This is a genomic window from Teredinibacter franksiae (assembly GCF_014218805.1).
Taxonomy (GTDB): domain Bacteria; phylum Pseudomonadota; class Gammaproteobacteria; order Pseudomonadales; family Cellvibrionaceae; genus Teredinibacter; species Teredinibacter franksiae.
The window spans coordinates 1,908,529-1,966,199 of record NZ_JACJUV010000001.1 but is presented as its reverse complement, the minus strand read 5'-3'; the positions used below and the strand labels follow the sequence as shown (position 1 = coordinate 1,966,199).

Genomic DNA, 57,671 nt, shown 5'->3' with positions numbered 1-57,671 from the left:
AGAAGCGCTTGCGCAAACGTTGCCGCAGGTGATGTTACCCAAGTCGATGCACTATGTAGAAGCATACCCGTTAACCGGTTCTGGCAAGGTAGATAGAAAAAAACTCTCTGAGTCTTCAAAAAAAAATGACCAGCTTATACAGGGGAATGATGAATTTAGCCAAATGCGTGAGCTTTGGACACAGTTGTTAGGAGCGCAAGAGTATCAGGCCGACGATAATTTTTTTAACCTAGGTGGAGAATCCATACAGGTTATTCAACTGGCGAACAAGCTATGCCAGATCACCGGCGCGCCTGTAAACGGCACGCTGCTTTTTCAAAATCCAACACTAGAAGCCATGAGCCGTGCCGTACTGGGGGGCAAGAGGGGTAAGGAGAATGCCGTGCCTTCCCATGATCGAGCAAAACAACAGGTAATAGCCGATTGTGAAAAATTTGAGCAAAGGTTAAAAGCGCAGATCAATGTGCCCGCAGGTAATTCCTTAAGGCCAATGGGCAATGTATTGGTAACGGGGGCAACGGGGTTTGTGGGTGTGCATATGGTGATGGCATTGCTGTCTCACACACCGGGGCGCATCTTTTGTTTTATTCGAGCAGACAACAATGATGCTGCTTTGGAACGCTTTTACGGAGCGTGTCGGGAGTTTCATGTCAGCTTGTCGCAAAGTGAGAAAGCGGATCTAAGCTGTCGTTTGGTCGTTTTTGCGGCGGATATCAGCAAGCCCAGTTTCGGTATGGTCAATAATCAAGAGCAAGCCATTTTTTCTCAGGTGTCGCATATTTTTCATGTGGCGGCGGTAATTAGTGTTACGCGTGATTATTCTTCATTGGCAAAGGCCAATACTCTAGCAACCGGTGAATTACTACTGGCCGCCGCTCGCTATGGCATTGCTTTTCAGCACTGTTCCACGGTTGCGGTTACGCCACCTAAAAATCAGGGGAATTTAACCGAAGATTTTATGGCTTACCACGAAGGGCTTCTTGATGGTTACCAGCAAAGTAAATGGGCGGCCGAGAACCTAGTAGAACGTGCTGTACAAAATGGTGTCGATGCACGTTTGTTTCGTCTGGGCCGCATAACCGGCCGTTTTTCCAATGGTTTTGTTAAAGGTAATGATTTGGTGTGGCAAATACTGTCGCTGGGTCTAAAACATCAAGTTTTACCTGACTTGAATGTAGAGGAGCCGTGGACACCGGTAAATGAAGTTGTGGACATTATGCTTGCGGCCTGTGCAAGTGAAGGGTTTGGTCGTGTCGTCAATTTGGTGGGCGAACACAGGGTAGGCTTCAAAAAGATGTTTCAATGGTTGCGTGAAGAAGGCTATGGGTTTGATGTGGTAAGTGTGCCTGAGTGGTGTCAAACACTCTCGCAATCGGAAGGTGAGTCGGAGCTTGCGTTGGTGGCGTTTTTTCATCACAAAAAACAGGCGGCGGAACGCGGTGTGGACTTGCAAATGGGTGACATGCTGTCCGGTGATACGTGTGTGGAGCTTGGCCGCCTAAATAAGCCTTTCAGTCGTATTACTCGTGAGCATTTCCAAAAGTATTGTCAATTTGCTCTGGAAGAACCCGCCTATGCCGAATGATTATTTTCAGGAGTTTGCCGGAGCCGTAGCGGCAGTGACCGGTGCGGCACAGGGCATTGGCCTTGAGGTTGCTAGCATCCTATACCGGTTGGGAGCAAAAGTGGTGGCATTGGATACCCAGTTTACCGATCTACCAAAAACTGGAGTAAGAACCAATGCTTATTGTCGCTGGCACTTGGATGTGGCTGATTCGTCGGAGGTCAATGCGTGCCTAGATTCAATTGAGAGCACTATTGGCCCCATTGCTTTTGTTGCGCACTGTGCTGGAATATTTCGCTTGGGCGAAATACTCAGTCAGCCAGAAGACGATTGGCTGAGCACCTTTCATGTGAATACCTTTGGTGCTCTGAATATCTGCCGAGCCAGTGCGAGCTTAATGAAAGTGCGTAAAGCGGGTGCGATTGTTGTGGTGGGTTCAAATGCGTCTTTAACTCCTCGTATAGGCATGGGTGCCTATGCGGCGTCCAAAGCCGCCACCACGATGATGCTCAAGTGTCTGGCTTTGGAGGTGGCGCAGGATAATATTCGTTGTAATATTGTCGCGCCCGGTTCCACTAATACTCAAATGCAACGGCAGTTGTGGCAGAGTGAAGCGGATAGCGAAAAAATAGTGCGTGGAAATAGTGAGCAGTATCGCCTCGGTATTCCGTTGGGGCGAATTGCCGCTACAGAGCAGGTGGCGAATACGGTTTTATTTATGCTGTCGGATATGGCCAGCCATATCACCATGGAGACGCTGAAAGTCGATGGCGGTGCTACGCTGGGGTGAAGATTGAATTTATTTGTTGTGATTGTGTCTGTTGGAGACGCTAGCTATTCGTCATGCTCGCGACTCTAACGAGTCGTGGTCCGAGACAGTTGGGTGTTGTCAAAATATCTCAGGTAGTCGTGCGTGTTAGTGGGCATCACCTGGCGAAACGCCAAAATACTTTTTGAAAGCAATAGAAAAATTAGCCGTATGGTTGTATCCGGCAATATAGGCTACTTCTCCAATGCTCATCTCACCGCGTAATAGATCATTAGCTTTTTCTAATCGTTGATTCCGCACATACTCAATAATGGTTTTATCGAATGCCGTTTTAAATTCTCGTTGTGCGGTGCTGATACTCATGCCGAGTGTTTCGGCGATTTTTTGCAGCTTTATCGGGGCGGGAGTATTGGGTTTTATAAAGTATTCATCTAAATGGTGTTTAATTTTGGCCGCTGCTTTTCGCTTGGTGGCAGGGAAGTTCGAGCGGGAATGGCGATTTTTTACGTTTGTGTAGAGCTTATTAATAATGGCCGAAAGTGTAAGTAGTACCTGGCTTTCCAAATGCAAGAGAGAGGAGCACTGATCGGAGGAAAACTGAATGTCACGCGCAGTGGGTAGTAGGATCGAATGATTATCGAGAGTGCAGTGCTCGGGGTTGGTTTGAGCGCTGAGTCTATGCACAACAAAATGGTCGAGTTTGGAGCTTCCTGTGAATCTTTGCGAAAGCCACCTGAAAGCTAGGGTAATAAAAACAAAGTGTGTATTACTGTAAACCGCAATATCGTTGTTTTGGTTGCTGCTGAAAGCAAGTTGGAAATTCTGAAGAATGCCATCCTGCTGTAGATATTGGCGTGAATGAGACGCGGTTAAAAGTAAGAATGATACGCGTAACGGGGTTGTTCCATAGACAAGAAACGGCGAAACGGTGTGATTTTGATTGATAATGTACTGTGCCTTTTCCTGTAGCAGGGTTAGGTCCAGATCCGACGTACAAGCGGTTTCTGAATTGCGGGTGTTAGAGGGGGTATCGAAGCCGGGTAGTCGACCCATTGAATAATTTCCCGTTAGGGTTAAAACACTTTTGGTGAAGCACCATATAGTTTTGACGAAAGCGCATAAAACAATAAGAGCGCGGTAGGAATGGTATCGGGTAGTATATGGAAATGCAAATCATTCGCATATAGGGGCTGTTCGAGTTAACAATTTTGTTAACTGTTTAGCTTTAATACTTAACATTACGCAGCTACTTCATTCGGTTATTCCATTGATATGGAGGGGTGGTTGCAAGAAAAGGGATAGCGGGCATTCTCACCCATGCATAAAGAATCAAGTTCGGTTGTTTCAGAAAAAGCGGCAAAATACATGACGATGTTGGGTAAACACTTCGCCAGAAAAGTCACGGTTGAATTCACCGAAACCCAAGCAAAGGTCGACTTTCCTTGGGGGAAGGCGGTAATGGAAGCGATCGATAATCGTCTGAATTTTAATTGCGAGGCCGACTCCGAAGAGTCGTTAGCTAAGGTAAAGTGCGTAATTAATGATCATATTTACCTGCTGAAAGAAGTGCGCGGGCAAGCTTTAGACTGGCAAGCGGTCTAAAGGGCCAGGTAAGCCGTGTAGCGATCACGAATTTGTCTGACGTAGTTCACGGGTTCGGTACCGCGCACATAGCCGAACCGGACTTTACTGTAGTACTGACGTTTTTGTAAAAGTAACATGGCTTTTTCGACATTGTTAAACCATTTGTTGCCGTCCCAGCCTTGTTGGCGGGCTAATCTACGAGCATCGTTAACATGGCCGAAACCGGCGTTATAGGCGGCTAGGGCAAACCAGAGTCGTTCATCGAGAGGCAGTGTTTTTTCAAACCTGTCACGAGTCCAATCCATATAGCTAACCCCAGCGTATATGCCTGTTTCCGGAGTGAGAGGTAAAGTAACACCCAACTCCTGCGCCGTTCTTGGCATCACCTGGAAAAGGCCAAGGGCACCGGCAAAGGATTTCGCCTTGGGGTTAAATTTACTTTCCTGGTACATTTGTGAAACCAGCATGCGCCAATCGAAGTGGTATTGGGCGGCCAGCGGTTTGATTAGATCGTCGTATGGGGACAGTCGTGTAGAGTCTGTTAGCCGTTGGCCTTGGTACCTATCAATTCTTTTTTCGTTGCGGAAATACTTGTTGTAAGTAACGTTAAAAAAATGGCCGCGATAATTCTTTTTGATGTATTGATTCAGTGCGGCAAGTAGTTCGGGATTGTTGTGCCGTACCGCCCACCCTAAAGATTGCTTGGGTTCAAGCTTTAAACCGGGCTGCAGGTTATCGTTAAATTTGTGCTCAACGGCAATGAGGTGGCTGTCAGCGATAGTGGCATCTACTTCGCCTAAGTTGACCGCTGAAATCAAATCGGACGTTGTCTGATCTGAAGAGGCTTCAACGAGTGTAAAGTTGTACCCCTCGTTCAAGAGTTGTTGTGCTGTTTGCCAATAGGCGTGGCTGCCTTTTATGGTGAGGGTTCTGCTATTGAGGGCGTCTTTGTCTGGCAGTGGTAGGGCGTTTACGTGAGTGAGAAGCTGTTCCTGCACGCGATGATAGTGGCGAGTGAACGCAATGCCTCGCGCTTGGCGCTCGGGCGTTATTGTAGTGCTTGCGGCAATAACATCACCTTCGCCAGCCTTAAGCATGGCTATCATGTCTGCGCCTGGGGGTGCTACTTTTACTTCTAATCTCAGTCCCTGCTGCTTGGCAAATTTTTTCATTAAATCGTATTCGTAACCCATTAATTCACCGCGCCACAAAAAATAGGATATAGCGCTGTTGCGGGTAATCATGCGCAGAGTCTTTCGTTTTTTTATTTCAGCGAGGTCACCGGTATAAATTTTTGATTGACTTTGAATAATCTGTGATTCAGTTAAAAAACGATTAAGTGCCGTAAGCAGAAAAGGATTACTTTTGCGCACTGCCCAGGCAATAGGGCGATTTTGAGCGAGGGTAAGACCAATCGAAAAATCGCTGCGGTATTCTGCTAGAGACTCTGCAATGTTGTGATCAAGCACTGTTGCGTCGTACTCACCAGCGTTGACCAAATCTATTTGCTCATCAGGATCGCCCGTTTCCAGCTCGGCTATATCAATATTGAGTTCGCTGTTCTGTGTGGAAAAAGCGTTTAGCGATTCTACAAATGAGGAGCCCTTGCCTACAGCAATGCGTTTGTCTTTTAGGTTTTCTAGCTGACTGAAGTCAGCTGTTGCCGCGCCAATAATTTTCTCTGCGGCATTCGAAATTGGTAGGCTGAATGCAATACGTTGTTCGCGTAGCGGAGTTTGCGTTAAATGCCCAACTATAAGGTCGCCATAGCCTTGTTCCAGTTTTTCGATCAGTTGCGTATGGGTGTCGACCAAAATCCATTGCACTTGAAGGCCCAGCTGTACGGCAAGCTCATCTGCAAGTTCTCTGTAGCCATGAGAGGGTAATCCTGCACGCGGTAGGCCTGTGTCTTCCCAGCGGGGTGAAAGAATGCGTAATACCTTGTGTTTTTTTAGGCTGCTCAGATCGCCCAGTTCCCGATAATTTTTGAACTGGGTTTCCGGTGGCGCCGTAGCCGGCGTCTCTGCAGATGTAGTTTCGGAGGGTGTGGGGGGGCGGACGATGGATTGCAGCCCGCCAAGCATAGTAATAATACAAGTGAGAATATTTGCAGCACTGTTTTACCTAAATTGACAATCATTTATTACTTACTTTCATTCAAGGGTTGTTCGCAACGTAACATTATACAAGGGTACTCGCCATCCCCCCAATGCACATATCAACGTAAGGAGCATCATCGATTCGGATGGACGATTGAATCGCAAAATATTTATCACGTTTTGGGTGGGCGTATTTTTTGTCGATCGGAGCCAGTATCTAGGTTGAGTCAATACGCCGTGGCTCCTACGTACGAATACAACAGGTGCTAGTTTGGCATAGTCAGTTGGTCATAAAAAACTCAACATGAGGTGCACTAATAAAGAGCAAAACAGAACCAAAGCAAGTGGGCGGCTGCTGATGCTTAGTAGGGCGTGAGGGACGGGTGTTGATATATGAGAACTACATATTTTGTGGCTTAGCCTATAGCCTATTTGTCTAGCCGGTATTTTGTATTTACCGCTTTAATGAGCGAAGCTTTAAGGATCAACAGGAGGGGGCATGATTCGATTAATACCAATTGCCAATAGCCTAGAAAAGCTATCAAAAACGCAATTTTATGATGAGTCATCCCTGTATCAAGGATTCTTAGAGTTCCTGTCTATTAAGACCCCTGGGGACATCAGCTATATCGCTTTTTACAATGCGAAAGAGGCTGAATTTTCTCGTTGTTATTGTTCGAATATCGCCCTGAACGAATATAAAGACGCCAAAGGGGCTACGATGTCGCCTGCGTTGCTAGAGCTTTGGTACGACAGCTTCAAGCGCCGTGAGGCTGTCGTACAGAATTACCACCTTGTGGAGTGCAAGGATAATGCCTTTTGCGGCATTCATGGTTATAAACATCATGTTGTTATTGCGCTGAGATCAAACGATGGTGAAGTAGTGGGGGTTCTGGGTATTGCGGCTTTGGAGAAGCCTTACCAGGAAAAGGATGCCAGTAAATTACACTATCTGGCGCTCACAGCCTGGGAATTGGTGTGTGAAAAATCAAACGAAATGGCTGATAGAAATAAAGCCTCGATTACCCAGTTTAAAGCCAGTTCTACCCAGGAGGTTTTGGTCAATTTAATGGGCGCAATTTCAAAAGCGCTGGAGTTACGTGATTCTTACACCAGTCACCATATGCGCAATGTTTCGGTTATTTCTACTTGTATAGGCAAAGAATTGGGCCTGGATCATCAACGCTTAACGGGCCTTGAAGTAGGAAGCTTGATTCACGATATTGGGAAAATTGCGTTGCCATCAGAGATACTCAATAAGCCGGGTGAGCTTAGCCGCCCGGAATATGATCTACTAAAAACGCATACCACTATGGGCGCACTGATGTTCGAAGCCGTGGTGTTGCCATGGTCAATTAAAGATATGATTTTACAGCACCACGAACGACTGGATGGTACTGGTTATCCGGGTGGTAGGGTGGGGCACGAAATATGTTTGGAAGCCAAGATAATTGCTATTGCGGATACTTTTGATGCCATGTCTACAGATAGGCCCTATCGTTATTCACCCGGTCGGGACGCGGCTCTTGAAGTTATTAAGGGTGGGCGATGTACAAAATTTGACCCCTATATTGTGGACGCTTTTTTGGCATGCTATCAATGCGATACGAGCTTTGGTGGGATATACGAGTAGTTTACCAATAGATGATGTAGAAATTTAGAATCTAGCCCTAAAGCTTTTCTACTTTTTGCAGCAGGCTAAGCATGGACTTATGCATTCGCAGTTTGATGCGTTTTTCGGCAATAATTTCTTCGGAAACACTGGCTTCCAATTTCTTTATGCTAGCAATGTGAGCGGCATTCACGCCAGACGATCTGGCCACGTCTTGTAATTGACCAAAACCGTCGTGTACTTTCCCTTCTACTTTAGAAAAAACCTGCTCGAAGGATTCATCTAGCTCGCGGGTCAAATATTTTATAGAGTTGCAAACAGATTCGAGAGATCTCTTATTTTGTTTTTGGTGACCCGCCTGCAGTATTCTATGAATTATTTTATCCGTTAGGTGCGATAGTTCTACTAGATTTTCCTTTTCTTTTTCAGTGATGGCATTAGAATCTTCGCGACGGATAATGCCGCCTATATGTTGCCAGCGAAAGTGAAAGCGCTTGTCGCCAGATGAGGGATTTACTTCGCCAATTTGCATGCTGTTCACTAACAATTTGTCTTTGCTGGCAATGGCCCCTACTTCATTTATTTCCAGTGTTCTTTCGGGAGTGTATACCAATATGTTCGACGAAAACCCCATTTCTAATAAGCACTGATATATGGATAAAGATACATCCTCCGTTGTGCTTGCATCCAAGCATTCGAGGACATAGCTCACTAAAATGTTTTTTTCTTTCCAAGCAGATTCATAATCTACTATCTCTATTTTTAAGTTGTTGACAATTTTGGTTAGCTCATTTATTTCATTTTCATTAATGGGCGTACTCTTTAGATCTCCGGCTTCTCGGGTACGTTTTTTTAGCGTTTCAAGCTCACCCTCTAAAAGGCATATGCATTGCTCGGATTCTTGTAAGTTACGTTTGAGGAAAGCTATATCTTCTTCTCGTTGAGTCGATAGGTTAATGGTCTCATGGATTTCTGTGTTCCCACTATCTGGTGAGGGCTTTATGATTTTAAGTGATTCTTCGAGTTCATTTATTATATTTCTTTTTTCATCCAGTAATTTATTTAGGCGGCCAATTTCCCTTTCGCTTGCTTCAATTATCTCTTCAGAAATGTCGTGTATATCGTGGCGTAGGTTTTCGGTTTCTTTGTGGTTAGATTGGTCATATTCAGACATATGACTGGTTAGCTTTATTTGTGCGTATTTTAGGTTGTCTTCGAGCTCTTTGATTCTGGATTTCATCGCTTGGCTAGTGTCAGAAAGTGTTGTCATTTTTCCTTGAATTTGTTCTTCCTGGTTTTTTGTTTTATCAATTGATATGGAATTAATTGCGTCGATGTGGCCCTTGATTTTCGATACGGTATGGTGCGTTTTGGCTATATAGTTTTCGCCAGAATCGGAAATGTATGAGGTTTCTCGATAGAGCTCGTTGCTAAATTTCTCCAATAGTTTTAACACTTTCCTGTTTATAGCGGATAATCTTTCAGGGTTTTCCTCCATTGATTCGCAGGTTTTTACCAGGTTTTTAAGTGCCGTTTTTACTTGATCTTTACCTTTTGATTCTGGGCACTTATCTAAGAGGCTCTGTAATAATTCTATATTTTTCTTCAGGTAGGCGATAATACCATTGGATTTGCTTTTCTCGTAAATAGCAATAAGCTTTCGTAGTTTGCTATGCAGTAATTCCCAGTATTCTTGTGAGTCAATACCTCTGTCGAGGCAGCTTCTTTCTATCGCCAAATAGGCGTGACGAAGTTGCATCACTTTCTTTTTGAAGTGGTTTCGTTTTTTGTGCCGCGTAGTGTTTTGGGTTTGATGGATCTGACTGGACAAAAAATCTTTTAGTGCCTCTTCTGTCTTGTTTTTGCTGAGCTTTTTTTTACGTAAAAAAGCTATTTTTTGGGTGAGAAACAAAATTACAAAAGTGCAAGCTAGAACTATAAAAAGAAGTATAGAAATGAGATTGTTTTGGCTAGGGCCAAAATTAATCTGTGAAATGAAATCAAGCATGATTCGAACCGCTTGGAGATAAATGAAATGTACATTCCTCCAGCTTCTCCCCTCTATGACAGGTAATGTCAAAAACGGGGTAGGACTTATTTTTGTGTAGTAGCCGTAGAGTCGCACTTGCCTCTTCGTTTTCGGCGCTCTTCATCAGTTTTTTTAACTGGGATTCGTCATCTGGATGTATTCGATCAGCTAACTCCATATGCTGGTAGACGTGTTTTTCTAGCTCGCTGTCGTAGCCCAGCAGGCTCATGGCCAGTGGATCCCACTGTAGAATGGCCTCTGTTATATGCCAATGTATCGACCCTGTTTCGGTTTCATCCGTTGGACTTTCCTCGGGGCGGGTGGAGGCGTTTTCCGGTGATTGGCTGGTGGGGGTAAGCTCATATTCTAGAAAGCGAGCGACTAGGCCCAAATAGCCGCTTAGCGCAGTGAGGCTTGAGGCTTCTGTTGAGACCGAATTGTTGTTGCCAAAAACACTCAAAACTCCCCACAGCCTGCGGTTAACCCAAATGGGCTGGTGTATCGCAGTGGTAAAATTGGCAACGTGAAAGTTGTTAAAGTCACAGGGGTAGTCTTCGCAACGGCATAAGCCATTTTGGCTACCCTTTGGGGTTTTATGTATGCCGTCATGGGTTATATGACGAATAACTTTTGCGACGATTCCCGTGTGTTTTGAGTGAGTTATACGCGCTAATACCACCTCTTTAACTAGCCTTGGGAACAGGGGTTCGAGCATCATGATGTTGTCTAATCGACTTTTTGCTATCGCTTGAGGCCATTCGTAAAAATGCGTCATTAGTGTTTTAACGTAATTTGGGTTGTACAGCTCGGATAGTTCTGGGGAGGTTGCCAGAAAAGCATCACCAGATTTGTAGAGTTCGTCACTGGCGCACATAAGTTTGGGTAGAACAAGCTCGTGACGTTCATAGTCTTTGTTTTTGATGATTTTCTCGCCGATCTCAATTGCTTTGTGTGCAAGCAAAATAAGGTTTTGGTCGATAACGCTGATATCTTCAGTGGTAAAGTGAAATACCGACAGGGCGTCGAAGGCGACAATTTCGAGTGGCTGTAAGTGTGTGGGGCTTTGCGCTTGCAGCTGTGTGTAAAACCCAACCGCCGTTAGCCCCGCGCCACATATAACGCCGGTAGAACCACAGTTACGGGTGATGAATTCCCTGGCGGCGGTATAGCCCCCCTCAAACAGGGTGTCGTCAATAACATAAATCTGGTTTTCCGCAAGTTCTAGGCTATTGATTTCGTGCTGATCACAAAAGGCTTCGTAACGCTTTCGCAGGTCGAATTGACTGATATCGCCCATGTAGGCAAGTTTCCGATGGCCATTTTTTATGAGGTGATTGAAAGCAAGCTCTATACCGTAGGCGTTATCAGAGCTTACAACGGGCACATCTAGCGGGAAGTAATCAAAACCTACGGATACCACCGCTTTTCCGGCTTTTCGCATGGCCTTAACTAGGCTTGGGTGTACGGCATTGCGCAGGATAATGCTGATGTCGCTCCGGTCGATGCCTAGTGATGATTGGTGCTTGCCGTAACCGTTGGTGTTAACAAGGGAAAAACCGTACCCTTTGACTAAGCAAAGTTGCTGTAGTTGGCCAATCAGTTCGCCAAAGTAGAACCCCTGCGCCTCGGGGGTATACACCGCAACGCACATGCGATGGCTGTTGTTTTTGGACATGTGAAAACACACCTGCATTTTTTATTTGAGTATAGATGGGAATCGCCGTATTAGGCGTTGGCGTGCTTTAGTTGGAAGTAAAAACACTATATGGTTGATATTGATCCAGTGGGGCACCGCTAGAGATGACCTGCTTCGAGCAGCGGCGGGTGTTGTGTTTCGTGGGAGTAAAGAGGGGTTAGAATGGCGTGTTTTTCGTTTTTGTGGCTTTTGCGCTTGTGGCGTAACGAGCGAATGGTTAAATGGGTAAACCTAGGGGCGCAGAGCCGTGATTTTTAATAAGTTAATAATTTTTATTACCGCTATGTTTTGCTTGGCGTTATTTGCGTTGCCTGCCCACGCATTGGTTGTGCTGCAGTATCACCACATTTCAGATCAATCACCCCCTGCTACTAGTACATCGCCTGCGCTTTTTGAGGCGCATCTTAATTTCTTACAGGAACAGAATATTTCGGTACTTTCAATTGCGCAATTACCCGAGCTTCTCCAGAAAGCGCAAAACGGGAGTAAGCTGCCTGATCGCGCTGTGATGATCACCTTTGATGATGGTTATCGCTCAATATACAACAGTGCCTATCCGTTGCTGAAAAAGCGCGGCTGGCCATTCGCGGTGTTCGTAAACAGTAAACCCCACGATGAAAAAAACCCGCTGTATATGAGCTGGAAGCAAATGCGTGAGATGGCCGCTCATCAGGCCATTTTTGCTAATCACAGTGATAGTCATCCGCATTTTTTACGTCGTCGGGGAGGAGAATCTTTTCTGGGTTGGCAGCAACGGCGCATGAATGAAATCGTGTTTGCCCAGAAGCGCTTAGCCAAAGAGCTGGATGTGAAAACAAAATTGTTTGCACACCCCTACGGCGAGTATGACGAGAATTTACTGCAGCAGTTGGAGCAATTGGGTTATTTGGCCTTTGGTCAGCAGTCCGGCCCCATCGCGGCCTATAGCCACCCTCAGTTGTTACCCAGGTTTCCTATGGGGGGGCGTTATGGAAGGGCTGAAGACTTTGCTATCAAGGTATTTAGCTTGCCGTTTCCACGTTTGAAGGCAACAGTGAAAGACTCTAAAGGGCGCAGCTTGAAAAACCCAGAGTTGCCCGAGGAAGAAACGCTGCCCGTACTCACATTGGTGTCGCCGGTTTTAAGGTTTGCTGAGAATGCGCAATGCTTTGCTTCTGGCCAAGGGGCCATCCACACCAAACTCAAAGGTGGGGGGATTCAAACCGTAGCCATTCAGCCACTGAAGGTTGGGCGAAGCCGGTACAATTGCACCGTACAAGCGGGTGGCGGTCGTTACTATTGGTATTCCCAAATGTTTATTCGTCGCAATGTCGATGGTAGCTGGTATAGAGAGTAGGTTTACATTTTGAACCAGAGTTCCGGCTTTTTATAAATAGCGTGGTTGGTTAGGTGGGTGGTGTCTATTTTGAATATCTGACGCCCCTCAAGCGCAGATCGGTAGCTATCCTCATCGTGAAAGTGGTTAAAAAACTCCTTTAGCTCGCCAGATTTTTGTAGCTTCCATAAACCTTTTTCTAGGCGCGCTTGAAGCCGCGGTTCCTCTTTACTAACATAGAAAAAAGTAGGGGACGGAATATTAAGCGCTTTGGTGGGCTCAATTATCAATGAGGGAATAATCTTTTTTCTAGCCTCAAGCTCATTAAAGACTTCGTTCAGCGCTCGAGGGAAATAATCAAATCGCCGCTGATCCAGCATGTGGAAAAGGCCTTCGTAATCATTGCCCTGTACCAAAGTAAAGTTTGCGCTTTCTAATACTCGGCTGCTCATCCAGTGGTGGTGGGTGCCTGCACGTGCCGCTTGTAGTTCCTTTAGGGTTGTAATATTGGCAAAAGTTAAGGCGTCTTCGCGGTGAATCATGAGTAGACGGTAATTTTGTAAACCGCGACGCAGTGGGAAAAATACCGTATTTAAAGCTTGATCCCAGTCTTTGCAGGCGGGAGCATCGCTGATGTTGATTGCGCCGTTACGGGTGATTTCAGAAAACTGGCGTTTGCGGGACATGGCCGGCATATACATGACTTGATAAGGCCCGAATTCGTCTTTGGTTTCTTCCAGAACTTTATTCATTAAGGCGATGGTGTAGTCGTTTCGCCTATCCATTGCTGATTTTGGTGAGGCCAGTTTAACAAGCTGCATGCCACTGGCGTGCTTAGGAAGCGGAAGGCTCGTTGCGGGGCTATTGATACTCGCGGACGTTATTACTCTTGTAATGGGCGAGGTGTTGGTGGATCGGGAAGGGCCGGAAAAAAAAGAAACGGCCGAGCCGGCCACTGCAGAAAATAGCAGTAGCACAATGGTTAATAGTTTTATAGAACCCGTATTTAGATGAGGCACCGTACCTACCTTTCGCAAATTAGCACTTTTGTAATTGCTTGGCTGCGTATTTTGCAAAATAGGTGAGTATGCCGTCGGCGCCGGCCCGTTTAATGCAGAGCAGCGATTCCATAATGACACTTTCTCCCAAAACGCCAGCATCAATGGCGAGCTTATGCATGCTGTACTCACCACTAACCTGATAGACAAAAGTCGGAACGCCGAATGTTTGTTTTACCCGCTGGACGATATCCAAGTAAGGCATTCCCGGCTTCACCATTACCATATCGGCGCCCTCTTCAAGGTCTAGCGCTATCTCCTGAATGGCTTCGTTACTGTTGGCCGGGTCCATTTGGTAGTTGAATTTATTGCCCTTGCCAAGGTTTGATGCCGAGCCTACGGCATCTCGAAATGGTCCATAGTAGCCCGATGCATACTTTGCTGAATACGCCATAATTTGCGTATTAATGAAGCCTTGCTCGTCTAGTGCTGTGCGTATGGCGCCTACGCGTCCGTCCATCATATCGGATGGAGCAATGATATCAGCGCCAGCCTCAGCGCAGACTTGCGCTTGTAGCTGCAATGCGGCTACGGTTTTGTCGTTGAGCACGTATCCGTTTGTGTCGATAATACCGTCTTGACCGTGGGTAGTGTATGGGTCGAGGGCGCCATCACAAATAATGCCCATTTCAGGGTACAGAGATTTTATTCGTTTTACTGATCTGGCTACCAGGCCATTATTGTCGAAGGCGGCTTCACCGTTTTCGGTTTTCAGCGAGGGTTCGATGTTGGGGAACAGCGCAATGGCGGGTATGCCTAGCTCTAAGAGCTGCTCGACTTCTCGTTCAAGCTCGTCGATAGAAAGCCGAAATTGGCCTGGCATCGATTCAATAGCTTGTTTTTGTTGCTTACCATCGATGACAAATACAGGGTAGATGAGATCGCTGCTACTGAGTTCTGTTTCGCGAACCAGCCTTCTGGAAAATTCAGAAAAGCGATTCCTGCGCATGCGGGTGGAGGGAAATCGTCGGTTCATGAAAGGACTCACGGCCAATGTTAAATTACACTACACGGGTTGTTGTGTATTGCGCTACTTATTTTGCAATGCACTATAGAGAAAGCGGGGATTTTGAGCAAGCTATGGGGCTACCGTTATAGACTTTGCTTATGCTTCCTTTTGTTGTGCTTCTTGTCTTCAATAAGTATTGAGTCTTATGGTTTTAGCCAGCTTATGACTATAATTTAATTACAGAGGTCGCACACCTGTTGGTTTTAAAATGACCATAAACGGCGACAACCGCTGAGGTTATCAGCCCTGAACGCGCAGCTTTTGCTACGCAAAATTGCCTTATATCCGCTCACAGGATTGGCAATAAAAACCCCCGCCCAAATCGCGGGGGTTTTTTATGTACAGGATGTACGTATGTCGTGAAGGCCAAGGATGGCCGAGAACGACGATGACAGGATGTACGGCAGAAAATTGCATCCCTGCATTTTCGGCACTTCCGCCATCCCTGGCGGTCGTATGTCGTGAAGGCCAAGGACAGCTCCATTGCATCCATGCAATCGCTGCATTAGTGCGTCCATGCACGTCATGGCCGAGAACGACGATGACAGGATGTACGGCAGAAATGTGAGAACGCTTTTTTACCGAATTTATCCACAGGGCCGTTCTAACGATTACATTCCTATAATCGCCTTACATGACTCAGTTTTGCTGTATATATATGGCGCTGGACCCTCGCCCGCGCTACATGTTTCGTTCATCTTTGTTCAAAAGATGCTTTAATACACGACTTTGTTTTCTATAACAATACTTGATGATTCTCGGTATAAGGCTTGCAATGTCTCCTTCAAATACGAAAATACGGCTGTTTTCCGTTCCTATGTTATTGGCTGCATTGGTGTTTTTCTGTATGCCTGTCGCAGCCGAATCGTGGCTAACTCGCTATCCGGCAAAGGCTATGGATTGGTATACGCCTGCCGAACAAAAGATTGCTAGTAAAGCGAAATTATTTGATCAGGCAGGAAAGGGCAAGGCTAAGAATGTCATTCTGTTTGTAGGTGATGGTATGGGTGTGAGTACGGTGACTGCGGCTCGCATTTTTGCTGGCCAATTAAACGGCCAGACAGGTGAAGAATACGAGTTAGCCTTCGACCGCTTCCCTTTCAGTGGCTTGGCCAAAACCTACAACACTAACCTACAGGTGCCGGATTCTGCGGGCACCATGACAGCGTTGGTGACGGGTGTGAAAACCAAAGCTGGTGTATTGAGCATTAATGACAATGTGGTGCCGTGGGCGTGCGGTAGTCAAAAGGGGAATGAATTACTGAGTGCGTTGGAATTTGCCGAAATTGCGGGAAAATCGACGGGCATTGTTTCCACTGCACGTATCACCCATGCAACACCTGCTGCCACCTACGCGAGCGCGGTAAGTCGAGATTGGGAGAATGATTCAAAAATACCTGCGGCTGAGAAAGCCGCTGGGTGTGACGATATTGCTAGTCAGCTTGTTGGGTTCGATAAAAATTTACGCTCCTATTTAAGTACACAAAAGTCTGGTGCACCACTTAACCCGAAGGGGCTGCAAAAAATTGACGGGCCGGATGTAGTTTTGGGTGGCGGGTTGCGCCATTTTTTACCTAAGGGCCTTCACCACTTTGGAAGTGGTTTGTCGGTTAAAGGGCGCAGAGGCGATGGGCGGAATTTGATTGAAGAGTGGCAGCAACTTTATGCGCATGGGAAATTTGTTAGTAATAAAGCCCAGCTGAACGTGGCGCTAGCTGAAAAAAGTGGCAAGATATTGGGTTTGTTCAGTGATTCTCATATGGCTTACGATGCTCATCGGCGCAAGGCCATCGAACAAAAAGCGCCAGAAGGCGAGCAGCCATCACTAGAGGAAATGACGCTGGCAGCGTTGAAGGTTTTGCAAAAAAATCCCAATGGTTATTTTCTTATGGTTGAGGCAGGGCGTATCGACCATAGCCACCACGCGGGCAATGCATACAATGCTCTGTCGGATACAGTCGCCTATTCAGACGCTGTTCGCGCGGCGGTTAAGCAAACCAATAGTGACGACACGCTAATTATTGTAACGGCCGATCATAGTCATGTGTTTACCATGGCCGGCTACCCACAAAGGGGGAACCCTATTCTGGGTAAAGTTAAAAGTATTGAAATGGGTGGGCTTCCGAGTAAGGAATACCAGAAAGCAAAAGATGGTAAACCTTATACCACCGTGGGTTATCAGAATGGCCGTGGTATGGCCTACGTTCCGGGAGAAGTTAGCGGGAATCGCCAAGGCGTAGGTGATATAAATGCGGGTAGACACGACTTAAGTAAAGTCGATACAGAAAACAGCGGGTACTATCAGGAAGTGCTTGTACCCTTGGAATCGGAAACTCACGGTGGCGAAGATGTTGCTATTTATGCAACAGGCCCCGGTGCTTGGCTCATTTCGGGCACCCATGAACAGAACGTTGTATTTCACGTAATGAATTATGCAGCGGGTTTATCCACTGCAGCGGAAAAAGCGTTAGGTCAGTAATGACGTCATTGGCTGGAGGTGTTGTCGACATAGGATCAGTATAGGTTGATTTTTTAGTTCGTTACGCCGAGGTTCCCTCGTTGGGGAAATGGATGACATGATCCAGTTTGAGGATATCGCTCATGGGCAGGGGCTTGGAAAAATAGAACCCTTGTAGTTGGTCGCAGCGCTGTTCTTTTAATAATTGAAGCTGCTCTTTGGTTTCCACGCCTTCTGCCACTACGTTTAAGCCCATGTTGTGTGCCATTGCGATGATCGTATAGGCAATTTCTACATCATTTTTATCTTCTGGTATGTCTTTAATAAAGGACCGATCAATTTTTAAGGTGTTAATGGGGAATTGCTTTAGGTAAGAGAGCGATGAATACCCAGTACCAAAATCGTCAATAGAAAGACGGCAGCCGAGTTTACGGATTGCACGCATAATACCAATGGCCTGGTTTACGTCGTCCATTACCATGGACTCGGTTAGCTCGAATTCTACGGTTGAGGGCTCGATGTCGTAGTGCACAAACATATTGCGAATAAGTGTGAGTAACTGCGAGGCAAAGAACTGCCTGGCCGAAAGGTTAACGGCGATGCTGTTCATACCTAGCGAGCGCAATTTTTCTTTATTGATGCTGATAAAGGCGCAGACTTTCTCCAGCACTATGCGACCTAGGTCGTAAATAAGGCCAGACTCCTCGGCGAGGGCGACAAAAATGTCTGGGCGGATATACCCATCTTCTTCATCAAACCAGCGCACTAGCGCTTCGCCTTTTTGTATTTTGCGCGTTTGTGCGTCGTAAATGGGTTGAATATAAACTTCAAGCTTACCTTCATCCAGCGCTTTGCGCAGTTTTTGCTCTAGACGCATTTTGTCTTTGATACGCTTGTCTAGGTCGCTTGAATAATAGGAAACGGTATTGCCACCTTGGGCTTTGGCGTTGTAAAGAGCAATATCAGCGTAGCGAATTAATTCTTCGTAGGCGATCGCATCAGTTGGGAATACAGCCACACCCACCGAGCCGCCTACTTCTACGTGCTGACCATCTATTTCTATTTTTTCATTGAGTGCGGTAAGAATGTTTTGGGCTTTGTGGTCGAGCTGAGAGTGGTTTTCTACGTTCTTTATTAGCAGCATAAATTCGTCGCCGCCCATACGTGAAACGACATCGGCACTAGCCGCAGCGGCTTTTAGTCGTGCGCCTATTTTTGTTAGTAGGCGGTCGCCAGCATCGTGGCCAAAGCTGTCGTTGATTTTTTTGAAATCGTCTAGGTCGGTCATTATTACGGCCAATTTGCGGTCGTATTTTTTCGCCGAGGCAATGGTGAGTTCAAGATGACCACGGAAAAAACGCCGGTTTGGCAGGTCGGTTAGAGGGTCGTAAAAGGCGAGCTTTTCAAGCTCCATTTGTGCGGTCTTTAGCTCTGTTACATCTAATAGTGAGCCGACAAAACCCTGGAAGCCATGATTGTCGGACAGCGGTGCCAAGTGTTCCATTAATATTCGACGGGTGCCTAGGGGGGTGGTGTAACTGTATTCGATGACCTGAGGTGTATGCTGGCTGCGTGCGCGCTCCTGAACACTCTCGTACAGGCTGCAGTCTTTCGGGTCAATATTGTTGATAAAGGCATCGGCCTGGCTTTTACTTAACCCGCTTATTTCACGCCAGCGCTCGTTGGTGTATTCCAGTTCTAATCCTCGGTTTTTTAGAAAAATACCGATGGGCGCATGTTCGGCGAGCACGCGGAAGCGGGATTCTGATGCGGTGAGTGCCGCGTTGTCGCTCTCTAGGTTATCGAGGATTTGGTTAAACACTTCGACCAAATCACCAATTTCATCGTTACTTTGTTTTACCGCTCGAATGTTTGCGTAGGGGCTGGCGGCGATTTCACGAGAGGTACTGTAGAGCTGAGTGAGTGGGCCAAGACTGGACGTAACCAATCGACCACCAACAAAATAGGCTACAAAAAGCGCAATGGCGAGCGTTGATGCCAGTGTTAAGACGAAGCGCAGGAAGGTCTGGTTGGCATCCTTGTTGGTTGAGTATATTTCGACGATCCCGTAATACTCATCGTTATAGAGGATGGGAACCTGTACGCGAATAACTCGCCCTTCAATTAAAACGTTGAGACGTTCAATGGGTTCTAATATTTTGTCACAGCGGTTGGCGCTGGGGCGGTTGGTGTAGTGATGATAGAGGCCACCTTTACCGTCGAACACGCAGATGAGGTTAATGGCATTATGAAAACTAGCGGATTGCAGGTTTTCGTCGATCACGTCTTTATCGGAAAATTCGGCGAAATACATAGCGGTAGAGGAGCGATTGGCAATAATTTGGCCAATGACACTGAGGTCGTCGACAAGGTTTTTGCGTGCGTCTTTATTGCCCACCCAGGAAAGGATAGCGGCTACTAGTACGATAGCCACGATGAGGGTATAGCCAATACTGCGCATGAGCCTGCGTTTGATGGTTTGCCGGCTCGTCTCTGATAGGTGCGCTTTATTCATGGCGCCCCTTTACCGCGTTGGCGTGCTCCATTAGCGATACTTTAAAGCGAATATTTTTACGTTTCGCTTCTGCCAGGTTAAGGTTAAAACTGATTCGATCACGAATTTTAACGAGTTCAATGGCAGCGTTAATGGTATTGCTCGCGCAACCGTCGCAAATTACTAGCAGCGGTTCCTGAGAGGCTGTTGCTTGTGTGAGCTGCCCGGAGCCTAAAATTTGAATATGGCAGGTGTTATCTGCCGTAGAGCCACTGGAAGTAAGAAAGCGCATGGAGGTGCTAGGCTGCGAATCGATTAGCTTACGCAGTTTCGTGGTCGTGTCGCTATTGCCATTAGCGCAGAAGTTTAGCTGTGTGCGGGGCTCTTGTGGCCAGCTCACCAGATGTATTATTTTCAGGACAATCGCAGCTCGAAGATCCGATTCGCTATAGCTGGGGCTCGCAGTACTGGAATAGCTGGCAGCGGCAAATATTAGCATCATAGTGGTGCCAAACAGGTATGCGAGCTGCGCCATAGCTACTATGGATGAACTTACCTTGTTCTTCATACCCCTGCTTACCTATTTAACATTGAATGCCGCTAGGATTCACTAATGGAGATTGTTCTTGTATGGCCGCCAACGGGTAGACAAACGCTAACTCGATGGAGGTCTAGTTGTGGGTGATGACTGAACAAGCTCAGCAGAAATGAAAAAGGCAAATAGTATTCAGGAATCCCCTTGGTACAGTATAACCGCCCCTTTGGTTTCTACCACTTTAGATGGGATTTGCTAAGTTTTAACGCCGTTATGGTGGCGGGTACGAGAAGGTTGGACTGTCGCGAATTTGGCTGAAAGTATTTGGGAGCGAAGGGTTTTAAAGCCCTTTAATGAGAGGGTCGTTTGGTTGAACCTGATTTAACCAGCCGCCGATAGAGGTATCGATCCCCATGGTGTCTAGACCTGCATGGGCGAGTAACTGGCTGTGTGTACCGTGTTCGTAATAGTAATCTGGCAAGCCTAGAGGCAATACCGGGCAGGTGATGCCCGCGGTCGCCAACAGTTCCATTACAGCACTACCAGCGCCACCGGCAACCGCATTTTCTTCTAGAGTAACCAGGTATTCATGGTTTGCTGCCTGCTCGAACAATAAGTTCTGATCTAGCGGTTTAACCCAGCGCATATCGCAGACGCTGAAGTTATATTTTTCGGCTACTTCAAGCGCCTGCGGCAGGAGTACGCCGAAATTGAGAATGCACAGGCGTTTACCTTCACGCACTGTGTGGCCTTTACCTACAGGTAGCTGCTGGTTTTCGGTTTGAATGGTAGTGCCAGGCCCCGTTCCTCGGGGGTAGCGAACCGCTGCGGGGCCATTGTGGTGATAAGCCGAGCTGAGCAGTTGGCGACATTCATTTTCGTTGCTGGGAGCCGCCAGTATGAGATTGGGAATGCAGCGCAGGAAAGAAATGTCGTAACTGCCCGCATGCGTTGGGCCGTCCTCGCCCACCAACCCTGCGCGGTCGATAGCGAAGAGTACATCGAGGTTTTGCAGCGCAACATCGTGAACCAGCTGATCGTAGGCACGCTGCAGAAAAGAGGAGTAGATGGCTACAACCGGCTTTAGGTTTTCACAGGCTAACCCGGCAGCGAGTGTTACTGCATGCTGTTCGGCAATAGCAACATCGTGAAATTGGTCGGGGAAGCGGCGGGCAAACTCAACCATGCCGGAGCCTTCGCACATAGCAGGAGTAATGCCTATCAGGGTAGGGTCTTCGGCCGCCGTATCGCACAGCCATTGGCCAAATACATCCTGATACTTCGTCTTTTTATGGGTTAAGGGTTTTGTCGCGGTAACAACGGTATCGGCTTTTTTGGGCTCGATTTTGTTGAGCGCATGATAGCCCACGGGATCGTTTTCGGCGGGTGCGTAACCTTTACCTTTGCGGGTAATAATGTGCAGCAGCTTAGGGCCTTTTATTTCCAGCATGTTGCGGATGTCGTGCACGAGGCGGTGGACATCATGGCCGTCGATAGGGCCGACATAATAAAAGCCCAGTTCTTCAAACAGCGTGCCGGGAGAGACCATGCCCTTCATATGTTCTTCGGTTCTGCGCGCTAACTCCCAGGCCTGCGGGATTTTTGTAAGTACGCGCTTACTCCCTTCGCGGAGCGCGGTATAGGTTTTACTCGCCCAGATTTTGGAAAAATAATTGGCTAACCCACCAACATTTTTTGAAATTGACATGTTGTTGTCATTGAGAATGACCAGCATGTCTGAGGCGGCATGGGAGGCATGGTTGAGGGCCTCAAAAGCCATACCTGCGGTCATCGCGCCATCGCCGATTACCGCAACGCATTTACGCTGAGCATCGGTGAGCTCGCTCGACAGAGCCATCCCCAGTGCGGCACTGATAGAGGTACTGGAATGGCCAACGCCGAAGGTGTCGTAGTCGCTTTCGCTTCGCTTTGGGAAGCCCGAAAGGCCGTCTAGCTGACGAATACTGTGCATCTGCTCACGGCGACCGGTGAGAATTTTATGTGGATAAGTTTGGTGGCCTACATCCCAGACTAGTCGGTCTTCCGGGGTCTTCATGACGTAGTGCAGGGCAATGGTAAGCTCGACAACCCCAAGGCCTGCGCCAAAGTGGCCGCCTGTTTGGCCCACGGTGTAGAGCAGGTAGGCGCGCAGTTGCTCAGCCACGTCTTCCAACTGCTTTTCTTCCAGCAAGCGTAAGTCTGCCGGCGAATTTATCGTATCGAGCAGCGGCGTAGAGGGGCGTTCTGTTGGAATATGGTCAAACATTCAAGCTTTATACTGCAGCCGATAGGCCGAATGGATTCGGTCTATCGGTTGGGTCCTGGTTTTTTCTCTTTTTATGCTCGTGCCGGTAATCTTTATGGCACGGGGCTGCGTAGGTTCGCTGCGCGGGCAGCAAGCGGGCCATTGTAGGGCGAAGCAAGCCCGCTTGGCTAGCCGAAATGCGTACTTAGCCTGTGTTACGCATACCCGCAGCAATACCTGTCATAGTGACTTTTAATGCGCGCTCCAAATCAGGGCTAATTTCCCCGGCTTTACGTTCACGCTTAAGCAGCTCCGCTTGCAGGTAGTTCAAAGGGTCGAGGTAGGGCTTGCGAATGTCGATAGACTGCTGCAACAGCGGCGTAGTTTCAAGTAGCTCAGGTTGCTGTTTTAGCGCGTTTATCTGGTCGGCCGTAGCTTCGAGATCTTCGCGTAGTTGTTTGCCTAGGCTGCGCAATGAAGGGTCGACTAATTGTTCCTCATAGTGGGCGCAAATAGAGGTATCGGCTTTTCCCAGTACCATTTCCAGTAGGTCGATAAAGCTAGAGAAAAACGGCCAATTACTGTGCATGTCGTTCAGTAATTCCGGTGAGTTTTTCTGTGCGTACTCCAGTGCCTGGCGTGTGCCTAGCCAGCCTGGCAGGTTCAGCCGAACTTGTGTCCAGGCAAATACCCAGGGAATTGCGCGCAGGCTTTCAACACCGCCACTGGCTTTGCGCTTGGCCGGGCGTGAGCCCAGAGCAAGCTTATTGAGTTCCTGCTCGGGTGTGAGGCTGCGGAAATAGGGCACAAACATGTCGTGGCCGCGTACGACACCCCGATAAGCTTGCAGGCCTGCATTGGCCATGCCTTCCATCAGTTCACGCATCTCTTTTGTGGGTGAAGCTGCCGGGGTAACCGTGGCTTTGAGTGTTGCGCGCACGTAGTTACTGAGGCTGGTGAAGGCAACACGTGGCATGCCAAATTTATAGCGGATCATCTCGCCCTGCTCGGTGACTCGTATACGACCTTTAACCGAGCCTGGGGGTTGTGATGCCATGGCTTTTTCTACAGGGCCGCCACCGCGACCAACGGTGCCGCCACGGCCATGAAACAGGTTTAGCTGAACGTCATATTGGTCGGCGAGGCTGACGAGTTTTTCTTGGGCTTTAAACTGCGCCCAGGTAGCAGCAAATTTACCCGCATCTTTGGCTGAGTCGGAATAGCCGATCATGACGGTTTGTTCGCCGCTGATATAGCCCTGGTACCAAGGCATTTGCCAGAGGCTGTTCATGACCCGAGACGCGCGGTCGAGGTCATCTAGGGTTTCGAACAGTGGGTCAATCGGCATGTTCCAGCCAACGCCGCATTCTTTCAGGATTAACGCGACTGCCAGTACATCGGAAGGTTGCTTGGCCATGGAAATAACATAGTGGGCCAGGGTTTCGCGCGGTTTGCGGGCAATGACTCGGCAGGTGGCGATAACTTCCGCAGATTCTTCACTGACGGGCCAGGTTTGGGGTAATAGTGGGCGCTTACTCTCAAGTTGTTCGAGAAGGAATGCCTGGCGCTTGTCTTCGTCCCACTCTCGATAGCTGCCGAGCTCCAAGTAGCGGGTCAGTTCGTCTAGAAGTTGCACATGGCGATCGCCATCTTGACGAATATCCAGTGGAACCAAGTTAATGCCAAAGGCATGTATGCGGCGGATCAAGTCGATCACCGGGCCCTCTGCAATATGCACAAAGCCCTGTTCGACCAGTGAGCGGTGACAGATCAGCAGGGGTTGTAGTAACTCCTCCTTACTGTGAATTACATTTTCTGGTCGTCGGAGAAGCGGGTTGTGAATGCGTTCTTCTGCCCAGTCCATGGTTGCCTGCAGGCGGTTACGCAGGTGGTGGAGTAGGTCGCGGTAGGGCGTGGTGCTTTTGAAACCGAGCGCTTCAAACAGCTCGTCGCTGGCGGCGTGCATACTTAGATCACCCGCTAGGCCATTAATGCTGTCCAAGTACAGCTCTGCGGCTTTCCAGCGGCCGAGCATAATGACTTCTTCGGTAACACTGGCGGTTACGTTGGGGTTGCCATCACGGTCACCGCCCATCCAGGAGTAGAATCGAAAGGGGGCAATATCCATGGGCAGAGGTTGACCCAAACGCTTGCGGCTCAAATTGTCGAGGTGCCGAATAAAGTCAGGTACCGCATGCCACAGGCTGTTTTCGATAACCGCAAATCCCCACTTGGCTTCGTCAACGGCGGTTGGCCGGGCGGTGCGTATTTCGTTGGTGTGCCACACTTCTTCAATTATGCGGTGCAGCTGGTCTTTTACGCCCTCGGCTTCGTAGTGCAAAAGGTCAGTGCGCTTCAGCGCATTCAGCGAGTCGGCGATCTGTTCGTATTTTCGAATCAGTGTGCGGCGCGTTACTTCGGTGGGGTGTGCGGTGAGTACTAGCTCGATTTTTAAATCGCACACAAGGCTGTAGAGCGCGTCCTTACCCTCGTGGTTAGCAAGGTTTTCTAGCAGTTGATCTAAGCCCTGTGCATCGACGGCTTCTGGTCCATAAAAATAATGCTGGTCGGCGATGTTGGCGAGGTTTAAAAATTGATTGAACGCACGCACGATGGGTAGGATATCAGCGTCTTCGAGTTGACTCAGCGCTTCAACCAGCGAGGCAAATTTTTCTTGGTGCTCGTCACCGGAAGATTGCGCGAGTTTTTTCGACAGCGCGCGAATTTCTTCCACTTTACGAAAAAGCTTGGGGCCTTCGTGTTCAAGCAGATTTTCACCTAACAGTTCACCAAGTAGGCGAACATTGTCTCTTAACGTTTCCGGTAATTGTTGCATAACGGGAAAATAACCTCGTAATAATTCGGGTTAAAAATTGAGCGTATTTACAGCGGGGCGCTATTGTAGGAGATGAACAGCTTCCATGCCATTTGTTTGCAGCTATAAATGCGATTGGTGAGGCGTGCGTAATTTATTGAAAGCTATGTTGATCTTCGGGAAAGTGACCTTCGCGCACGTCAGAAACAAATTTTTGCAGGGCTGAAGGGATGTCGTCGGTCTCGATAAGAAAGTTTTTGGAGAACTTCGGTGGCATTTCGGTGAGGCCGAGAATGTCATTGATGACCAGTACCTGTGCATCGGTGTTGCGTCCTGCACCAATACCGATGGTGGGAATAGCAATGGTGCTGGTTATTGTGGCGGCCAGCTTTGCCGGGACACACTCCAGTACAAGCAAATCTGCGCCGGCCTCGGTGAGCCTGTAGGCATCTTCGGCGATCGTGTTTGCCTGATGTTTTTCTCTGCCCTGAACGCGGAAGCCGCCAAATTTATTGACTGATTGCGGCGTTAGGCCTAGGTGGGCGCAAACGGGTATGCCGCGTTCACTTAACATGGAAACGGTTTCCTCCAGCCAGCGACCGCCCTCAAGTTTTACCATGTTGGCACCGGCCTGCATTACTCGGGTTGCGTTCTTCATTGCCTGTTGGGGGGTGGCGTAGGTCATGAAAGGCAGGTCACCAATAATTAACGACTTATGGTTGCCTCTGGCGACGGCCTCTACATGGTAAATCATGTGTTCCATGGTTACCGGGAGGGTATCTTTGTAGCCAAGTACTGTCATGCCAAGGCTGTCGCCCACTAGAACCGCTTGCACGCCACAGCGCTCTGCCATTGCCGCCATTGGAGCATCGTAAAGTGCGACCGTAACAAATTTCTCTTGTTTGGCTTTTAAATTCTGTAGTGATTTTATGGAAATGTTTTTTTCCAGTTGCGCGGTGTAAGCCATAGTCAAAACTCGCTGAAAAGTTATCGCAGTATAGAGGGTTGAGGGTTGTAGTAATGTCTTCCTCGGGTGATATCCAGCATGTAATTTACCAGTTCACGGTAATCTGCAGGATTATTAACCCAGTCTATTTCGGCAGCGTTCACAATCAGTACCGGTGCAGCATCGTAAAAGTGAAAAAAACGTGTGTAGGCACTGTTGAGTTGCTCTAGGTAGTCACGGTCGATGGTTTGCTCTGAGCGAATACCGCGGTTGTGAATGCGGTCTAGCAAAACGTCGCTGGGTGCCTGTAAATAGATAACCAAGTCTGGTGATGGTGCATCGATAGTTAAGTGGTTATAGACCTGCCGGTATAGGTGTAGTTCGTCTTTGTTGAGTGTTACTTCTGCAAACAGCTGATCTTTTTCAAGTAAAAAGTCAGCAACACGAACGGGCTGAAACATATCGGCTTGAACCAGCTCATTGAGTTGTTGCATTCGCTGGAACAGGAAAAATAGCTGAGTGGGCAGTGCGGCATTTTTTTCGCAAGCGTAGAAGCGTTCGAGAAACGGGTTGTCTTCGGCGTTTTCGAGCAGCGTATCGTAGTTGAAAGTGCGTGCCAGATTTTTAGTGAGGGTAGTTTTACCAACCCCGATAGGGCCTTCAACGGCGATATAACGCGGAATGGTCTTCCCTGAAAGATCTATTTGCCAGAGGCTTTCGTCAGCGTTATTCAACGTTGTCTCCTAGGTTTTTCCGTGGGCTTGAAGGTAATTGCTCCAAACCCTGCCTGCCGACGGCTTGCGCTAACATGGCTACGGAGCGGCCATCGGGGAGTTGTAGCTGGGGCGCTAATTCCACAAGGGGTGTTAGCACAAAGTTCCGCTCGGTTAAGTGCGCATGAGGCACGGTGAGGCGTGCGCTAGCGATGACCTGCTGGCCGTAAAGTAGGATGTCCAGATCCAGTGTTCTTGGCCCCCAGCGAATGTCCCTTATTCTGTTTTGCTGCTGTTCAATGTTGTGCAGGACATTCAGCAGGGCTTCCGCCGGTAGGTCGGTCTCTAGCTCTGCAACACCGTTAATGTAATCCGGTTGTGGTGGGCCTACAGGCTTACTCTGGTACCAGCTGGATACGCGTAGCAGTGTAATGTTTGGCTGCACGGAAAGTGAAGCGCATGCCTGGGTGACTTGTTGTTGGGGGTTGTCCAGATTGCTCCCCAGCCCTACAAAAACGAGCACAAAAAAGTACCTGTTACTCAGCGTCAGCGCTGGGCTTTGGTTTGGGTTTGCGGCGAGGCCGGCGGGGGCCCGTGGGTTTGCCCAACTCGTCTACCATTTTAGTTTGTTCGTCTTCGGTCACTTGCTGGAAGCGTGTCCACCAATCACCTAGGCCATCCACTTTTTCACCTGATTGTTCCCGCAGTAAAAGGAAATCATAAGCGGCTCGAAAGCGAGGGTGCTCCATTAACGCTCGAGCCCTCTTTCCCTGTCGGCGAGGAAGGCGAAGTTGTAGCGCCCATATTTCACGCATGGGCACAAGGAAGCGTTTTGGGATGGCGGTGTAAGACAATTGTTGGCTGACAACGCCTTGTGCTGCGCGCTGCATAGCCTCTTGGGTTGAAAGCTTTTGGTCTTTCATTTGGTGACGCATGCTGGCGCGCATGGCTGGCCATAGAAAGGCCGCATAGATAAACGCTGGTGTTACCTTTTTGTTTTGGCGAATGCGAATGTCGGTGTTGGTTGTCGCGCTGCTAACCATATTGCGGTCTTGCTCTCGCCCTTTTTCCATACAAAAGTCGGTACTGGGAAACAGGTACTGGAGGCAGTGATACTCGCGCAAGAGGTTGAGGGTAGCCGTGGCCGAGCCAGACATAAACAACTTCAGCACTTCTTCAAAAAGTCGGGCTGCCGGGATGTGACTCAAGTAGTCGGCATGCTCTTTTATGGGCGACTCAGTTGCAGGCTCAATCGTGAAACCGAGTTTTGCGGCGAAGCGAATGGCGCGCAAGAGGCGAACAGGGTCTTCCTTGTAGCGCTTATCGGGGTCGCCCACAATGCGAAGGGTGCGGGCTTTCAGGTCTTCAAGACCAGAACTGAATTCAAGTAGTTCGCCGTTTTCCGGGTTGTAGTAGAGCGCATTTATGGTGAAATCGCGTCGTTCTGCATCGGTACGGATGTTGCCGTAGACATTGTCGCGCAACAGAACGCCATGTTCTGACTGTTCTGCCTCTTGGTTGTTTTCGGCTTCTTTGTGGCTATCTCTGAAGGTAGTCACTTCGATAACTTCACGGCCAAAGCGTACATGCACAATACGAAATCGGCGGCCAATAATACGAGCGTTGCGAAAAACAGTTTTTATTTGTTCGGGGGTGGCATCGGTTGCGATGTCGAAGTCTTTGGGTTTGCCTTCTAGCAACAGATCCCTTACGCCGCCGCCCACTAAGTAGGCTTCGTACCCTGCTGTGTGTAGCTGGGAGATGATCTTAATCGCGCCATTGCTGATGTCACTGTTGCGGATGCCGTGATTCTTTGCGCTGATTACCTTGGCTCCGTGGGGGCCTTCGGCGGTATCAAACAGTTTTTCCGACAGGTTTGTTAGCTGCAGTAACCGTTTTAGCATTTTTGAGGTGTGTTAATTTCGAGGTTGAGAGGGCAAGCCTGTAGCTTGTAAGCGCAGGCAGTCTACCATAACTGTGACATGGAAATAGATGCTTTAAGTGTTGCTGAGTGCTGGTTGCAGGGGTAAGGGGGTATCAGCACGTTTTGTAGGGGTAGAAACCAAAACGGGAAGGCTTATTGCCTTCCCGCTTAATTTGGATGTGTTTATTAATATTTGTTTTTGTTTTTTTTTAATAGGACACGTCCTTGTCCGTCATTTTTTGCTTTTTAAGCAACACCTTTCCGAAGGTTCACAAGTCAGTTTATACGCTTTCGTTTCTTATTGTTTCTTGTTGTTATTATGTGTTTTTTTGTTTGTTTTTATTATTTGTTGTTGTTATTCGCTATTTCGATTTCTTTTATTATTCTTTCTTGTTGTTATTATGCGAATTTATAGAGCATATGGCGTGCCAAGAAGCATAAAACGTTATAAAACAATAGGTTATCCAACTTAAACTTTTTCTTATTATGTTTTGTTCTGGTAGTTCGTTACTTTCTGTCTCGGGGTTGTTACGAACTGTTTGGAATGGGTAACACACGCCAATGAATGTTACCTGAACATAAGTGGGTGGCTTTTTTCGTAACGCTGGGACAATAGTGCTAGAGCCAGGTGTAAATCCTGGCCAGGGGATAATGATAAGGGGGGGGTGGTTAGTTCGCTGATTTAGTGGCGTTCTGGGTGGGCTTGTTGCGCGGTATGCCTAGGCGCTGTCTTCGCTCCCATAGGCATTTGCGGCTTACACCCAGTTTCCGTGCGAGTTCGGTTTCGCTCATGGTGTCTTGATGTTCCAACACAAAGCGCTGAAAGTAATCTTCTAGGGACAGGTCTTCAGTCGGTTCGTTGACGTTGCTGGTGCTCGATTTGGTTGAGCGACCGGGGGCGTCATCGTGGTGGTGATCGTCCACTTTAACCAAGTCTAGGTCGATGGCTAGTTGGTTATGGTCAATTTCAGTGTCGTTGTCACAGAGAATAACGGCTCGCTGAATGGCATTTTCCAGCTCGCGAATATTGCCCGGCCAAGTGTAGGTGGTAATGGCTTGAATAGCTTCTGGTGTGAGTGATAGCGCGGGCTTGAGCATTTCGGCGCTGAACCGTTTTACGAAGGTTTCAGCCAGTGCCAGTATGTCTTTTCCGCGCTCACGCAGTGGTGGCAGCTTCAATTGAACGACATTAATACGGAAGTAGAGGTCCTCGCGGAATTTAGATTCGCGCGACAGTTTGCCTAGGTCTCTGTGGGTGGCGGCAACCAGGCGAACATCGACCTTACGTGACTCTACCGAGCCAATAGGGCGAACCTCACCTTCCTGAAGCACTCGCAGCAGTCGCGCCTGTGCCTCTAGGGGTAATTCACCGATTTCGTCTAGGAATAGGGTTCCGCCATCGGCTGCGGATACTAGTCCTTCACGGGTGGTGGCTGCTCCGGTAAATGCACCTTTTTCGTGGCCAAATAGCTCGGCTTCGATCAGTGTTTCGGGAATGGCGGCGCAATTTACGGAAATAAGGGGTTTGCCTTTGCGAGGGCTTTCGTTGTGGATCGCATTAGCCACAAGCTCTTTACCCGTGCCTGTTTCGCCCTGCACCAGCACCGTTGCAGTGGTTGGGGCAACCTTGTGGATTTTTGTGTAGAGCTCGCGCATAACCAAACTGCTGCCAATCATACCTTCGATGGCGGCGTCATTTTCAGAAGCGCGCACGTTGTTTGAGGCTTTGCGGGTGTCGGATTTGCCGATTACCCGTTTCACCGCGGCGAGCATTTCGTCATGATCGAAGGGTTTGGCAATATAGTCGACCGCTCCCATACGCATGGAGTCGACGGCGGAGCGCAAACTGGCATAGCTTGTCATGATCAGAACAGGAACTTCGCCAGCCAGCTGAATAAGGTCTGTGCCCGAGGCGCCAGGTAGGCGCAGATCGCTAATGATCAAGTCGAAGGTGTCGAGCTTATGCTTGCCGGTAGCTTCGCTAACCGAACCGGCTTCTTCCACTTCGTATTTGTTGCGAGTAAGGAGTTTCCGCAATGCGGTGCGGATGATGTCTTCGTCTTCAACAATTAGAATTTTGCTCATGGGAGACTACACACAAATACGGCTTAAGTGGGATTAACGGTTACATGCTGCTGCTAGTGTTACCTGTCGTGGCGTCAGATTCAAGGGTTGATGGCAGCTTTATCACGAATTTTGTGCCTTTTTGTAACACTTTATCAACGGGACTAATAATGTCCAAGGTTCCTTGATGCTCCTCCACGATGCTGTAAACCATGGCGAGCCCAAGCCCTGTGCCTTCTCCGGGCTCTTTTGTGGTAAAGAATGGCTCTAGAACCTGATCTTGGAGCTCCTGTGGAATACCTGGGCCATTGTCGGTAACGGAGATTTCCACACCGTCTTTTAGGGGTTGGCCACCGACGGTGATTTGGCCTCCATCGACACAGGCGTCGCGGGCATTAGAGAGCAGGTTGACGAATACCTGAATCAGTCTTTGGCTATCACCTCGGGTGAGCAGGTTTTGGGGGATGTCGTTGCAGAAATAGGTCTGACCTTTTTCACGCTGTAGGCGAATGAGGTCTATGGCCTCCTGCGCGCACTCGTAAAGTGTTACCAGGTGGAATTCATTATCTTGCTGCTGGCCCGAGTGGGAAAAACTGACCAGAGAATGCACGATTCGGCTAATGCGGTCGGTCTGCGACAGGATGTGATTAACCGATTCCAGCAACTCGTTATCATCGGTTTCATACTTCATGTTTTGTGCTAGGCAGGCTATACCGGTTACCGGGTTGCCGATTTCATGGGCAACACCTGCGGCGAGCCGACCTACGGATGCAAGGCGTTCGCTGTGCATTAGCTCCTGCTCGAGTAGTTGCAGTTCGGTGACGTCTTCCAGCAGGATAACTTGACCATCCACCTGTTCGGCGATTGAGGACGGTATGGATGCCTGGTGTAGGCTTATCCAGCGAGTACGTCCGGCTAGATCAATCTCCCGCTTGTAAAAGTGTTCTGAATCTGAGGTCGCAAATTGGTACAGCATGTCGCCCCAGGGTTCGAGTATTTCAACCAGGTGTGAGCCGGTTACTGTTTCGCTAGTAATACCGGTAAGGCGTTCCATGGCGCTGTTCCACATCTGCACTTCCATATCCTTACCCATCGAGCACACGGCCATGGGTAATTCCTCGAGTGTGCGGCGATGGTAAAGGCGCAGATTATTGAGCTCGGCCGCGAGGCCTGTGAGGTGGTGGCGGTATTCGTGAATGCGACTTTCCATCAGGTTGATATCGGCCACACCCTCGGCCTCGGGAACCTTGAATGGCACCTGGGTGTCCATTATTTCGGTTGCCATGGAAATACCCATTAGGCCTGACAGGTTGGCTTCGATCTCATCCCTGAGTCGCCGCAGGGCGTAGGGGCGGCGCTCGCTAGCACTGAGGCTGAGTTGCTCCATTGCCCTGTCCACCTCTACTCGTGCGGTTGATACGCCGATACGATCCACCAGCCGCTCTACCATTTCTTCCGGGGAGCGCACATCTAGGGCCATACGCACAGGGTGGCTGAGTTCATCTTCTGCGCACAGTTCGGCGCTGTATTTTTCATCGTCGGATTGGTGGGTAATCAGCGAGACGACGACAAACACCAAGGTATTTAGCCCGAGTGACCAGAGCGTAACGGCGCTCCATTGGGCGATGCCCACTTGGATGTGCATGCCGAGAATATCGAAGGACGCGTCGCGGGTGTCCAGTAGCATGGGAAGTAGTAGGCCCAGCCCCCAAATCAGCATGCCAGTGAATAATCCCGCTAGTAGGCCTTGACGGTTTCCTCTCGTCCAGTGGGCAACCGCAATAACGCCGGGTAAAAATTGCAGTGTTGCGATAAATGAGGTGAGGGCGAGATCGGTAAGGTTAAAGCGGTTAGCGAGTATCTGGTAAAAGCCGTAACCAGAAAGTATGACCACCGCAATGAGGACGCGGCGCATCCAAATAAGTTGGCCGTAGATCTCTTGATGGGTACGCAGTGGGGTGGCGGGTAAAATCCAGTGGTTGAGGATCATCGTGGCTATGGCAAGGGAAATTGCCACAATGGCACCGGTTGCCGCTGATAGCCCAGCGACAAAGGATATAAGTGTAAAGGTTGTACTGCCCGATGCAATGGGTACGGCTAGAGGGAAGTATTCGGTGGGGAATTGTCCGCCCAGTTTGATCCCAGCCCAGAGTATGGGGAAGATCGGTAGCGCCATTACCAGCAGAAATAGCGGGAAGGCCCAGCTGATGGTGCGAGTAACATTTTTCATCGGGTTTTCTACAACCGTCATATGAAAAATGTGAGGCATGGAGACGGCTGTGGCAATAAATACCAGTAGCAGTGTGTGCGCAGATTGGTTTGCGGTGGGTGGATTTAGGTTTTCCAGATGCTCGGGATTGTTGGCAAGCCATTGGTTGAGACCATCGAAGCCGGAAAATACTTCAAAAATGGCAAACAGGCCAATCGCACATAGGCCAAAGACTTTGACCAGAGACTCAAATGCCATGGAGGTGATAAGCCCGCGATGATGCTCCCGGTTAGAGCCGAACATCATGGCAAAACCAGCGACCACTAAGCAGTACACCAGTGCGAGCAGTTGGCGTGTATCGAAGTGGGTGTTGGGCATGGATATGCTGGTGCCGTTGTTACGGGTAAGGATATGAATGGTGTCGGCAACGGCTTGTATTTGCAGTGCGATCAACGGAGCCATGCTAAATAACATACACAGTGTTGCAATACCGCCAACGGAGTGGCTGTGGTAGCGAAACGTGAGCAGGTCGGCGGTGGAGTTGATCTGAAATCGTCGGGCAATTTCCATTAACGGCTTGAGCGCGGCAGGCGCAAACAAAAACAAGACGCCGGTGCCTAAATAATAGGCCAAAGCGCCGTAGCCAAATTCAGCGGCAAGATTGATGACGCCGTAATACGCCCAGGCACTTGCAAATATGCCAAGCGAAAATATATAGGTAACCGGGTGGTGGACAATGCGGCTGCTCACCAGGCCTTTTTCTGTGCAATAGGCAATGGCGAACAATGCGCTCATGTAAATGAGGCAGATAAGTGCTACCTGAAAAAAACTGAATGTCATGGTGTTTACTTAATCCGCCCCTGGCTGCCGTTCCTGAACAATAAATGCGACGACTATGACTAGCAGCCAAATAAGGTAAGGGCGATACCAGCCGCCGCCGGGATTCATAACCCAGTCGAAAAGAGTGGGGGAGAATATATAAACAACCAGCAGAAGCAGTAACAGCGGCCGTTGTCTTTTCATGGCTCATCCTCTGTAAAGGTTGATTGTACCGCAGCCGATTGCTTAGCGAGTTGTTTGATATTCCACTGTTGCGTGGCCCAGGTAAGAATATCGTTTACCGAGCTTTGGTGCAGGTTGGAATAATCGCTGTGATCATTCGACAAATACAGTAGGCGGCAGGCTTTAATCAAGTTCTTTTCCGGTGTGCCTGTGTTCACTGCCGGTGCGTGATTCTGTTTGCTGAGCTTATTGCCGTTGGTATCGGTTATTAGTGGGATGTGGCTGTAAGCTGGCGGTTTAGCGCCAAACAGAAAAAATAGTAATTGCTGCTTAATTGTAGTGCTGAGTAGGTCGGCACCACGCACTACGTGGGAAATGTTTTGTGCAATATCGTCGACGACTACGGCGAGCTGATAGGCGAACAGGCCATCTTTTCTGTGGATCACGAAGTCATCGGATTGCTGCAGCTTTTCATATTGTTGGCCGAGTATGCCGTCAATGAACGTATTTAATTGTGTTGTTGAGTGGTGCTTGAGTGTGGCGAGCACTTTCGGCAGGTTTAGCTTCACCGCTGCGGGCTCATCTTTACTGGGGGGGTGGTCGATGCAATGCCGGTCGTAGCGCCCTTTGAGTGATTTTAGTCTTGCGCGGGTACAGTTGCAGCGATAGCTGAGTGCTTTTTCGCTAAGCTGTGCTAGGGCGGTTTTGTAGGCTTCAGTTTGTTGGCTTTGAAAAAGCACAGTTTTGTCCCACTCGAGTCCGTGGGCCGTTAGGCAATCTAGGATTAGCTTGTCTGCGTCGGGCTGCTCTCGAGGTGGGTCTATATCCTCCATGCGAACGAGCCATACTCCCCTGTTGTGGCGAGCATCTAGAAAGCTGGCCAAGGCGCATACAAGAGAACCCGTATGCAACGGTCCCGAGGGGGAGGGAGCGAACCGGCCAACGTAGCCGGTCGGCTCTTGGTTTGATATAGCGTCAGGGGCTAGCAAAAGTCGTCTTGCAACCGTTATATCGGGTTACAGGGTGGTTTGCTTTTCCTTGATCTCGTCAATGGTTTTACAGTCAACACATTGAGTTGCCGTTGGGCGAGCTTCCAATCGGCGAACACCTATGTCTACACCGCAGGCTTCGCAGTAGCCGTAGTCTTCGGTTTCGAGCAGTTCGAGTGTGCTGTCAATTTTTTTGATCAGCTTTCTCTCGCGGTCGCGGGTGCGTAGCTCCAGGCTGAATTCTTCTTCTTGGCTTGCCCGATCAGCTGGATCGGGGAAGTTCGCCGCTTCGTCTTTCATGTGGCTAACGGTGCGGTCCACTTCTTCCATTAGCTCGCGTTTCCATGCGAGCAGTAGCTCGCGAAAATGAGCCTTTTGTTTATCGTTCATGTACTCTTCGCCTTTCTTCTCCTCGTAAGGAGAGATATCGCGAAAGGCAAAATGGGACTTAGCTTGAGATTCCGGCATAGATAATTTGCGCCTCATTGCTGAATAATCGCAGTCAATTGGGGTTGTTCATAGCGTTTTCAAGGCTTGTGGTGTTGATTTTGGCGCCCTAAATGCCCCGTACTCCGCCAGCTCCTAATGAGTCGGCGGAATTAAACGGTGAAAATTACCAGATTCGGATTTTTCGCGCTAGCTTTTTTCGGTGCTTAATCAATTGTTGTGGCTTGTCTGTGCGGATAAGCCCGAAATTTAAGGAGTTTCATGCGATTTGCCCCGCCGCTCATACAGGCGACCCTGCTTCGTCGATACAAACGCTTTTTAGCCGATGTACGACTCTCGGACGGAACTGAGATAACGGTTCACTGCCCGAATACCGGCAGCATGAAAAACTGTGTCGTGGAAGATTCTCCATGTTACCTATGGGATTCGAATAACCCTAAGCGTAAATACCGCTATTCGTGGGAGTTGGCGACGACATACGGAGGTGGCTTGGCCGGTATTAACGCCGCCCGCGCTAATCATCTGGTTAGCGAAGCGCTGGAGGCGGGGCGTATTGCTGAGCTGGGTAACTACGACACGCTGCAGCGCGAGCAAAAGTATGGCCTCGAAAATAGCCGAATAGACCTACTACTTTCGCGTGCTGGCGAGCAGTGTTTTGTTGAGGTCAAAAGCGTGACTCTCGACATGGGGGGTGGGCAGGGCATGTTTCCGGATGCTGTTAGTGACCGAGCAAGTAAGCATGTGCGTGAATTAATGGAGCAGAAAAAGCAAGGGCATCGAGCCGTGTTGTTGTTCTGTGTTCAGCATTCAAGGATAGAGCGGGTATCGCCTGCTGATGATATAGATCCGCGTTATGGCGAGTTGTTGCGGCAGGCTGCGGCAATAGGGGTAGAGGTTTTGGCTTATAGTGCGGAAATAACACCTGAAGAATTAACGCTTAAGCGTCCGCTGCCCGTTCTACTTGGGCAATAGCTCTAATCGTAATTGATATTAGCCTCTGCGTGGCCAAGAGGCCTATTCGTCGAGGTAAACACTTGTTGCGTCTTGCTGAATGGCAATAGGGGTTAGCCGGTCACCCCTACAGGGGCCGGAAACACATTCGCCGGTGTCAATAAGAAACAGTGCGCCGTGGGTTGAGCATTGGATCAGCTCATTTTCGTCATCGAGAAATTCATTAGGCATCCACTCAAGCGGGATACCAAGGTGAGGGCAAGCGTTAAGGTAGGCGTAGATAGCGCCCTCTCTGTGGATCGCGAACGCTTGTTTCGAGCCCAGCGTAAATGAGAGAGCGCTGCCTTCCGGTAGTTGGTCGAGATCAAAAAGCCTGATTTTCACAATAATCAGCGTCGCCAACTCGCGGTTACGCGCTGGCCTCTTCAGCCTGCTGGGCTTCATCGACGAGTTGGGCTTTAAGGTCTGGAGACAAATCATTCCAGTGCACGTCCATTAGTGCGCCCTGAAGCGCATAGAGCATGACTTTAGACACGTGAATGCCTCGTGCCTTGATTCGCCGGTAGGCCTCGACTGCGCCTGTTTCAGATAAATCGCTGTAGTTATTGATGCCGATAGCATGGAGAATATTCACTGATGCCATGCCCAGATTTTTTAATCCGAGCAGTTCGCCTTGACTACCTTGGCTATCGTTGTTGGAAGTCATCCAAGTCCGCTCCCATGGTTGTTATTATTAATATGATTGGGGTAAGTGGTGAGTTGATGTTCTATGTGCCCGCTTCTTATTATAGTTATGCTTTCACCTATTGGGGAAAAGCTTGCAGACGGTCATGACACTATCTCTATACCGGTACTGCCTAAATGTGCGATTTCACGTACAAGGCAGTGGTGAGAGAATTAAATCACCAACTGCTAATAATACAGACTTATAACAGCAGCGCAATTGCTTTGGAGAAGGAATATGGATGACCGTACTGGCGACACTGGGGGCTTCATCACATTTGAACAAGCCAGTGGCCAGGAATGTTCGCATATCGACCAGAACTCGTTGGAGCAGCCTGTCCATTGTCGCGTGGTAGATCCGGTGATACGCCTCAAGAGCGCTGCTGCCGAACAGGGTTTTGATTTGCGTATTGCCAGTGGTTATCGCTCGTTTGACCGCCAGCTGGCTATCTGGAACCATAAAGCGACCGGTGTTCGTCCGATTTTAGGGGCCAACGGTGAGGTGCTGAATACTACACAGCTTACGGATACCGAGCGGGTTGCGGCGATACTGCGTTGGTCGGCGGTTCCTGGTGGCTCGCGACACCACTGGGGGAGTGATATTGATGTCTACGACGCTGCTGCTGTGCCTGAAGGCTATTCACTGGCGTTAACAGTGGCCGAGTGCGAAGGCATGTTCCTGCCTTTACATCAGTGGCTAGGCGAGTATCTCAGAGAAAACGGTAGTGACTGGTATCGGCCGTTCACCGGTTTTGGCCGTGGTGGTGTGTCTCCCGAACCTTGGCACTTGAGTTTCGTTCCTATTGCACGAAAAGTAGAGCGGGTGGTAACGCAAGAGAGGCTTGCGGCGTTGCTAGAGGCGACAGACGTGGGTTTACAGCAGGCGCTGCTGAATCAATTTGATGCAATTTACAGCCGCTATATAGGGGCATACTTCGAGGGTTGATGTTTATGCTGGTGATCTTTGATTGCGATGGCGTTTTGGTCGACAGTGAAACTTTAGCGGCGGATGTTTTTTCGCAGTGCCTTGCGCGGCAGGGGGTGCGAATGTCGGCGGCGGCCTGCTATTCTGAATTTCATGGGCATACGTTGCCCTACTGTTTTACTTGGATAGAATCGCATTTTGATGTTTCTTTGCCCGAAAATTTTACCGAGATTTTATCGACGGCAACACGTGAGCGTTTTACTTTGGACCTGCTGCCCGTGGCTGGAGTTGAAAAATTATTGCGCCGCTTATTGCGGCGGAATATCCCTTTTTGTGTCGCTTCAAATGGAGAGCACAAAAAAATCAATCATTCCCTTGCGGTTACTGGGCTCGATAAGTTTTTCCCTGAATCAGATAAAAAAATATCACGCTTTAGTCGGGAGGATGTACTTCAGGGTAAGCCCGCACCAGACCTTTTTTTGCACGCAGCAGAGGTAAGTGGGGTGGCGCCGCAAAGCTGCTGGGTAATTGAAGATTCGCCGTCGGGTTATAAGGCAGCGGTATCGGCAGGTATGCAGCTAGTGCAGTATGTTCCGCAGGCGGATTTACCTGGGGGCCCTAGGGGCGGGAATATTTGTCGGAATATGGATGAAGTGGCCGTACACGTTATTGATTAGTAAAGCGTTTATGAATGCGTTTTAGCGGCTTCTTTTTTCGGCAAGGGTGGTTGGATCGGGGTGGAATTGTAAAGAACGGCTGCTGTTAGCGGATTACGCAAAGATTGCAATGATCCAATCTAAGGCTGCTGTAGCGGAAAGCGCTTTTTAGGTGCCGGTGCGGTCTTTTGCGGTTTCAGAAACAATCATATTGTGCTCCTGTAGCCATTTCAGTACTGATTTGCGGCTGGTGAGCATGGCTCGATAGGTATTCAGTACGGTTTCGCTGGGGTTTTTCATTGAGTCCATGCGCGCTATTCTGTCTTCGAGAAAGGCGATGTCGGCAAGAATTTTTGTGGTTACGGCGTTTACATGTATCCGCTGTTGTCCAATGACAATTAATTTATCGGCTTCTGTGGTAATCGCTTTTTCAAGGGTGTCGTTAGTAACAGCGTTATTCGGCTGAGCGGTGGCTCCTGCATTTAATTTTGTTTTTTCGCTATCCGTGTTCATAATTACTACATCTCAGGTACTGAACAGGCAAATCAATTCTCAGGATCGTTCTTGTTGTACTCTTGTGTTGCGTGTGTTGTGTTGTGTTGTGTTGTGTGTTGCGTGTGTTGAGCCTGCCCGGGGAAATCAAAAAAATGCATTATTTTTTTGGGGCTCGTAGAACTAGTATGGATAGTATTTAGCTTATTCGCCAGCAGTCTCCGGCGCCAAAGTATGTGCGATATTACTTACATGCCAGAATTTGCGGACAGGTTAGTTGGGCCCTTAGCTGGCTTAGAACCAAGCCTTGTTGAACCTTCTGTAACGGTTATAAAAGCGAGAAAGTTTATGCCTCCTGAAGACGATGAAAAATATAATTTGATATTTCGTGGTGTATTGGCGAAAAGCGTCGAGCCAGCCGAAGCGAAACGCAATTTGGGGCAATTGTTTAAAATTGATTCCGCAAAAGTGGAGGCTCTTTTTACGGGTAAACCCGTAGTGCTTAAGCGTGGCCTTACGTTGGATGTGGCGACTAAATATCGGGTTGCAATTAAAAAAGCGGGGGCTTTGGTTGATGTCGAGATGCAAACCAGTACTCCAGTGAAGCCTGCGGGCAAAGCGGCTTTTACTGTGCCCGCTGTTGAATCTACAGCAGACAAAAGCCTGGGTACAATACCCGGTGCCGGAACTGACCTTGGCGCTATTCCTGGAACTTCTCCCGCCTCGGTGCACATGGCGGCTGTGCCGCAGGTAACCGCCACTATTGAGCCTGCCGATGGCGAGGCCCCGGCTGCAGTGCCAGTGACTGAGCCGTCGCCACTGCCGCATGTGGAAGAATTGGGAGCTGCATTTACCTTGGCGCCTGTGGGTGCCGATCTGTTAAAGCCGGAAGAGCACAGTCAGGTGGCGGCTGTTGTAGTGGATACGTCGGGTTTGAGCATAAAGGCCGCCAGCGGCAATCTTTTGGAGCCGACGGAATACCGCCAGGACGACGCCTTGGCGCTTGATTTAAGTGGGTTTGATTTGGCCGAGGCTGGGGCTGATGTACTAAAGCCCGAAGAGCGCAAAACGGTTGAGCCGGTAGAGGTGGATATTACCGCTATAAGCTTGGCTGAACCAGGTGGAAACCTGGCGTCGCCGAAACCCGCACCACCTCCAGCGCCGGATGTGAGTGGAATCTCGCTGGAGGATGGCTGATCGCGTTGCCATTGATCGTTAGAAGCGGGGTGCCTTGGGCAGTTTTTTGTAGTTCTCGATAGAGTTGAGAATTTCTTGTTTTGCAACGTCGGCGTCTGCCCAGCCGTCTAGCTTCACCCATTTACCCTCTTCTAAGTCTTTGTAGTGCTCAAAAAAGTGGGCAATACGATCAACTTTGATTTTTGATAGGTCGGCGAGTGACTCAATATCGTCGTAATATTTGGTAATACTGCTCACTGGAACCGCTAGAATTTTAGCATCAATGCCCGATTCATCCGTCATTTGCAGTACCCCCAGAGGGCGGCAGGTGACCACGGAGCCTGGGAGTAACGGGCGGTTCATGTACACCAAAACGTCAGCGGGGTCGCCGTCGTCAGCTAGTGTGTGCGGGATATAGCCGTAATTGGCTGGGTAGTGCATGGCGGTGCCGAGGATGCGATCCACAAACATGGCGCCAGATTCTTTATCTACTTCGTATTTAACCGGATCGCTGCCCATCGGAATTTCGATGACAACATTAATTTCGTCCGGCGCATTTTCGCCTGTTGGTACTAAGTGAAGACCCATATTGTTCTAACCTTACCTTACTAATTTAAATCTAATATCTATAGTTATAAGTGCAGTGGCTTATTGTTGCCGCAGTCTGACCTGGTCTCAGCCTTAGTTTCATGTGGAAGCGAGGCGTGCCGGGTGGGCGCGATTGTAACATACGAAATGTTGCGAACAATCGTGCTTTCGATGGCTGCTGGAGGGCATATTCCTAGCGTCCGCACCAAGTGTTGTGTGAATGTTGTGCAGGTGGTGGCATGATGCCGTAGGTGGTCGAGCCCTAGTTTAAAGCGCCTAGGCGTTAAGTTGTTGTGCTAAGGCGCGCGGCGGTAACGCAGGGAATGAAATATTAAATACATCAATCGGTCGGCAAGTGACGTCGGAGCGTCTGATGTTCATCAAAAAGGGAGCACATTACTTATGCGCAAGGTTCGCGTTTGCAATATGCAGAGTAATCAGGGGTTGATTTGAGTACAGCAGGGCAAAGCAATTCATTATCACCGTTAGTACCGGTTATCCCGAGGGCGGTGACACTTGCGATTGTCGCGTTAACGTTGGCGCCCTTTCTGGCGATGGCACTCGGCATGAATTTGGGGGTGCAGATGAATTTGTCTTCGCTGGAGCAATTACCCTTGCTTTCAGCTCAGGATCGCCTGAATAATCTGCATTTAGTTATGGCTGGGCCACAGTTTCATACGTTGTTAGAGTGGAGCGCCATCATTGCGGCTGTCCTCACGGCTTTGCTTGCCTTCAGTCAATACAACCTCTCCACCAATATTGCGGCGCCAGTCATTGGGCTGTCGTTGCTGTGTGCAGCGTCTATGGATGTATTCCATTCTATGGTGTCCTCCCGGCTTCTCGATACGGTGGCAGATAGTTCAGTTTTGGCGCCCTTTAGTTGGGCTGCAGCACGAACCTTTAATGCGATGATTTTATTGTTAGGTGTTTCGTCATTGATATTTCTCAAGGGTCGAACTAACGATGAAAATGCCCTGTCTATATTGCTTGGTATTGCCGGTGCGTTTGTAATTCTTGGGTACTTGGTGGTTCAGTGGTGTATTAGCACTGACCAGATTCCGCACACCATCTATCCGGATGATTTGATAAAGCGTCCACTGGATACCATTCCGCTGGTTATCTATATATTTTGTGGGGCTTTCGTTTTTCCACGGTTTAGAAAATTGTACCCCAGTGTTTTTGCCGATGCGCTAATCCTTAGCATGCTGCCAGCCGTTGCCGTTGAAATGCATATGGTACTAGGGTCTTCGACACTGTTTGACGGCCATTTTTTTGCCGCACACCTGCTTAAAGTGTTGACCTACGTTGTGCCTTTTATAGGTTTGTTGCTCGATTACTACATAACCTATCAAAAGGACCGACTTAAAACGGCGCAGCTGCACCAAACCTATCGTGAGCTGGAGGAGCGTACATTGCAGCTCACCAGAACCAACAAAGGGTTGGAGCGTTCCAATCGCTATAAGTCAGAATTCTTAGCGAGCATGTCCCATGAATTACGTACGCCGCTGAATTCAATTATTGGTTTTAGTCGGGTGTTACTGAAAGAGCTGGGTGAGGAAAAGGCTAAGCGTGGTGTGCGAGCGGTGGAGGCCATTACCCGCAATGGAACGCACCTGCAGGGGCTGATGAATAATATCTTGGATTTATCCAAGATGGATGCTGGACGTATGTCAATCCATGCGGAGCTATTTAGTCTGGGTGATGTGGTTCAGGACGTTATGTCAGAGTTACTTCCAGCGGCGGAAGCAAAATCTCTGGACTTTACGTTGGTGAGTTACGCGCGTAATTTGTCCATCACTAGCGATAAAACCAAACTTCGGCAAATGTTGCTTAATCTAGGGTCCAATGCTATTAAATATACCCACAGTGGGTCGGTTACTCTTTTCGTAGAGCAGCAAAAATCTGGGCCTTTGGGTAAGTCAGTAAAATTCGTAGTAAAAGATACTGGCATTGGTATTGCTGAAACTGAAAAAAACCACCTGTTTACGGAGTTTGGTCGAGCAGAAGAGGTTCAAAAAAGTGGCATCGAAGGAACCGGCCTCGGGCTAATGATTACCGCCAAGCTTGCCAGTTTGTTAGGCGGGTATATTGAGTTTGAAAGTACCTACGGTGTTGGCAGTGAGTTCCGTTTGTTTCTCCCTATTGGGGCAGACGTATCGGAAGTAAACCTTGTTTCCGAAGGGCATTGGGATCGAAAGGGTTTTGCGATTGCCTATTTTGGTGATAGTGAAGGCGTCGAAACTGAGTTGGAGAAATTATTTATCGACGAGGGTGTCTGGGTCTGTGCAGAAAAACGGCTGAAGGTGTTTTTCGAGCGCTGCGAGGAGTTAATGCCTGATGTGATCTTCTTCGAGTGTGATCGTGGTGGTATCGACCCGTTACAGTTACTTAGAAGTATGTATGAGCGTAATTTACTCGCAGACATACCCAAAGTTGGGGTTTGCGGGAATAAAGTGCTGGAGAAGCAGGTGTTGATGGAGGGCGCCGATCTGTTCCAGAAAAAGTTGGATGCAACGCCGGTACTGAAAGAAAAACTGTATCGCTTAGGTAGTCGAGATATTTCCAGCGTGCTGGTAGTGGGGGCATCCCCTAGCCACATAGCGCAGTTGCATAACGAGTTTTCTGGTTTTGGCATCGAGCCTGAATTTGTTGATTCGACGGCGCTTGCTCTGGAGCAGTTATCGAATTTAATTCCCGACTTACTTGTGATAAATCTCGGTAATTTGGCTGTAGAAACAACGCGCTTGATGGTTTCGTTGAATAATGATGAGCAGTCGCGGCGGATACCGCAGGTGCTCTACAATGGTGCGGGCAACCAGCGAAAAATTGTTTTTAGTAGTGAGGTGCAAGAGGAGGTTCGCGCGATAACGCCGTCGGTTATCGAAATATTCGCTGCCGCTTTCACTATGCGTAGACGGGTAAAAACTAGTCTTATGAGAATAGAAGCGCTTAATCGCAGCTTGAAGCAAAATGAGAAGCAAGTGATGCTCGAGCCTTTGATTGAGGGGGTTGGCGATAGTGATGTGGCGGACGACGTGCGTATATTGGTTGTCGAAGATTCACCCGATAGCTCAGAGCTCATTGATTGGATATTGGTCGACTCAAATTTTAAACACGATTGTGTTACCAGCGGAAGAGCGGCGTTAACAAAAGTATTGCAGATAAACTACAGTTTGATCCTGCTGGATATTCACCTGCCTGACCTCGACGGTAAGGAGGTAGCCCGACGATTAAGGGCGACAAAGCGTTACAAGGCTACACCGATTGTGGCGATTACAGCTGGCATTACGCAGGGTGAAATTTCCGAGCTACTGTCCTGCGGTATAGACGATGTAGTAACAAAACCGGTAGATCAAGAGGCGCTGGTGACAGCGATCAAAACGCATCTTCCGCGTGCCCCTGCACTGAGTTAAGCAAGCGACGCTTCGAACGAGTAAAATGATTGACGCACCGATAGAGGCGGCATAAATTTTAAACGGGAGAGGCGTTACTGGGTTTTGGGCAAAGATATAGAACCAAACGTTTAGTGCCAAAGAGTTGTTGCCCATAGCCCTTGTTTGGCAATTTTTCTGGCGTATTCTTGGCCTTGCTCTGGATTTTCTTCCATATAGTGGACGTATAGCTGCAGTCCGTTTGCAGCAGAAAGGCGCGAGCTATACGGGCCAATATCATCTCCCTCGCGGGTGGAAAAAAACCATTGACCGTCGGCACAAAAAAAACGCTCTGATCGGTACCAAACTTTCTCGTGGACTTCGCCTTCTCTAACTAGCATATACATCACTTCCCATTTTAATCTACAACAACTTGATGACTCGCCCCGCTACCGCAATGGGAGTTCTTCGGAGGAGTAACAGCAAGTATAAGAAGCAAAATGTGATGAAGTTAGAATAATTGGTGTGAAGTAGAGCGCTTTTGCTGCTTAAATAGCATGAAAAACGGTCTATTCCTAAAGGTAATAATATTTTGTTCTTTAGCGCGTCTGGGCTTAGACTAATTTTTTTCTTTGAGATGATTAAGCGGTGGCGAAATCTATTCGTTGATCGCACGGGCGATCGGTAACGGTTTGACCTTATCTTATATAATCTAGGTAATTAGTAACCTTTTATGCATATACATATTCTTGGGATTTGTGGGACTTTTATGGGGTCTTTGGCGCAGCTTGCGAGAGCCGCTGGTCACCGGGTGACAGGTGCCGATGTTAGCGTTTATCCGCCTATGAGTACTCAGTTACAGCTAGCGGGAATAGAGCTGATTGAAGGTTTTTCCCGCGATCAATTAAAGCTAAGCCCCGACCTTTTTGTTATAGGCAATGTTGTCTCTCGCGGCAACCCGTTGATGGAGGCCATTCTTGATGCGGGCTGCCCCTATATCTCTGGGCCGCAATGGTTGTCTGATAATATCCTACAGGGGCGTTGGACATTGGCGGTCTCTGGTACACACGGTAAAACAACAACCGCTACAATGCTCGCTTGGATACTGGAATATGCCGGGATGAGCCCCGGCTATCTTATCGGCGGTGTTCCCGGTAATTTTCCCTGTTCAGCTCGACTGGGAGAAAGCGATTTTTTTGTTATTGAGGCAGATGAATACGACACAGCCTTTTTCGATAAACGCTCTAAATTTGTTCATTACCGGCCGAATACCTTAGTGGTGAACAACCTTGAATTTGATCATGCCGACATATTTGCGGACTTGGCGGCGATCCAAACACAATTTCACCACTTGGTGCGCACAGTTCCTGGCAATGGCCTCATTATTTATCCTCGGAATTTACCCGCTGTAGAGCAGGTTTTGGACAAAGGTTGTTGGAGTGAGCGTCAGACGTTTGGTGGCGACGGAGCCGATTGGCAGGTCCTCAGCGCTAGTGCGGATGGCGCGTGTTTTGAGTTGAAAGGCCCTGATCCAAATCAGGCAAGTGGACGTATTCAATGGCGCTTAACAGGGCGCCATAATGTACAAAATGCCGTTGCGGCTGTGGCCGCAGCTCGCCATGTGGGGGTGTTGCCCGAGCTTGCGTGTGAAGCCTTGTGTGCATTTAAAGGTGTAAAGCGCCGAATGGAGCTGCTGGCCGAAATTGGAGCTATAAGGGTATATGACGATTTTGCGCATCACCCCACGGCTATTCAATCGACGTTAGAGGGCTTGCGGGCGAATGTAGGCAGCGAAAATATTTTGGCGATTATCGAGCCGCGCTCCAATACCATGAAGCAGGGTGTACACCGTCATTTGCTGGCAGAAGCGGTGGCCTGCGCCGATCATTGCCTTTGGTTTCAGCCTTCGGCAATGGATTGGTCATTGCAGGAGGCGTTGAAAGCTACACACACGTCTAAGGTTTTCAGCGCTACGGACGATATAATTTGTTCTGTTGCAGCCGCTGTAACAGACTATACAAAACCGCTGCATATTGTGGTGATGAGCAACGGTGGGTTTGCAGGTGTTCACCAAGAGCTCATCAGTGTTTTACGTGAGCGGCACATCAATTAAGCGGGAAGCCCCTAAAAAATGTTTAATAGTACGATTACGCTGGCCATCACCGGCGCCTCGGGTGCGCAATATGGTCTGCGCCTACTGCAGGTACTTCTTGCACAAAACTGCCGGGTGTACCTTATGGTGTCGGGGGCGGCACGCGTGGTTATTGAAACCGAAACAAACCTAGCGCTACCCGCGGGTGATGAAAAAGCACTACAGCTTTTTTTCTCACAGTTATATAACGCCCAGCCTGGACAACTTTATTTGTTCGCAAAGGAGGATTGGATGGCGCCAGTGGCGTCGGGTTCAAGTTCTCCGGCGTCTATGGTTATTTGCCCTGCGTCTGGCGGCACATTGTCCGCTATTGCTTCGGGTGCAAGTAACAACCTCATCGAACGCGCTGCGGATGTGGCGCTGAAGGAGCGGCGCCAACTTATATTGGTGCCACGGGAAACGCCTTATTCCGAAATCCATCTAAAAAACATGTTGAGCCTCACCCAGATGGGCGCGGTTATATTGCCCGCCAGCCCGGGGTTTTATCAAAACCCAGAAGGATTGGAGGATTTGGTCGATTTTATTGTCGCGCGAATACTTGATCAATTACAGTTGCCACACACGCTATTGCCTAAGTGGGGTGAGGGTGGGCTAGCTTCTAAATAATAATCATTGGCCTTCAGAAGTTGGTTCATTAACGAATATTTACGGGTTGGCTAATGACGCATGGGCTTCTGAGCCCTATAATGCGCGGAAATCGAGCGCGATGGATTAGCATTGGAGGCTAACTTTTCTCTTCTTTTACTCTCTACCTGTTAATCTACCTTCTTCCTGTCCAGTTTTTAATGGACCAACTAGGAACCGTGTAAAACCGCCATGTTTGGCAGGCTTTTTAACCAATATATTTCTCTGATCACCCAGTTCCCGAAATCTACCTTAATAATGTTGGGTTGCGTATTAGTGTGGGCGATTATTGGCCTACCAAATTTTAAGCTGGACGCCTCTTCCGATGCGCTAACGCTGGAATATGACGAAGATCTCGATTTTTATCGCGAAGTTATCAAAACCTATAGTAGCGGCGACTTTTTGGTGGTGACCTACCGGCCACACGAGTCGTTATTTAGTCAGGACGTGTTGGCTAACCTACAAGAATTACGCGATGAGTTGGCAGCCGTAGAAGGCGTGGTTAGTCTGAATTCCATTCTCGACGTGCCGTTGCTGTATAGCCCAAAGTTAACGATTTCAGAAATGGTCGCTGGTTCCCGTAATCTTCTGACGCCGGGGGTGGATTTTACCCAGGCTAAGCAGGAGTTCTTGACCAGCCCTGCTTACCGAAACTTGATCCTTGGGCCCGATGGTCAAACAACGGCATTGCAATTAAATCTTCGTGTAGATGAAAAATATATAGAGTTGGTTAAAAAGCGTGACACGCTATCGTTGCAAAAAAAAGCGGGCGAGCTTGCCGATGTTGAGGTACTGCGGCAAGTCAGGGAGGCGCTGCTGATCCACCGTACTGTAGCGTCGGAAAGAGATCACCTGCGCGTTGAGCAGGTTAGAGCAATTGTTGACAAATACCGCAGTGACGCCCAAATTTATGTGGGTGGGCTAACCATGATCACCGCCGATATGATCAGCTTTATTCAAAGCGATTTGGTGGTTTTTGGTACTGCCGTACTGATTTTTATGGTGCTCGTGCTGGCGATTATTTTCCGCTCTTGGCGCTTTGTTGTGATTCCGATGGTTACCTGTATGGCTGCTGTTCTGCTTATGCTCGGTTATGTGAGTTGGGTGGATTGGCGGTTAACGGTTATCTCCTCTAATTTCGTTGCGCTGCTTCTGATTATCTCCCTCGCTATTATTATTCATCTTGTGGTGCGCTACCGAGAGTTTGCTGAGCAGGAGCGCGGCTGGAGTCAGCGCAAACTGGTAACGGAAACCGTTAGATTTATGGTGATGCCGTGCTTGTATACGGTGATGACCTCTGTTGTTGCCTTTGCGTCGTTAGTGGTGAGCAATATTCGTCCGGTCATTGATTTTGGCTGGTTAATGACAATAGGCTTGGTATTGGCTTTTGTATTGGCTTTTACGGTATTGCCTGCAGCATTAATGTTGTTGAAAAAAAATGGTGTGCATAAAGCGGCTAAATCCGAGGGCGATACAGCTGATTCAGCTAAGCTCTCGCAGCCCATAACACTGTATTTTTCCCGGTTTGTAGAGCGCCAGGGTGGCGTGGTGCTGGTTGTGAGTTTTTTGCTTGCTGTGGCCGGCGGCTGGGGTGTCACGCGTTTACAAGTCGAAAATCGGTTTATTGATTACTTTCATGACAGTACCGAGATTTATCAGGGGTTATCGGTAATCGATTCCGAACTCGGTGGAACAACATCGTTAGATATCGTTATTAACCATGCGGCAGAGATCACTGAGCGGCAGTTTGCAGACGAAGACGATCCGTTTGCCGAAGCAGACCCCTTCGATGAAGTTGACCCATTTGAATCTCTAGAGCCGATAACAGAGGAAGACCCGTTCTCGGAAGTTGACCCATTTTCAGAACACGGTGCCGATGAACCCGGCTTTTGGATGACGGTTGCCGGTTTGCGACAGGTAGAAAAAATACACGATTATCTGGAAAGCTTACCGGAAGTGGGTAAAGTGCAGTCGCTGGCTATTCTCTACAAAATTGGCCGGGACATCAGTGGCGGGCTGAATGATGTTGAGCTTGCGGTAATGGAGAAAAAATTACCGCGTGAAGTGAAAAGTGCGCTGATAGATCCCTACCTTTCTTCCGAAAAAAACCAAACGCGTATTACCCTGCGGATTCACGATGGCTACCCTGATTTAAAACGGGCGGAGCTGGTTGAGCGAATTCGTGAATATATTATTAGCGAAGGTATGGCGGCCGAAAATCAGCTGCGATTTACCGGTTTGCTGGTACTGTACAACAATATGTTGCAAAGTTTATTCAGTTCGCAGATCTCAACGTTGGGTACAGTGCTGGTTGGTATCTTCATTATGTTTATAATTTTGTTTCGCTCAATCAAAGTTGCGCTGGTGGCAATAGTGCCAACGATACTTGCGGCTGTTGGCATTCTAGGCTTTATGGGTGTTTTCGGCTTACCGCTGGATATGATGACGATTACAGTAGCGGCCATTACGGTAGGTATCGGTGTTGATAACACTATTCATTATGTACATAGATTTCGACGTGAGCTGGCGGAAGATGGTAATTATATTGCCAGCATGCATCGCGCACATAGCTCCATTGGTCGAGCCATGTTTTATACTTCGGTGATTATTATTTTTGGCTTTGCCATCATGGTGCTCTCGGCGTTTATTCCTACCATATACTTCGGCCTACTGACTGGCTTGGCAATGTTTCTTGCGTTGCTGGGGGCGTTATTGCTATTGCCGAAACTTATTCTTCTGGTTCGGCCTTTCGCGCTTCAAGTCTGAGTATATAGTGCCCGCTGAGCCGGCATACACCGAACCCCACAAAAATACCCAGTAGGTTTGCTGCCGCGTCAAAAAGATCCGGATGGCGCATGGTTGTGAATGCTTGAAAGCTCTCAATTGTCAGCGAATAGATCACCGCAAACAGGATGGCTAAGCGACCGTTGATAGAACCAAAGAAGGCTACCCAGATTGAACCGATTAATAATAGGTTGCCGAGAAAATGGAGCAGCTTATCTGAAAGCGCGCTTGTCCAAACGCCGGGTGAAGAGGACAGCGCCATATAGGCAAACACGCCAAGGGCAACAAGCAGTTGCCCCCTGCGCAGCAGGCGTAAACGAGGATGAAAAAAGAGTGTGTGAAGTGCACTATTTAACGTATTAATAAACATGTTTAAATTTTTGGGAATGTAAGTTTAAATTCTGCGCCACCGAGAGGGCTGTCGCCAATGTCTAATTGCGCAGAATAACTGCTGAGCATGTCGACGACTATTGCCAGGCCAATGCCTTGCCCTTGAACGCTGGTGTCGGCGCGGGCGCCGCGGTTAAGCAGTGTTTTTTTCAAGTGTTCTGGAATGCCTGGGCCGTTGTCGGCGATGACAACCCTTAGTTCTTTTGGCGTTTGGCTAGCGTTAACGTGGAGTTGGTTTTGCCCGTATTTAAACGCATTCTCCAGTAGGTTGCCGAAAATCTCCAGGGCATCGCTTTCATCACCGGGAAATTGCAGGCTTTCATCAATAGCAATCTCTACCGTAAAGGCTTTATCTCCATACACCTTTTCGAGTGCGCTGGTTACGCGCTTAACGGTTTCGGCCAAAGGCGTCTTTACGCGCATACTTGTGGTGCTTTTAAGGGTGGCGCGTTGCAACTGGTGCTGAATGATATCGGCCATCCGCGAAATTTGTTCGTCGATGGCGCTACTCTGACTGTCGTTTTGGGTTTCGAGTTCCGCGCGTATGATAGCTAGCGGTGTTTTTAAGCTATGAGCAAGGTCCGATAAGGTGTTTTTATAGCGTTGGCGCTGGGCCTGTTCGCTGTCGAGCACTTCGTTCAGGTTGCTGATAACCGGGGCAATCTCACTGGGGTATTGGCCTTCAAGGCTGGTATTTTGCCCCTGCTGAAACTTCTTTAATTCGAGCGCCAACCGGTTCAGTGGGCGGAGCCCCCAGCGGGTAATAAAGAATAGCGCGGCAATAAATAAAATAGCGATACCGCCAATCCATAGCCAGAGTACTTCCCGGTAGCTTTTTAATGCATGTTTTAAGTAGCGCTGGTTATGCAGTACGACAAAGCGATATAGGTTGTCTTCTCCCTTTACCTCCCAAACAGAGTCGAAGCTGAAAGAAAAATAAAGGTTGTCAGCAATGGCCACTTCTACGAAGTGTTCGCCACCGGGGATAAACGGTTGTTTCAGGATTTTTTCTGGCGGCTGATCGAGAGTGGGGTGGGAGATGCTCTGCCACATTTTTTCGCCATCTGGCTTTACGATAACCCCAGACAGGCCCGATAGCGGGCGGTTAAAGCGCGGTTCAGCCAGGGCTTCGGGTAATTGCAGTTCTGGATCTTCTTTAAGTGTGCCCGGTTCCGCTGCGCCCATCATTAAATACAGCTGTGATTGCAGGGTCTGTTGTTCAGCATCCAGAAGGCTGTGGTAGAACGCGCGGTCCAGGGAGAACGCGCTGAACACGAGTATCAGCGGTAGCACCAAGGCGGAGGAAAGCGTTAATCGAGCCGCTAAGGACGCAGGCCTGGGTAGCATGCAGTGGCTAACTCCCTTGCTGCAGCGCGAAGCGGTAGCCCTGGCCGCGAACGGTGCTGATAGGCTTAAGGTGGTTGTCGGGATCTAGCTTTTTACGCAGACGACCAATGAATACTTCAATAACATTGCTGTCTCGCTCGAAATCTTGGTGGTAGAGGTGCTCGGTCAGCTCGGTTTTTGATATGGGTTGGCCGGGGTGTAGTGCAAGATATTCGAGGGTGTTGTATTCATAGCTGGTGAGTTCAATAACACTTTGATTAACGCTCACTTGCTTGGTTGAGGTGTCAATAATGATGGGGCCAAAATTCAGCTGTGGTGTGGCGCTGCCGCCTGAACGGCGAATTAAGGCATTGGCTCGTGCGCGCAACTCTTCGGTGTGAAAGGGTTTGACGAGGTAGTCATCGGCACCGGCTTCCAGCCCTTTGACTTTGTCTTGCCAGTGACCTCGAGCGGTGAGAACCAATACCGGGTATTTTTTGCCCGCTGCGCGGAGGCGCTTGATAATCTCTATGCCGTCCATTTTGGGTAGGCCGATATCAATGACCGCCAGATCAAAGTCGTATTCGGTAGCAAAATAGCAGCCATCTTCGCCGTCGGCGGCGGTTTCAATCACAAAATTCTGTGCGCTGAAGTAATCGGCCAGTTGTTGGCGGATGGCGTCTTCGTCTTCAACTATCAGCATTTTCATAGGGCGTTCCTTTCACTCCGACTTTTTTTGTTCGTGCGACGACTATCGACCGAGCACTTTACCTGTGTTGGCATCGACGACAACGATAATTACTTTACCGCTATCCAGTAGTAGCTTGACCCGATAGACGTTATCACTTTTGTTCACGCTCAATATTTTACCGCCATAGCGTTGTTTTGCGGCAAAGGCCGCCTCGCTTTTACTGATGGATGTCTGGGCGAGTTGCCAGCGGGGGTTGGCGACGAATGGCTTTTGGTCAGTGGCTTCTACGGCGACATTATTGACGAAATAGCTGTCCTTGTGGCTATAGCCCAGAGCGCTGGATGTACTTAGCAGTAGCCCCGTCAGCAGGGTATATCGACTGAGTTGTTTTAGGCTTTGAGTGGACATAACGTTAATGTTGAAGTGAGTGAGACCCCATTGTATGCCAAACATAGACGCCAATTCACTCGACATCATCAATCTTCCAGAGGTCGAATGCGAACGGCGACTTTTATTTTCTTGCCTGGGTGCTGCCGTGTGCGGGTGGTGTAGGTTTCGCCACGGTATGCATAGGTGACGTTGTAGCCCACAGGTACAGTTTCAAGGTTGGTCCTGTCTTCAATTATACAGCGTCGCACATCGCGGTAGTTGACCTCGGTGTGAGAGTATTGCTCGTTGCTTTGCCTGCGGCCAACATCGCGACCAATAGTGGCGCCCAGTAATGCACCCACTACCGTGCCCACTTTTTTGTTCTCGTTGCCAGCGCCTACGCTATGACCAATAGCGCCGCCGATGACACTACCGAGCAGAGTACTGGCGGTGTTTGGTGAGTGACCCCCTGCGTGTCGGTATACCGGTGTTTCTTCGCGAACCTGTTCAGTCCAGCAGCTTTCGACGGGAGTGCGGCGCTGTACGGTTTTGATGATGGGATCGACGCTAATCACCCGTGCGTAGGCAACGCGTTTGTGGTTATCATGGCCGCGGGCCAGCGCTAGAGGGCTGATAAAGGCGACGCATAATACCGTAACTGTCAAAGCCAGATTCAGTCGTTTCATTGTCGTTCTCCTCTGTAAGCGGCCCTTTTTTAGGTCTGAATTCAGGTTACGCTCGACAGGCTGAACTGATGCTGAATACTGCTCCTTGATCGATTAGGCTTGAAATTAAAGGTTTGCTTGGATGTTGCAGTATTGTGTTAACACCAAATTTACCGCCTGCTGTAGGTCGTCTACTTGATGGTCGGCGAGCGATACATCCTGTGATATGGAGTAATCGTTCGAGACGGCGATACAGACCATGCCCGCAGCCTTAGCCGAGGCAATACCTGTGCTGCTGTCTTCTATGGCAATGCAGACTTGAGGTTCCACGCCGAGTTTGTGGGCGGTAAGTAGGTAGGTCTCGGGTGCCGGTTTGGTGTGTTCGACGTCGTCTTTGGTGGTAACGGCGGTGAAATATTCGGCTAGTTTGTGGCCTTTGAGGGTGGCATTGGCTTCGGTATCGCTGGCGCCGGTGGCAAGGCCAATTTTTAGCCCGGCATTGCGGCATTGGTCTAGTGCCGGTTTCGCGGTTGCGAATAGGGGGAATGAGTTTTCGCTCAGCCAGGCATGCATGGCTTGGGTGTTTCGCTGGTAAAGTTGCTGTGCATTCAAGTCCAGCGCGTATTGCTGTACGATTGTCTCGGCGTTTTGTAAAGTGGGTACGCCGCAATGGTGATTCAGGTATTCCTGTTTACTGAACTTGATACCAAAGTCGGTGCTCAGTAGTTCTCGCCAGATATTGTAGTGAATACCTTCCGAGTCTACTAGCGTGCCGTCGTGATCAAAAATAATGGCAGAAAAACTCAAATCTTACTCCTGAAATGTTTCGGTGTGAGGGATTTATCTCAGAAGCAATAAAAATCGCTGCTAAGATGTCATGCCCTCGCGTTAGAGCCTAAATCCCGCGATTGTAGCAAATGCTAGTTTACAAAAAGCGGATGATGAGAAATTCCGTGAGTTTAGCCAAGAGTTTAGCCAAGAGTTGCCCAAAGAGTTATCGACAATCCATGAACCGTATTGCTCAACTGACAGTTTTAATGGCCGTGGCCCAGCTGCTGGGGGGGTGTGCCCTGTCCCAACAGAAAGACGAAACAACCATTGCTCAGCAGGATATTCTGGAACAGCAGCAGTTGCTGCTGGATGAACAGGGTCAGCAACTGCAAAGTTTGGTTCAAGCGCAGCGGTTAATGTCGGAGCAAATGCAAAGCCTGCAAACACAGGTGGCGGATATGCACTCAATTGTTACCCGTAAAGATCTTGGGGCTGAACCTCTGGAAACCCGCGAGTCGCCAATAGTGGAACTACCAGTCCCCGCTCTGGCGCTAGGCGCCGATAATAAATTGGTGATTGGCCGGGTTGAGTGGGCCTGGCTGGATATCGCCAATCAGCGATTCAAAGCTCGTATTGATACCGGAGCCGCATCTTCTTTACTGTATGCGGCCGATATTCAACCGTTTGAGCGCAACGGAAGTAAGTGGGTACGATTCCAAATTCCTACCGTGGGTGAAGATCGCTTATTTGAGTCGCCGCTGGTGCGCATTAAGAAAATTCGTCAGACCAACGATGGTGAGGTAGAGAAGCGCCCCGTTGTGCGTTTGATGGTACGCATTGGTGACATCATTGAGGATGTTGAATTCAACCTTTCCGATCGCGATAGTATGATCTACCCCATCTTGCTGGGGCGCAGTTTTTTACAAGACATTGCGGTTGTGGATGTTTCCCAGAAATTTACCCAGCCAAAGGTCGAGCTGGCCAGCCCCTGACATACTCTTAAATCATGGTAAATCGATCACGCGCGTCACTCTTCGTTATTGTGGGCCTGCTACTGTTGGCCGGCAGTCTTCTTACATGGTATCGCCATCAGGTTTTTGATGTGCCATTCCTGCCGGGTGAAAAACGCCAGGTGTGGTCAATTGAGGCGAAGGTTGAGTTTCTCGCCAACGGTGAACCGGTAAAAGCTTCACTCGCGATACCGGCCAGTCAGACGGGCTTCGAGCGTATTGGTGAGCATACCGCCAGCCCTGGTTATGGGTTGGCGTACCTAGAAAATGATGGTGAGCGTCGCGCGCAATGGAGTATTCGCAGTGCTTGGGGTGCTCAATCGCTTTATTACCGGGTAGACATGCAGGTGAACCCCGACCTAGAGGTACCCGGTCGCCCACCTTCCCCGGCGGAAACCCGAGCCTTGCCAGGAGCGGGCCCCCATGAAACCTCGGCGTTACAGTTGCTGACCAATGCGCTGGAGCGTTCGGCCGATAATTTTACCCTCGCACGCGAACTGATCACCGAATTTGGCAACCAAGCTCAGAGCGCCCAATTTTTGGCACAAAAAAAGCCACTTAGCCTGTGGATGGTGCAACTACTCCAGCATGCTGGAGTACCAGCGCAGGAGGTGTTGACCTTGGCGTTGGAGGATGGGCGCCGTCGGCAGCAACTGAATACCTATATACAAGTGTTTGATGGCGATGACTACCAGCTATTTAACCCTTTAACGGGGCGTCAGGGGAGTAGTCGTAACCGGCTGCTGTGGGAGTATCAGTCGGGTTCACTACTGGATATAGTCGGCGGCTCGCAGTCGAGGGTAATGTTTTCGGTGATAGAACAAGAAGTACCGATGGCGCGTGTGCTGAAGCAGGTTAAGGCCAACGGTGTCGCCTTCCTCGACTTTTCTATTCACAGTCTGCCGGTGGAAGAGCAGACGATGTTTAAAGGTATTCTGTTGATTCCAGTGGGGGTGCTGGTGGTGGTGTTTATGCGTGTGCTAATTGGCCTGCGCACCACGGGTACCTTTATGCCGGTACTTATCGCGATCTCCTTTATTCAAACCAGCCTGCTTACCGGTATTATTGGTTTTATATTGATTGTTGGTTTTGGTTTGATCATTCGCAGCTATTTTTCCCATTTGAACTTATTGTTGGTTGCGAGAATTTCGGCTGTGATTATCACGGTTATTTCAATTATCGCGGTGTTTGCTCTGCTGTCGTTTCAGTTGGGTTTGAGTGAGGGCCTCAAGATTACCTTCTTCCCTATGATTATTCTCAGCTGGACGATTGAGCGTATGTCCATTCTCTGGGAGGAGGAAGGCTCCAAGGAGGTGCTGGTACAAGCCGGTGGTTCTTTACTTGTAGCGCTGGCGGCCTATGGGGTGATGATTAATGATATCGTGCGTCATCTCACGTTTAATTTTATTGGCTTGCAGTTGGTGTCGATGGCGCTGGTGATTTTACTGGGCAGTTACACGGGCTATCGTTTGCTGGAATTACGTCGATTCCGCGTGTTGTCGGACTAGCCTATGTTTGGATTTTCGCTCGCCAACCTTTCAGCTCTGCGCGCACGCGGGGTGCTGGGGATGAATCGGCGTAATATTGCCTACATCTCTCGCTACAATCCCCGCCAGCATTTTCCGCTGGTCGATAATAAGCTCAAAACCAAACAGCTTGCACTTGAGTACGATGTTGTGGTGCCCGAGTTGATCTCCGTTATCGACAATCAGCACGATGTAAATTTTCTTGAGCAGCGCTTGCTTGGGCGCGATGGGTTTTGCATAAAACCGGCCAAGGGTTCGGGAGGTAAGGGTATTCTGGTGATTCAGCAATGTCACCAAGGTCAGTATTGTCGTAGTAATGGCCAGGTCATTAGCCTTGATGAGATCAAACGCCATGTGTCCAATATACTGGCGGGCTTGTTTTCGCTTGGCGGAACGGTGGATGTTGCTGTCGTTGAAGCGCTGATTGAAGGTGACGAGAATATAGCCCGTTATTCCCACGAGGGTGTGCCAGATTTACGCCTAATCGTTTTTCGCGGTATTCCGATTATGGCGATGATGCGCCTTGCTTGCGCCGCTTCTCAGGGCAAAGCAAATTTGCATCAGGGGGCTGTTGGTGTGGGTATCGATATTGCCACTGGGCGAGCGGTGCATGCGGTGCAAGACGACCGCCGCATTGAGAATCACCCCGATACGGGTCTTTCGCTAGCCGAATTACAAATACCTCATTGGCAGGCGCTACTGGAGCTGGGTTGTGCCTGTGCCGATATGACCGGTTTGGGGTATTTAGGGGTGGATTTGGTGCTGGATAAAAATATTGGCCCGGCGTTACTTGAGCTGAATGCCCGGCCGGGCCTTTCCATTCAAATTGCAAACGGTAAAGGGTTGTTGCCACGGCTGAAAGCGGTGGAAGCGTTGTCGCGACCCGAGCGACTGTCGGTACCGGA

The 57,671-nt window shown here is 49.0% G+C and carries 47 protein-coding genes (2 of these 47 only partly in view); 17 read left to right on the top strand and 30 right to left on the bottom strand.

The genetic code is table 11. From position 1 onward, the window contains the following. Positions 1-1,585 carry the 3' end of a non-ribosomal peptide synthetase gene (locus tag H5336_RS08105; protein ID WP_185233152.1) on the top strand. Its footprint begins 2,825 nt before the window's first position, so 1,585 of the gene's 4,410 nt are visible here — the last part of the coding sequence; the start codon falls outside the window, past its left edge; its stop codon occupies positions 1,583-1,585. Next, a complete protein-coding gene (locus H5336_RS08100) occupies positions 1,575-2,354 on the top strand; it encodes a 2,3-dihydro-2,3-dihydroxybenzoate dehydrogenase (RefSeq protein WP_185233151.1) in 780 nt (259 codons plus the stop codon). The genes H5336_RS08105 and H5336_RS08100 overlap by 11 nt, the downstream gene beginning before the upstream one ends. A gap of 126 nt (positions 2,355-2,480) precedes the next feature. Here the strand turns inward: H5336_RS08100 and H5336_RS08095 are convergent, their stop codons facing one another. Beyond that, positions 2,481-3,386 (bottom strand): helix-turn-helix transcriptional regulator, encoded by a 906-nt coding sequence (locus H5336_RS08095; protein ID WP_185233150.1) that lies wholly within the window; start codon positions 3,384-3,386, stop codon positions 2,481-2,483. Between the two features lie 264 nt (positions 3,387-3,650). On the opposite strand from H5336_RS08095, the gene H5336_RS08090 reads away from it, so the two are divergent. After that, on the top strand, positions 3,651-3,935 hold the full coding sequence (locus H5336_RS08090) for a DUF2218 domain-containing protein (protein ID WP_185233148.1): 285 nt from the start codon (positions 3,651-3,653) through the stop codon (positions 3,933-3,935). Here the strand turns inward: H5336_RS08090 and H5336_RS08085 are convergent. Further along, positions 3,932-6,001 carry an MltF family protein gene (locus H5336_RS08085; protein WP_185233147.1) on the bottom strand — a complete coding sequence of 690 codons (2,070 nt, stop codon included), beginning with the start codon at positions 5,999-6,001 and terminating at the stop codon, positions 3,932-3,934. The genes H5336_RS08090 and H5336_RS08085 overlap by 4 nt on opposite strands. Positions 6,002-6,515: 514 nt before the next feature. Here H5336_RS08085 and H5336_RS08080 point away from each other — a divergent pair. After that, positions 6,516-7,649 carry an HD-GYP domain-containing protein gene (locus tag H5336_RS08080; RefSeq protein ID WP_185233145.1) on the top strand — a complete coding sequence of 378 codons (1,134 nt, stop codon included), beginning with the start codon at positions 6,516-6,518 and terminating at the stop codon, positions 7,647-7,649. A 37-nt stretch (positions 7,650-7,686) separates the two neighbouring features. Here the strand turns inward: H5336_RS08080 and H5336_RS08075 are convergent, their stop codons facing one another. Further along, complete coding sequence (locus H5336_RS08075; RefSeq protein ID WP_185233143.1) at positions 7,687-9,708, bottom strand: coiled-coil domain-containing protein; 2,022 nt, start codon at positions 9,706-9,708, stop codon at positions 7,687-7,689. After that, positions 9,629-11,332: a substrate-binding domain-containing protein gene (locus H5336_RS08070; protein ID WP_185233141.1), complete on the bottom strand. Its 1,704-nt coding sequence runs from the start codon at positions 11,330-11,332 to the stop codon at positions 9,629-9,631. Before H5336_RS08070 ends, H5336_RS08075 begins: the two co-directional genes overlap by 80 nt. Positions 11,333-11,600: 268 nt before the next feature. Between H5336_RS08070 and H5336_RS08065 the strand changes: the two genes are divergently transcribed. Beyond that, a complete protein-coding gene (locus H5336_RS08065) occupies positions 11,601-12,689 on the top strand; it encodes a polysaccharide deacetylase family protein (RefSeq protein WP_313556605.1) in 1,089 nt (362 codons plus the stop codon). A 2-nt stretch (positions 12,690-12,691) separates the two neighbouring features. On the opposite strand, the gene H5336_RS08060 is transcribed toward H5336_RS08065, so the two are convergent. Together H5336_RS08060 and hemB are read right to left on the bottom strand one after the other, a co-directional pair. Then, complete coding sequence (locus H5336_RS08060) at positions 12,692-13,687, bottom strand: transporter substrate-binding domain-containing protein (RefSeq protein ID WP_185233139.1); 996 nt, start codon at positions 13,685-13,687, stop codon at positions 12,692-12,694. Positions 13,688-13,706: 19 nt separating this feature from the next. After that, on the bottom strand, positions 13,707-14,702 hold the full coding sequence (gene hemB / locus H5336_RS08055; protein WP_185233137.1) for a porphobilinogen synthase: 996 nt from the start codon (positions 14,700-14,702) through the stop codon (positions 13,707-13,709). Positions 14,703-15,582: 880 nt separating this feature from the next. Between hemB and H5336_RS08050 the strand changes: the two genes are divergently transcribed. Further along, a complete protein-coding gene (locus H5336_RS08050) occupies positions 15,583-17,214 on the top strand; it encodes an alkaline phosphatase family protein (protein WP_246439057.1) in 1,632 nt (543 codons plus the stop codon). Positions 17,215-17,275: 61 nt separating this feature from the next. Here H5336_RS08050 and H5336_RS08045 read toward each other — a convergent pair whose 3' ends face one another. The 13 genes from H5336_RS08045 to dksA form a co-directional block, all read right to left on the bottom strand. Continuing rightward, the gene (locus tag H5336_RS08045) at positions 17,276-19,708 is read right to left on the bottom strand and encodes a bifunctional diguanylate cyclase/phosphodiesterase (protein WP_185233133.1); all 2,433 of its coding nucleotides are present in this window, start codon (positions 19,706-19,708) and stop codon (positions 17,276-17,278) included. Next, positions 19,701-20,255, bottom strand: coding sequence for a YfiR family protein (locus H5336_RS08040; RefSeq protein ID WP_185233131.1), 555 nt, complete (start codon positions 20,253-20,255; stop codon positions 19,701-19,703). The genes H5336_RS08045 and H5336_RS08040 overlap by 8 nt, the downstream gene beginning before the upstream one ends. 307 nt (positions 20,256-20,562) lie before the next feature. Next, positions 20,563-22,488, bottom strand: a complete 1,926-nt coding sequence (dxs, locus tag H5336_RS08035; RefSeq protein ID WP_185233129.1) for a 1-deoxy-D-xylulose-5-phosphate synthase — start codon at positions 22,486-22,488, stop codon at positions 20,563-20,565. Positions 22,489-22,672: 184 nt separating this feature from the next. Further along, entirely contained in the window at positions 22,673-25,303 is a 2,631-nt protein-coding gene (ppc, locus tag H5336_RS08030; RefSeq protein WP_185233127.1) for a phosphoenolpyruvate carboxylase, read from the bottom strand. A 133-nt stretch (positions 25,304-25,436) separates the two neighbouring features. Continuing rightward, complete coding sequence (panB, locus tag H5336_RS08025) at positions 25,437-26,249, bottom strand: 3-methyl-2-oxobutanoate hydroxymethyltransferase (RefSeq protein ID WP_185233125.1); 813 nt, start codon at positions 26,247-26,249, stop codon at positions 25,437-25,439. A 20-nt stretch (positions 26,250-26,269) separates the two neighbouring features. Continuing rightward, the gene (locus tag H5336_RS08020; protein ID WP_185233123.1) at positions 26,270-26,962 is read right to left on the bottom strand and encodes a deoxynucleoside kinase; all 693 of its coding nucleotides are present in this window, start codon (positions 26,960-26,962) and stop codon (positions 26,270-26,272) included. Beyond that, on the bottom strand, positions 26,955-27,464 hold the full coding sequence (gene folK, locus H5336_RS08015) for a 2-amino-4-hydroxy-6-hydroxymethyldihydropteridine diphosphokinase (RefSeq protein ID WP_185233113.1): 510 nt from the start codon (positions 27,462-27,464) through the stop codon (positions 26,955-26,957). The genes H5336_RS08020 and folK overlap by 8 nt, the downstream gene beginning before the upstream one ends. Before the next feature lie 13 nt (positions 27,465-27,477). Further along, a complete protein-coding gene (gene pcnB, locus H5336_RS08010; protein WP_185233111.1) occupies positions 27,478-28,845 on the bottom strand; it encodes a polynucleotide adenylyltransferase PcnB in 1,368 nt (455 codons plus the stop codon). Positions 28,846-29,534: 689 nt separating this feature from the next. Then, entirely contained in the window at positions 29,535-30,950 is a 1,416-nt protein-coding gene (locus H5336_RS08005; RefSeq protein WP_185233109.1) for a sigma-54-dependent transcriptional regulator, read from the bottom strand. Between the two features lie 40 nt (positions 30,951-30,990). Further along, a complete protein-coding gene (locus H5336_RS08000; RefSeq protein WP_185233107.1) occupies positions 30,991-33,978 on the bottom strand; it encodes an ATP-binding protein in 2,988 nt (995 codons plus the stop codon). 9 nt (positions 33,979-33,987) lie between these two features. Further along, positions 33,988-34,161 carry a hypothetical protein gene (locus tag H5336_RS07995; protein WP_185233105.1) on the bottom strand — a complete coding sequence of 58 codons (174 nt, stop codon included), beginning with the start codon at positions 34,159-34,161 and terminating at the stop codon, positions 33,988-33,990. Continuing rightward, entirely contained in the window at positions 34,158-35,129 is a 972-nt protein-coding gene (gene gluQRS / locus H5336_RS07990; RefSeq protein WP_221628009.1) for a tRNA glutamyl-Q(34) synthetase GluQRS, read from the bottom strand. The genes H5336_RS07995 and gluQRS overlap by 4 nt, the downstream gene beginning before the upstream one ends. Before the next feature lie 27 nt (positions 35,130-35,156). Beyond that, a complete protein-coding gene (gene dksA, locus H5336_RS07985; protein WP_185233103.1) occupies positions 35,157-35,597 on the bottom strand; it encodes an RNA polymerase-binding protein DksA in 441 nt (146 codons plus the stop codon). A 240-nt stretch (positions 35,598-35,837) separates the two neighbouring features. Here dksA and sfsA point away from each other — a divergent pair, with 240 nt between their 5' ends. Then, on the top strand, positions 35,838-36,548 hold the full coding sequence (sfsA, locus tag H5336_RS07980; RefSeq protein WP_185233101.1) for a DNA/RNA nuclease SfsA: 711 nt from the start codon (positions 35,838-35,840) through the stop codon (positions 36,546-36,548). Between the two features lie 42 nt (positions 36,549-36,590). Here the strand turns inward: sfsA and H5336_RS07975 are convergent, their stop codons facing one another. Together H5336_RS07975 and H5336_RS07970 are read right to left on the bottom strand one after the other, a co-directional pair. After that, positions 36,591-36,911, bottom strand: coding sequence for a Rieske (2Fe-2S) protein (locus H5336_RS07975; protein ID WP_185233099.1), 321 nt, complete (start codon positions 36,909-36,911; stop codon positions 36,591-36,593). 25 nt (positions 36,912-36,936) lie between these two features. Then, positions 36,937-37,233 (bottom strand): TfoX/Sxy family protein, encoded by a 297-nt coding sequence (locus H5336_RS07970; RefSeq protein ID WP_185233097.1) that lies wholly within the window; start codon positions 37,231-37,233, stop codon positions 36,937-36,939. A gap of 255 nt (positions 37,234-37,488) precedes the next feature. Between H5336_RS07970 and H5336_RS07965 the strand changes: the two genes are divergently transcribed. Together H5336_RS07965 and H5336_RS07960 are read left to right on the top strand one after the other, a co-directional pair. After that, positions 37,489-38,196, top strand: coding sequence for a M15 family metallopeptidase (locus H5336_RS07965; RefSeq protein WP_185233094.1), 708 nt, complete (start codon positions 37,489-37,491; stop codon positions 38,194-38,196). A 5-nt stretch (positions 38,197-38,201) separates the two neighbouring features. Further along, on the top strand, positions 38,202-38,852 hold the full coding sequence (locus H5336_RS07960; protein ID WP_185233092.1) for an HAD family hydrolase: 651 nt from the start codon (positions 38,202-38,204) through the stop codon (positions 38,850-38,852). A 147-nt stretch (positions 38,853-38,999) separates the two neighbouring features. Here the strand turns inward: H5336_RS07960 and H5336_RS07955 are convergent, their stop codons facing one another. Continuing rightward, a complete protein-coding gene (locus H5336_RS07955) occupies positions 39,000-39,344 on the bottom strand; it encodes a hypothetical protein (protein WP_246439056.1) in 345 nt (114 codons plus the stop codon). A gap of 213 nt (positions 39,345-39,557) precedes the next feature. Between H5336_RS07955 and H5336_RS07950 the strand changes: the two genes are divergently transcribed. Next, entirely contained in the window at positions 39,558-40,520 is a 963-nt protein-coding gene (locus H5336_RS07950) for a hypothetical protein (RefSeq protein WP_246439055.1), read from the top strand. Between the two features lie 18 nt (positions 40,521-40,538). Here H5336_RS07950 and ppa read toward each other — a convergent pair whose 3' ends face one another. After that, positions 40,539-41,087, bottom strand: a complete 549-nt coding sequence (ppa, locus tag H5336_RS07945; protein ID WP_185233090.1) for an inorganic diphosphatase — start codon at positions 41,085-41,087, stop codon at positions 40,539-40,541. Between the two features lie 449 nt (positions 41,088-41,536). Between ppa and H5336_RS07940 the strand changes: the two genes are divergently transcribed. Beyond that, positions 41,537-44,500 carry a response regulator gene (locus H5336_RS07940; RefSeq protein ID WP_185233088.1) on the top strand — a complete coding sequence of 988 codons (2,964 nt, stop codon included), beginning with the start codon at positions 41,537-41,539 and terminating at the stop codon, positions 44,498-44,500. A 110-nt stretch (positions 44,501-44,610) separates the two neighbouring features. Here the strand turns inward: H5336_RS07940 and H5336_RS07935 are convergent, their stop codons facing one another. Continuing rightward, positions 44,611-44,859, bottom strand: a complete 249-nt coding sequence (locus H5336_RS07935) for a DUF6316 family protein (RefSeq protein ID WP_185233086.1) — start codon at positions 44,857-44,859, stop codon at positions 44,611-44,613. A 332-nt stretch (positions 44,860-45,191) separates the two neighbouring features. Here H5336_RS07935 and mpl point away from each other — a divergent pair, with 332 nt between their 5' ends. The 3 genes from mpl (at position 45,192) to H5336_RS07920 (ending at position 50,000) form a co-directional block, all read left to right on the top strand. Beyond that, positions 45,192-46,571 (top strand): UDP-N-acetylmuramate:L-alanyl-gamma-D-glutamyl-meso-diaminopimelate ligase, encoded by a 1,380-nt coding sequence (gene mpl, locus H5336_RS07930; RefSeq protein WP_185233084.1) that lies wholly within the window; start codon positions 45,192-45,194, stop codon positions 46,569-46,571. A gap of 18 nt (positions 46,572-46,589) precedes the next feature. Then, positions 46,590-47,216: a flavin prenyltransferase UbiX gene (locus H5336_RS07925; RefSeq protein WP_185233082.1), complete on the top strand. Its 627-nt coding sequence runs from the start codon at positions 46,590-46,592 to the stop codon at positions 47,214-47,216. A gap of 210 nt (positions 47,217-47,426) precedes the next feature. Next, positions 47,427-50,000 (top strand): efflux RND transporter permease subunit, encoded by a 2,574-nt coding sequence (locus H5336_RS07920; protein WP_185233080.1) that lies wholly within the window; start codon positions 47,427-47,429, stop codon positions 49,998-50,000. On the opposite strand, the gene H5336_RS07915 is transcribed toward H5336_RS07920, so the two are convergent. The 6 genes from H5336_RS07915 to H5336_RS07890 form a co-directional block, all read right to left on the bottom strand. Further along, on the bottom strand, positions 49,963-50,388 hold the full coding sequence (locus H5336_RS07915) for a VanZ family protein (protein ID WP_185233078.1): 426 nt from the start codon (positions 50,386-50,388) through the stop codon (positions 49,963-49,965). The two genes, H5336_RS07920 and H5336_RS07915, sit on opposite strands and share 38 nt — an antisense overlap. A 2-nt stretch (positions 50,389-50,390) precedes the next feature. Then, the gene (locus tag H5336_RS07910) at positions 50,391-51,755 is read right to left on the bottom strand and encodes an ATP-binding protein (RefSeq protein ID WP_185233076.1); all 1,365 of its coding nucleotides are present in this window, start codon (positions 51,753-51,755) and stop codon (positions 50,391-50,393) included. Positions 51,756-51,762: 7 nt separating this feature from the next. Beyond that, positions 51,763-52,443: a response regulator transcription factor gene (locus H5336_RS07905; RefSeq protein ID WP_185233074.1), complete on the bottom strand. Its 681-nt coding sequence runs from the start codon at positions 52,441-52,443 to the stop codon at positions 51,763-51,765. A 42-nt stretch (positions 52,444-52,485) separates the two neighbouring features. Then, positions 52,486-52,902 (bottom strand): PepSY domain-containing protein, encoded by a 417-nt coding sequence (locus H5336_RS07900; protein ID WP_246439054.1) that lies wholly within the window; start codon positions 52,900-52,902, stop codon positions 52,486-52,488. Further along, positions 52,902-53,480, bottom strand: a complete 579-nt coding sequence (locus H5336_RS07895; protein WP_185233072.1) for a glycine zipper 2TM domain-containing protein — start codon at positions 53,478-53,480, stop codon at positions 52,902-52,904. The genes H5336_RS07900 and H5336_RS07895 overlap by 1 nt, the downstream gene beginning before the upstream one ends. A 105-nt stretch (positions 53,481-53,585) precedes the next feature. Further along, entirely contained in the window at positions 53,586-54,266 is a 681-nt protein-coding gene (locus tag H5336_RS07890; protein WP_185233070.1) for an HAD family hydrolase, read from the bottom strand. A gap of 200 nt (positions 54,267-54,466) precedes the next feature. On the opposite strand from H5336_RS07890, the gene H5336_RS07885 reads away from it, so the two are divergent. The 3 genes in view from H5336_RS07885 to H5336_RS07875 are tightly spaced (at most 14 nt apart) and all read left to right on the top strand, a layout consistent with a single transcriptional unit that may run on beyond the window. Then, positions 54,467-55,222 carry an ATP-dependent zinc protease family protein gene (locus H5336_RS07885; protein WP_185233068.1) on the top strand — a complete coding sequence of 252 codons (756 nt, stop codon included), beginning with the start codon at positions 54,467-54,469 and terminating at the stop codon, positions 55,220-55,222. Positions 55,223-55,236: 14 nt separating this feature from the next. After that, entirely contained in the window at positions 55,237-56,748 is a 1,512-nt protein-coding gene (locus H5336_RS07880) for an inactive transglutaminase family protein (protein ID WP_185233066.1), read from the top strand. 3 nt (positions 56,749-56,751) lie between these two features. Further along, on the top strand, positions 56,752-57,671 hold the 5' portion of the coding sequence (locus H5336_RS07875; protein WP_185233064.1) for an alpha-L-glutamate ligase-like protein. It continues 37 nt past the right edge of the window; only the first 920 of its 957 coding nucleotides appear in the window; the start codon lies at positions 56,752-56,754; its stop codon lies beyond the right edge, outside the window.

What these genes read in the sequence shown, in the direction of transcription:
- H5336_RS07970 (WP_185233097.1), bottom strand. Translation starts at nt 37,233, where the DNA reads ATGACTTCCAACAACGATAGCCAAGGTAGTCAAGGCGAACTGCTCGGA.
- H5336_RS07960 (WP_185233092.1), top strand. Translation starts at nt 38,202, where the DNA reads ATGCTGGTGATCTTTGATTGCGATGGCGTTTTGGTCGACAGTGAAACT.
- H5336_RS07895 (WP_185233072.1), bottom strand. Translation starts at nt 53,480, where the DNA reads ATGAAACGACTGAATCTGGCTTTGACAGTTACGGTATTATGCGTCGCC.
- H5336_RS08080 (WP_185233145.1), top strand. Translation starts at nt 6,516, where the DNA reads ATGATTCGATTAATACCAATTGCCAATAGCCTAGAAAAGCTATCAAAA.
- H5336_RS08070 (WP_185233141.1), bottom strand. Translation starts at nt 11,332, where the DNA reads ATGTCCAAAAACAACAGCCATCGCATGTGCGTTGCGGTGTATACCCCC.
- H5336_RS08095 (WP_185233150.1), bottom strand. Translation starts at nt 3,386, where the DNA reads ATGGGTCGACTACCCGGCTTCGATACCCCCTCTAACACCCGCAATTCA.
- H5336_RS07910 (WP_185233076.1), bottom strand. Translation starts at nt 51,755, where the DNA reads ATGCTACCCAGGCCTGCGTCCTTAGCGGCTCGATTAACGCTTTCCTCC.
- H5336_RS07880 (WP_185233066.1), top strand. Translation starts at nt 55,237, where the DNA reads ATGGTAAATCGATCACGCGCGTCACTCTTCGTTATTGTGGGCCTGCTA.
- panB (WP_185233125.1), bottom strand. Translation starts at nt 26,249, where the DNA reads ATGGCTTACACCGCGCAACTGGAAAAAAACATTTCCATAAAATCACTA.
- H5336_RS08050 (WP_246439057.1), top strand. Translation starts at nt 15,583, where the DNA reads ATGCCTGTCGCAGCCGAATCGTGGCTAACTCGCTATCCGGCAAAGGCT.
- mpl (WP_185233084.1), top strand. Translation starts at nt 45,192, where the DNA reads ATGCATATACATATTCTTGGGATTTGTGGGACTTTTATGGGGTCTTTG.
- hemB (WP_185233137.1), bottom strand. Translation starts at nt 14,702, where the DNA reads ATGAACCGACGATTTCCCTCCACCCGCATGCGCAGGAATCGCTTTTCT.
- H5336_RS08045 (WP_185233133.1), bottom strand. Translation starts at nt 19,708, where the DNA reads ATGAATAAAGCGCACCTATCAGAGACGAGCCGGCAAACCATCAAACGC.
- H5336_RS08100 (WP_185233151.1), top strand. Translation starts at nt 1,575, where the DNA reads ATGCCGAATGATTATTTTCAGGAGTTTGCCGGAGCCGTAGCGGCAGTG.
- H5336_RS07950 (WP_246439055.1), top strand. Translation starts at nt 39,558, where the DNA reads ATGTGCGATATTACTTACATGCCAGAATTTGCGGACAGGTTAGTTGGG.
- H5336_RS07920 (WP_185233080.1), top strand. Translation starts at nt 47,427, where the DNA reads ATGTTTGGCAGGCTTTTTAACCAATATATTTCTCTGATCACCCAGTTC.
- pcnB (WP_185233111.1), bottom strand. Translation starts at nt 28,845, where the DNA reads ATGCTAAAACGGTTACTGCAGCTAACAAACCTGTCGGAAAAACTGTTT.
- H5336_RS08040 (WP_185233131.1), bottom strand. Translation starts at nt 20,255, where the DNA reads ATGAAGAACAAGGTAAGTTCATCCATAGTAGCTATGGCGCAGCTCGCA.
- H5336_RS07900 (WP_246439054.1), bottom strand. Translation starts at nt 52,902, where the DNA reads ATGATGTCGAGTGAATTGGCGTCTATGTTTGGCATACAATGGGGTCTC.
- dxs (WP_185233129.1), bottom strand. Translation starts at nt 22,488, where the DNA reads ATGTTTGACCATATTCCAACAGAACGCCCCTCTACGCCGCTGCTCGAT.
- H5336_RS07935 (WP_185233086.1), bottom strand. Translation starts at nt 44,859, where the DNA reads ATGCTAGTTAGAGAAGGCGAAGTCCACGAGAAAGTTTGGTACCGATCA.
- H5336_RS07965 (WP_185233094.1), top strand. Translation starts at nt 37,489, where the DNA reads ATGGATGACCGTACTGGCGACACTGGGGGCTTCATCACATTTGAACAA.
- ppa (WP_185233090.1), bottom strand. Translation starts at nt 41,087, where the DNA reads ATGGGTCTTCACTTAGTACCAACAGGCGAAAATGCGCCGGACGAAATT.
- H5336_RS07905 (WP_185233074.1), bottom strand. Translation starts at nt 52,443, where the DNA reads ATGAAAATGCTGATAGTTGAAGACGAAGACGCCATCCGCCAACAACTG.
- H5336_RS08090 (WP_185233148.1), top strand. Translation starts at nt 3,651, where the DNA reads ATGCATAAAGAATCAAGTTCGGTTGTTTCAGAAAAAGCGGCAAAATAC.
- dksA (WP_185233103.1), bottom strand. Translation starts at nt 35,597, where the DNA reads ATGCCGGAATCTCAAGCTAAGTCCCATTTTGCCTTTCGCGATATCTCT.
- ppc (WP_185233127.1), bottom strand. Translation starts at nt 25,303, where the DNA reads ATGCAACAATTACCGGAAACGTTAAGAGACAATGTTCGCCTACTTGGT.
- H5336_RS08000 (WP_185233107.1), bottom strand. Translation starts at nt 33,978, where the DNA reads ATGACATTCAGTTTTTTTCAGGTAGCACTTATCTGCCTCATTTACATG.
- H5336_RS07955 (WP_246439056.1), bottom strand. Translation starts at nt 39,344, where the DNA reads ATGAACACGGATAGCGAAAAAACAAAATTAAATGCAGGAGCCACCGCT.
- H5336_RS08005 (WP_185233109.1), bottom strand. Translation starts at nt 30,950, where the DNA reads ATGAGCAAAATTCTAATTGTTGAAGACGAAGACATCATCCGCACCGCA.
- H5336_RS07995 (WP_185233105.1), bottom strand. Translation starts at nt 34,161, where the DNA reads ATGAAAAGACAACGGCCGCTGTTACTGCTTCTGCTGGTTGTTTATATA.
- H5336_RS07925 (WP_185233082.1), top strand. Translation starts at nt 46,590, where the DNA reads ATGTTTAATAGTACGATTACGCTGGCCATCACCGGCGCCTCGGGTGCG.
- H5336_RS08085 (WP_185233147.1), bottom strand. Translation starts at nt 6,001, where the DNA reads ATGCTTGGCGGGCTGCAATCCATCGTCCGCCCCCCCACACCCTCCGAA.
- H5336_RS07915 (WP_185233078.1), bottom strand. Translation starts at nt 50,388, where the DNA reads ATGTTTATTAATACGTTAAATAGTGCACTTCACACACTCTTTTTTCAT.
- sfsA (WP_185233101.1), top strand. Translation starts at nt 35,838, where the DNA reads ATGCGATTTGCCCCGCCGCTCATACAGGCGACCCTGCTTCGTCGATAC.
- H5336_RS07885 (WP_185233068.1), top strand. Translation starts at nt 54,467, where the DNA reads ATGAACCGTATTGCTCAACTGACAGTTTTAATGGCCGTGGCCCAGCTG.